Genomic DNA, 51,006 nt, shown 5'->3' with positions numbered 1-51,006 from the left:
ACCTCCCCCGCCGATTACGTCGACATCTGCCGGCGCCTGTCCGCAGACCCCGACGGCCTCGCCCGGATGCGCGACGGATTGCGCCACCGCGTCGCGGCGTCGCCCCTCTGCGACGCCAGGATCAAGGCCAGGCATCTCGAACGCGCCTGCCGCGCCCTCTGGAAAAGGTGGTGCCGCACCGCCCGGGCCGGGTGAGCCTTGCGGGCGGTTCCGCCCCGGCCTATAACCGAGACGGTTCACACCTCGCGGAGAGTACGATGATTCTCGTCACCGGCGGCGCCGGCTTCATCGGGTCCAACATCCTTGCCGCCCTGGAAGAGCGCGGCGCCGGCAAGCTGGTGGCCTGCGACCGTCTGCGTTCCAACGACAAGTGGCGTAACATCGCCAAGCGCGAACTGGCCGACATCGTCCATCCCGAGCAGTTGTTCGACTTCCTGGAGGCCAACCGCAAGCATATGGAGGTGGTGTTCCACATGGGCGCCATCTCGGCCACCACCGAGACCGACGCCGACAAGATCCTGGCCAACAACTTCTCGCTGTCGCTGGCGCTGTGGAAATGGTGCGCGCAGCACAACGTGCGCTTCATCTACGCTTCGTCGGCCGCCACCTACGGCGACGGCGCCCAGGGTTTCGACGACGACGGATCGATGGAACATCTGGCCAGGCTGCGCCCACTGAACGCCTATGGCTGGTCCAAGCACCTGTTCGACCGCCGGGTGGCGCGCAAGGTCTTCGCCGGCTCGCGCAAGCCGCCGCAATGGGCGGGGCTCAAATTCTTCAACGTCTACGGCCCCAACGAATACCACAAGGGCGGCCAGCAGAGCGTGGTGGCCCAGGTCTATCCCCACGCCGAGAAGAACGCCGCCTACCAGCTGTTCCGCTCGCACAACCCCAAGTACCCCGACGGCGGCCAGTTGCGCGACTTCATCTGGATCGGCGACGTGGTCGAGGTGATGATGTGGCTGCTGGAGCATCCCACCGTCAACGGCCTGTTCAATGTCGGCACCGGCAAGGCGCGGTCGTTCCTCGACCTCGCCAATTCGGTCTACCGGGCGGTGGGACGCGAGCCCCAGATCAAGTTCCGCGACACCCCCATCGAGATCAGGGACAAGTACCAGTACTTCACCCAGGCCAGCATGGAGCGCCTGCGTCAGGCGGGCTATTCCAAGCCCTTCACCACCCTGGAGGAAGGCGTCGAGACCTATGTGAAGCGCTTCCTCGCCTCTTCGGACCCTTACCGCTGATGACCCTGGCCCTGGCTTTTCCCAATATCGACCCCATCGCGCTGCAACTGGGGCCGTTCGCCATCCGCTGGTACGCCCTGGCCTACATCACCGGGCTGATGCTGGGCTGGCGGATCGTCAAATTCCTGGTGGCACGGCCGCCGCACGCCCTGTCCGAGGTCGAGGTCGACGACTTCCTGGTCTGGGCGACGCTGGGGGTGGTGCTGGGCGGCCGCCTGGGCTACATCCTGTTCTACAAGCCGCTGTACTACCTGTCCAACCCCCTGGAGATCCTCATGGTCTGGCAGGGCGGCATGTCGTTCCACGGCGGCGCGCTGGGCGTCATCGTCGCCATCATCGCCTTCTCGCGCCTGCGCGGCCGCGACCTGTTCCAGGTGGGCGACGTCATCTGCTGCGTCGTGCCGATCGGCCTGTTCTTCGGCCGCATCGCCAATTTCATCAACGGCGAGCTGTTCGGCCGCATCGCCCCCGACGCCGCCCTGGCCATGGTGTTTCCCCATGGCGGGCCGCTGCCGCGCCATCCCAGCCAGCTTTACGAGGCCGGGCTGGAAGGCGCGGTTCTGTTCGCGGTGATGATGCTGCTGTGGCGCTTCACCGACATCCGCAACCGCTTCGGCGCCCTGTCGGGAGTTTTCCTGGCCGGCTACGGCCTTGGCCGCATCGTCTGCGAGTTCTTCCGCCAGCCCGACGCCCATCTCGGCTTCCTGTGGGGCGGCGCCACCATGGGCCAGTTGCTGTCCATCCCGCAGGTGATCGTCGGACTCGCCCTGCTGGCCTGGGCGTGGCGGCGGCACGCGCCAAGGGACGTCTGATGGGGCTGGCGGCGCTGCTGGCCGATCGCATCCGGGCGTCCGGCCCGATCAGCGTCGCCGAGTACATGGCCCAGGCGCTGGGCCATCCCGAGCACGGCTATTACATGAGCCGCGAGCCGTTCGGCCTGGCCGGCGACTTCACCACCGCGCCCGAGATTTCCCAGGTGTTTGGCGAACTGGTCGGGCTGTGGTGCGCCGTCTCGTGGCAGCGGATGGGCGCCCCGTCCAAGGTGGTGCTGGCCGAGATGGGGCCGGGCCGGGGAACCCTGATGGCCGACCTGCTGCGGGCCGCCCGCACCCTGCCCTCCTTCGCCGCCGCGCTGGACATCCATCTGGTCGAGACCAGCCCCGCGCTTCGCAACCGTCAGGCCCAGACCCTGGCCGGCCAACCGGCGCGATGGGTCGAGCGCTTCGATCAACTGCCGGACGGGCCGCTGCTGCTGGTGGCCAACGAATTGTTCGACGCCCTGCCCATCCGCCAGATCCAGAAGCACGGCGAGAAATGGGTGGAACGGATGGTCGGGCTGGACGAGGCCGGCGCCCTCGCCTTCGTTCCCGGCCGGCGGGTCAGGCGCCCTCCCCTGGCGCCCGCCGTGCTGGCCGCTCCCGACGGCGCCATCGCGGAACTGTGCGAGTCCGGCCGCGACCTGGCCGCCGCCATCGGCCGGCGGCTGGCCGCCTCGCCCGGCGCCGCCCTGATCATCGATTACGGACCGCCGGAAAGCGGCGCCGGCGATTCGCTCCAGGCGATGCGGGCACATCGCTATCACCCGGTGCTGAGCGATCCCGGACTGGCCGACCTGACCGCCCATGTGGACTTCCAATCCCTGGCCGAGGCGGCGCGGCGGGCGGGAGCGGCGGCGCATGGCCCGGTGTCGCAGGGGCGTTGGCTGCTCGGCATGGGCATCGAGGAACGCACCGTCATGCTGATGAAGAACGCCTCGCCGCAACAGGCCGCCGACCTGGCCGGTCGCGCTCGGCGCTTGATCGATCCCGGCGAAATGGGCACCCTGTTCCAGGTTCTGGCCCTGACCAGCCCGTCACTGCCCGCTCCACCCGGCCTGGACCCATAGGAAACTCCGCATGATCAGCCTGTCCGCCCTGAATGATTTCACCCGTATCCGCCATGGGTTCTTCACCCGTGAAGGCGGGGTGTCGCAGGGCCTGTACGCCTCGCTCAATTGTGGCCCCGGCTCCAGCGACGGTTCCGAGGCGGTGCACGAGAACCGCCGCCGCGCCATGGCCCAGTTGGAGCTGCCGCCCGAGGCGCTGATGACCTTGTACCAGACCCATTCCACCGACGTGGTGGTGGTCACGGACCCCTGGGAGGTCGAGCAGCCGCCGACCGCCGACGCCATGGTCACCGACCGGCCCGGTCTGGCGCTGGGCATCCTGACCGCCGATTGCGCCCCGGTGCTGCTGGCCGACGGCAAAAAGGGCGTGGTCGCCGCCGCCCATGCCGGCTGGAAGGGCGCCCTGGCCGGCATCCTCGACAACACCATCGCAGCCATGGTCGATCTGGGGGCGCGCAAGACCGGCATCGTCGCCGCCGTCGGGCCGTGCATCGGCCACCGTTCCTACGAGGTCGGACCGGAATTCCCCGCCCCCTTCCTGGCCGAGGACGCCACCAACGCCGACTTTTTCGCCCCGGCCCGCCGGAACGGACACGCCCTGTTCGACTTGCCCGGCTACCTGTCGCGCAAGCTGGCGAAGCTGGGGGTGCACGAGGTCACCCGGGTTCCCGCCGACACCTGTCGCGACGAAGCCCGCTTCTTCAGCTACCGCCGCGCCACCTTGCGGGGGGAGGCCGATTACGGCCGCCAGCTCTCGGTGATCCTGCTGGACAAATGAAACGATTGATCGGAGCGCTGCTGCTGGCCCTGCTGGCCGCCTGCGGCGAGATTCCCCAGCCTTTCCGCCATGACGGCATCAATGCCGCCGTGATCCCGCGCGCCGCGCGCGGAGTGGTGGTGCGGCCGCTGGACGACGGCCCCCGCGCCGCCCGGCTGGCCGAGGCGTTGGCGAGCAAGCTGCGGGAGGACGGAATTCCCGCCGCGACCCGGGAAGTGGTTCCCGGCGCCCTTGTGATCCAGGGCGAGGTCGCGCCCACGCCGGCCGGCCAGGCCATCCGCTGGGTTCTGGCCCAGCCCGATGGCGGAATTCTGGGCGAAGCCACCCAGGTCGTCGCCGGTTCGGCCTGGAATGTTTCCTCCATGGCCGCCGAGGTGATGGACAAGCTGGGACCGCTGCTGCACGGCGAGATGCCCGACAACCTGTCGGCCGTCGCGATTCCCACCGTGCGGCTGGTGCCGCTGTCGGGACTGCCCGGCGACGGCGACACGGCGCTGACGGCGGCGATGCGGCGGCTGTTGCAGCGCAACGGCCTCAAGCCGGTGGACGGTGACGCCGATTTCACCCTACGGGCCCAGGCCGGCGTGACGCCCGGCAAGCCGGGCGAGGAGGTGCTGGCGCTGGCCTGGACCGTCGCCGACCGCAACGGTGATGACCTGGGCAGCGCCGCCCAGCAGGGGGCGGTTCCCAGGGGAATGCTGGCCGGCCCGTGGGGCAGCCTCGCCAACGATATCGCCGCCGGCGGCGTCGACGGCGTCGTCGAGATCGTGCGCGCCGCCCAAGGGAAGTGACGCGGGAGAAGTGAATTGGTTTACAGGGCGGATGCCGGCTGATATACGAAAGCCGATTTCCCGGGGTGCCTCGCCATGAAAATCCTTGCCTGCAACAGCAATCGCCCTCTTGCCGAAGCGATCGCCGAATATCTTGCCATGTCCATCACCAAGGCGGTGATCCGCCGGTTCTCGGACATGGAAGTATTCGTCGAAATTCACGAGAACGTGCGCGGCGAGGACGTGTTCGTCGTGCAAAGCACCTGCTACCCCGCCAACGACAATCTGATGGAACTGCTGGTGACGCTGGACGCGCTCCGGCGCGGATCGGCCCGGCGCATCACCGCCGTCATTCCCTATTTCGGCTATGCCCGCCAGGACCGCAAGTCCAGCCCGCGCTCGCCGATCTCGGCCAAGCTGGTGGCCAATCTGATCACCACCGCCGGCGCCGACCGGGTGGTGACGCTGGACCTGCATTCCGGCCAGATCCAGGGCTTCTTCGACATTCCCCTCGACAACCTCTACGCCGCCCCGGTGTTCACCAACGACATCCGCGCCCGCTATCAGGGCGACGACGTCATGGTGGTGTCGCCCGATGTCGGCGGCGTGGTGCGCGCCCGCGCCATCGCGCGGCGCATCGACGCCGATCTGGCCATCATCGACAAGCGGCGCGAGAAGGCCGGCGTCTCCGAGGTCATGAACATCATCGGCGACGTGCGCGGACGGCGCTGCATCATGGTGGACGACATCGTCGATTCCGCCGGCACCCTGTGCAACGCCGCCGAGGCCCTGATGAAGGCCGGCGCGGTTTCGGTCGCCGCCTTCGTCACCCACGGCGTGCTGTCGGGCGGCGCGGTGGCCCGCGTCACCGCTTCCCCGCTGGAGGAACTGGTGATCACCGATTCCATCCCCGCCACCGAGGCGGTCAAGCTGGCCCACAACATCCGCCAGGCCACCATCGCCCCCCTGATGGCCGAATCCATCCAGCGCATCAGCGAGGAACGCTCGGTCTCCAGTCTGTTCGACTGAGCCCCTCCCTCCCTACAGCACCGTCAGCATGCTCGCCACCAGCGGGTGGCGGACGATGTCGCGCTCGTCCAGGTCGATCACCGCCACGTCGGCCAGCACCCGCAGCCGGTCGGCGATGTCGGCCAGACCGGACAGGCCGGGCAGCAGGTCGCTCTGGTCGGGGTCGCCGGTCAGCACCATGGTGGAATGCCATCCCAGCCGGGTCAGCAGCATCTTGATCTGGCCGTAGGTGCAGTTCTGGGCCTCGTCGATGACGATGAAGGCGTTGTTGAGGGTGCGCCCGCGCATATAGGCGATGGGCGCGATCTCGATGGAGCCGTCGGCCAGCAGGGCGCGCAGGCGTTTCCCACCCAGGCGGTCCGACAGGGCGTCGTAGAGCGGCCGCAGATAGGGCGCCAGCTTGTCCTGCAAGTCGCCGGGGAGGAAGCCCAGGGATTCGCCGGCCTCCACCGCCGGGCGCGACAGCATGATGCGCGCCACGCGGCCTTCCTCGAACGCCTCCACCGCCGCCGAGATGGCCAGATAGGTCTTGCCGGTGCCGGCCGGTCCCAGCGCCAGGGTCAGGTTCCCCTCCTCGATGGCCTTCAGCAGCCGGCGCTGGTTGTCGCTTTGCGGCCTGACCTTGCGGACATAGCTCTGGTCGCGGTGGTCATCCTCGCCCAGGGGGCTCCACCCCTGATCGGGATAGAGGCTGACCACCGGTTCGATCTTGGACGCGGCGATTCGCGTTGCGCGCTTGGCCATCTAGGACTCCTTTGGTGTCGGATGGGAGACGGGCATGAAAAAAGGGCCCCTCGGAACGAGAGACCCTTCAATGCCGGGGAAAGCCGGAGCGCCGTCGCCGGACGGGGGATGTCCCCGTCCCGAAAGGCTGAGCAATGCCCGATCCTGGCGTCGTTGCACATGGCCCCCAATGTCCGCGTTTACGGCACGGGGAAATCCTAACCAAGCCGGACTCATCTTGTCGACAACAAATCCACATTGTCACTGTGGTGTCATACCAGATGTAGGGGACGCCCGGCGACTGAGCCCCCCTACGCCGCCTTGCCGCGGGCCTTCAGCAGTTCCAGGATTTCGGCCGCCGCCTTGGGAATGTTGGTGCCGGGACCATAGACCGCCGCCACCCCCGCCTTGGTCAGGAAGTCGTAATCCTGAGTCGGGATGACGCCCCCGGTCACCACCAGGATGTCGCCGGCGCCCTGGGCCTTCAACTCGGCGATCAGGGCGGGCACCAGGGTCTTGTGGCCGGCGGCCAGGGATGAGGCGGCGACGATGTGGACGTCGTTCTCCACCGCCTGGCGGGCGGCCTCCTCCGGGGTCTGGAACAGCGGCCCGATATCCACGTCAAAGCCGAGGTCGGCAAAGGCGGTGGCGATCACCTTGGCGCCGCGATCATGGCCGTCCTGGCCCATCTTGCACACCAGCATGCGGGGGCGGCGGCCTTCGGTCTTGGCGAAGGAATCGATGTCGGCCTTCAACTTGGCGAAGCCCTCGTCGCCCTGATAGACGCCGCCATAGACGCCCGAAATGGTGCGGTTGACGGCGCGATGACGGGTGAAGGAGGTTTCCAGGGCGTCCGAGATCTCGCCGACGGTGGCCCGCGCCCGGGTGGCGTCGACCGCCAGTTCCAGCAGGTTGCCGGTGCCCGAGGCGGCGGCCTCGGCCAGGGCGGCCAGGGCGGCCTCCACCTTGGCCTTGTCGCGGGTCGCCTTGATGTGGGTAAGGCGGTTGATCTGGGACTCGCGGACCTTGGCGTTGTCCACGTCGAGAATCTCGATGACGGTGTCTTCCTTGGGCTGGTACTTGTTGACGCCGACCACCACTTCCTCGCCGCGGTCGATGCGGGCCTGACGGCGGGCGGCGGCCTCCTCGATCTTCATCTTGGGCATGCCGGATTCCACCGCCTTGGTCATGCCGCCCAGTTCCTCGACCTCGCAGATCAGTTTCCAGGCCTCCTCGGCCAGCGAAGCGGTCAGGCTTTCCACGTAATACGAGCCGGCCAGCGGATCGACCACATGGGGGATGCCGGTCTCTTCCTGGATGATCAGCTGGGTGTTGCGGGCGATGCGGGCCGAGAACGGCGTCGGCAGGGCGATGGCCTCGTCCAGCGCGTTGGTGTGCAGGCTCTGGGTGCCGCCCAGCACCGCCGCCATGGCCTCGATGGTGGTGCGGATGACGTTGTTGTAGGCGTCCTTCTCGGTCAGGCTGACGCCCGAGGTCTGGCAATGGGTGCGCAGCGCCATCGAGCCCGGATTGGTCGGATTGAACTGCTTGATCATCCTGGCCCACAGCAGACGGCCGGCGCGCAGCTTGGCCACTTCCATGAAGAAGTTCATGCCGATGGCCCAGAAGAAGCTGAGGCGTCCGGCGAAGTCGTCGATCTTGAGGCCGCTGGCCAGCGCGGTGCGCACGTATTCCAGGCCGTCGGCCAGGGTGAAGGCCAGTTCCTGCACCGCCGTGGCCCCGGCTTCCTGCATGTGGTAGCCGGAAATCGAGATGGAGTTGAACTTCGGCATGTTCCGCGACGTGTAGGAGATGATGTCCGACACGATCCGCATGCTGGGGGCCGGCGGATAGATGTAGGTGTTGCGGACCATGAACTCCTTCAGGATGTCGTTCTGGATGGTGCCGGCCAGCTTGTCCTGGCTGACGCCCTGCTCTTCCGCCGCCACGATGTAGCCGGCCAGCACCGGCAGCACCGCGCCGTTCATGGTCATGGACACGCTCATCTTGTCCAGCGGAATGCCGTCGAACAGGATCTTCATGTCCTCGACCGAATCGATGGCGACGCCGGCCTTGCCGACATCGCCGACCACGCGGGGGTGATCGCTGTCATAGCCGCGATGGGTGGCCAGATCGAACGCCACCGACAGCCCCATCTGACCGGCGGCCAGATTGGCGCGGTAGAACTTGTTGGATTCCTCGGCGGTGGAGAAGCCGGCGTACTGGCGGATGGTCCATGGCCGGTGCGAATACATGGTGGCGCGGGGGCCGCGGGTGAACGGCGGGAAGCCGGGCAGCGAGCCCAGGTGCTCCAGCCCCTCCAGGTCGGCGGCGGTGTAGAGCGGCTTGACCTTGATGCCTTCCGGCGTTTCCCAGGCCAGCGTCTCCGGCGAAGCGCCCTTGAGGTCCTTGGAGGCCAGGGCATCCCAATCGGCCAGGGTCTTCTTGGGGAACTCGCTCATCAGTCTTCCCTTTTCTAAAAGGCGCCGCGCATCAGGTAGGACGCGCCCAGTTCATCCAACGACTTCAATCCGGCCACCACCGGTCCCAACGGACGGATCAATCCATCCTGGAGACCGTATATCCAGGAATGAACCGCCAGCTTCTGCCCCCGCCGCCAGGCGTCCTGGACGATGGGGGTGCGGCAAAGGTTGCGGACCTGCTGCATGACGTTCAGTTCGCACAGGCGATCGATGCGGCCCGCCTCGTCGGGGATGGCGTCCAGTTCGTGGCGATGGCACTCGCAGATGTCGCGCACCGGACGTATCCAGTGCTCGGTCACCCCCAGCCTGGTGTCGCGCAGGGCGGCCCGGACACCGCCGCAACCGTAATGGCCGCAGATGATGATGTGCTCGACGCCCAGCACGTCGACGGCGTATTGCAGGACCGACAGACAATTGATGTCGGCATGCTGCACCAGATTGGCGACGTTGCGGTGGACGAACACCTCGCCTGGCTCGACGCCGATGATCTGGTTGGCGGGAACACGGGAATCGGCGCAGCCGATCCACAGATAGGGAGGATTCTGCTGCTCCGCCAGATGGGCGAAGAATCCGGGCTTGGTCCGCTCGGTCTCCTCCGCCCAGGCCCGGTTGGCGGCCAGAAGCTGCTCGACTCCCGGAGCCCTGTTCATGACCCGAACTCGACGATCTTCTGATCGACGGCCAGGGAATCGCCGGCCTTGGCATGGCATTTGGCGATGGTGGAATCGCGTTCGGCCTTCAGGATGTTTTCCATCTTCATGGCCTCGATGACGGCGATGGGTTCGCCGGCCTTGACCTCCTGTCCGTCCTCGACCAGCAGCTTGACCAGCAGGCCGGGCATGGGCGACAGCAGGAACTTGCTCATGTCCGGCGGCGCCTTGTAGGGCATCAGCTTGTGCATCTCGGCGGTGCGCCGGGTCAGGACCCATACCTCGGCCTGCACGCCGGAATGCGACAGCCGGAACGACACGCCGGTACGATCCACCTGAACACAGACGGGACGGCCATCGACGGTGGCGCGGATCAGCGGCTGGCCGATCTGCCAGTCGGTCTTGACCTCGATGGCCTCGCCGCCCACCACCACCGCGTACCCCCCGGACGCCGGATGGATGTCGACGTCGTGATAGGTGCCGCCCAGCAGCACCGTCCACTGGTCGGGCGCCTTCATCTCGTGGCCGGGGAACTGGCCGGAAATCCGGATGTTGCGCTCGACGATGCGCCGCTTCATCGCGGCGGCCACCGCGATCAGGGTGGTGGGATCGTCGGCCGGCAGGTCGTCGGAGGTGAAGCCGTTGGGATATTCCTCGGCGATGAAGTTGGTGGTGAGGTTGCCCTTGACGAACCGCTCCTTCGAGAACAGCGACGCCAGGAACGGAATGTTGTGGGACAGGCCGCGGATGTAATACTCGTCCAGCGCCTGGCGCATGTGGGCGATGGCGGCGTCGCGGGTCGGGCCGTAGGTGATCAGCTTGGCGATCATGGGATCGTAGAACATGCTGATCTCGCCGCCCTCGTAGACGCCGGTGTCGACGCGGACCTGGGCGTTCTCGGCCGGGGGCTGGTAGCGGGTCAGCCGCCCGGTGGACGGCAGGAAGCCCCGGAACGGGTCCTCGGCATAGACGCGGGCCTCCATGGACCAGCCGGTCAGCTTGACGTCGTCCTGGGTGATGGACAGCTTCTCGCCCGCCGCCACCCGGATCATCTGCTCGACCAGATCGAGGCCGGTGATCATCTCGGTCACCGGATGCTCGACCTGAAGCCGGGTGTTCATCTCCAGGAAGTAGAATTCGCCGGTGGCGCCGCCGACGATGAATTCCACCGTGCCGGCCGACTTGTAGTTGACGATGCGGGCCAGGGCGCAGGCCTGCTCGCCCATGGCCTTGCGGGTCTCGGGGGTGAGGAACGGCGACGGCGCCTCCTCGATCACCTTCTGGTGGCGGCGCTGGATCGAGCATTCGCGCTCGCCCAGATACAAGGTGGTGCCCTGGCCGTCGGCCAGCACCTGAATCTCGATGTGACGGGGCTGCTCGATGAACTTCTCGACGAAGACCCGGTCGTCGCCGAAGCTGGTCCTGGCCTCGTTGGTGGCGCTGGTGAAGCCCTCGTGCGCCTCGGCGTCGTTCCAGGCCAGCCGCATGCCCTTGCCGCCACCGCCGGCACTGGCCTTCAGCATCACCGGGTAGCCGATCTCGCGGGCGATCTTGACCGCCTCGTCGGCGTCCTTGATGACGCCGAGAAAACCGGGAACCGTGTTGACGCCGGCTTCCCGCGCCAGCTTCTTGGATTCGATCTTGTCGCCCATGGCGAAGATGGCGTGGGCGTCAGGCCCGATGAAGGCGATGCCGGCCTTGGCCAGCGCCTCCTGGAACTCGCGCTTCTCCGACAGGAAGCCGTAGCCGGGATGCACCGCCTCGGCGCCGGTGGCCTTGCAGGCCGCGACGATCTTGTCCACCACCAGATAGGACTGGGCCGAGGCCGCCGGGCCGATTGCGACCGCCTCGTCGGCCATGGCGACGTGCAGCGCGTCCTTGTCGGCGTCGGAATACACCGCCACCGTCCTGATGCCCATCTTGCGCGCCGTCTTGATGACCCGGCAGGCGATCTCGCCACGGTTGGCGATCAGAATCTTCTTGAACATCTCTCAGCCCCCTTCAGACCTTTACAGGTGGCAAATTACGCCGTTCATTCCATCGGCCCTCATCCTGAGGAGCGTAGCGTCTCGAAGGACGAGGGCCGCCGCTACTTCCGTTCCGCCCTGGCCTGCCGCCGCGCCAATGCCGGCAAGGCATCGAACTCGCCGCGGATCAGCGCTTCCTTCTTGTCCCGCCGCCAGCCCTTGACCTGCCGCTCGGCGGCGATGGCATCGGCGATCCGGTCGAAATGCTGATGATAGACCAGCGTGACCGGCCGGCGGCGCTCCGTATAACCTCCAAATTGCCCGCTCTCATGCTCGGCAAGCCTGTTCTCCAAGGTCTCCCGCGTGGTGCCGACATAATATGAGCCATCGGCACAACGCAGGATATAGAGGCAAGCGGACACGATCGGGGCTCCATCCCGCCCTCGTCCTTCGAGACGGCCGCCTCCGGGCGGCCTCCTCAGGATGAGGGCTCCTGATTCATCTTCCCGTTTCCCTACAGCGGAATGTTGCCGTGCTTGCGCCATGGGTTCTTGACATCCTTGTCCTTCAGCATGGCCAGCGAGCGGCAGATGCGCTTTCTGGTGGTGCGCGGCATGATCACGTCGTCGATGAAGCCGCGATGCCCCGCGATGAACGGATTGGCGAATTTCTGGCGGTATTCCTCGGTGCGGGCCGCGATCTTGTCGGGATCGCCGATATCGCTCCGGAAGATGATCTCCACCGCGCCCTTGGGCCCCATCACCGCGATTTCCGCCGTCGGCCACGCGAAATTGACGTCGCCCCTGAGATGCTTCGAGCTCATCACGTCATAGGCGCCGCCATAGGCCTTGCGGGTGATGACGGTGATCTTGGGCACCGTGCACTCGGCATAGGCATAGAGCAGCTTGGCGCCGTGCTTGATGATGCCGCCGTATTCCTGCGAGGTGCCGGGCAGGAAGCCGGGCACGTCGACGAAGGTCAGGATCGGAATGTTGAACGAATCGCAGAAACGGACAAAGCGGGCCGCCTTGATCGAGGACGCGATGTCGAGACAGCCGGCCAGAACCATCGGCTGGTTGGCCACCACGCCGACGGTGCGCCCCTCCATGCGGGCGAAGCCGACGATGATGTTGCCGGCGTAATTGGGCTGAATCTCGAAGAAATCGCCCTCGTCGACGACCTTGGCGATCAGTTCCTTCATGTCGTAGGGCTTGTTGGGATTGTCCGGGATCAAGGTGTCGAGCGAACGCTCGATCCGCTCCGGGCTGTCGGCGCTGGGCCGCACCGGCGGCTTCTCGCGGTTGCTGGCCGGCAGGAAATCCATGAAGCGGCGCAATTGCAGCAGCGCCTCGACATCGTTCTCGAACGCCAGGTCGGATACGCCCGACTTGGTGGAATGGGTGATGGCGCCGCCCAGTTCCTCGGCGGTCACGGTTTCGTGGGTCACCGTCTTGACCACGTCCGGGCCGGTCACGAACATGTAGGACGAGTCCTTCACCATGAAGATGAAGTCGGTCATGGCCGGGGAGTACACCGCGCCGCCGGCGCACGGCCCCATGATCAGCGAAATCTGCGGCACCACGCCGGACGCCATCACGTTGCGCTGGAACACCTCGGCATAGCCGGCCAGCGAGGCGACGCCTTCCTGGATGCGGGCGCCGCCGGAATCATTCAGCCCGATCACCGGGGCGCCGACCTGCACCGCCTTGTCCATGACCTTGCAGATCTTCTCGGCATGGCTTTCCGACAGCGAACCGCCGAACACCGTGAAGTCCTGGCTGAACACGAACACCAGACGGCCGTTGATGGTGCCGTAGCCGGTGACGACGCCGTCCCCCGGAATGGTCTGTTCCTCCATCCCGAAATCGGTGCAGCGGTGCTCGACGAACATGTCCCATTCCTCGAACGAGTCCGGGTCCAGCAACAGTTCGATGCGCTCGCGCGCCGACAGCTTGCCCTTGGCATGCTGGCCCTTGATCCGCTTTTCCCCGCCCCCAAGCCGGGCGCGTTCCCGCTTTTCCTCAAGCTGGCGAATGATCTCCTGCATTTCTTAAACCCCTCCGGCGGGAAGTATGGCGGACAGCCTTTGTCATATTCGCAATCACCGCCCCCGCGCAACAACAAGCCCATGGAAAAGGGCGGTGATGCGAACGACTTCGCAACGTCGCAGTGTGAATTTGCGAATGTTGCGAACCGCCGGGGGGAATTGTATAAGGCCCCATGAGCAAGAAACTGTTCCTGGGATACAAGCTGCGGCGGCTGCGCGAGCAGAAGAAGCTCAGCCAGGCGGCGCTGGCGGTGCTGCTGGAGGTTTCGCCCAGCTACCTGAACCAGATCGAGAACAACCAGCGGCCGCTGACGGTGCCGGTGCTGCTGCGCATCGCCAAGGTGCTGGACGTCGACCTCGCCAATCTGGTGGAGGACGAGGAATCCAGGCTGGTCGCCGATTTGCGGGAAGCCATGAACGATCCGGTGTTCGGCAGCGGCAGCATCGGCCTGGCCGAGTTGCGCAACGCCGCCTCGGCCTCGCCCGAACTGGCGAAGCGGGTGCTGACGCTGTATCAGGCGTTCCGCCAGCTGGACGAGCGGATGCAGTCGCTGACCGACAACCTGTCCACCGCCACCGGCGAGGAACGGGCCGGACACGCTCATTTTCCCTACGAGGAGGTCCGCGACTTCTTCTACTACTGCAACAACTATTTCGGCAGCCTGGACGAGGCCGCCGAGGCGCTGGTGGAACGGCAGGGCTTCCGCCTCGGCCAGATGCACAACGATCTGGTCGGCTATCTGGAAGACCGCCACGGCGTTCGGGTCCGCATCAACGCCGACGACGATGCCGCCGGCATGCGCGCCTTCGATCCGGCCAGCGGTTCGCTGTCGCTGTCGGCGCTGCTGTCGGTACCGTCGCGCACCTTCCATCTGGCGCATCAGGTGGCGCTGCTGGCCTATCACGATCTGATCGACGAGGTGGTGGACGGCGCCAAGCTGTCGTCGGACGACGCCCGCTCCATCTGCCGGGTGGGGCTGGCCAATTACTTCGCCGGCGCCCTGGTGATGCCCTACATGGCCTTCGCCGGCCAGGCCAGGACGCTGCGCCACGACATCGAGCAACTGCAAAGCCGCTTCGGCGCCAGCTTCGAACAGATCTGCCACCGCCTGTCGACGCTTCAGCGCCCCGGTGCCAGAGGCGTTCCATTCTATTTCGTGCGGGTCGACATGGCCGGCAACATCACCAAGCGCCATTCCGCCACCCGGTTCCACTTCACCCGCTTCGGCGGCGCCTGCCCGCTGTGGAACGTGCACGAGGCCTTCGCCCAGCCCGGCAAGATCCTGGTGCAGTTGGCCCGCATGCCCGACGGCATCGCCTATATCTGCCTGGCGCGGACCGCGTCCAAGCGCGGCGGCTCGTATCTGCGTCCCGACCGGCAGTTCGCCGTCGGCCTGGGCTGCGAGGTCGCCTATGCCAACGAGGTGGTCTATTCCGCCGGCCTCGACCTCGCCCACGAACAGGCGGCGGTGCCCATCGGGGTCAATTGCCGCATCTGCGAGCGCGACACATGCCGCCAGCGCGCCTTCCCGCCCATCGGCAGCCATATCAGCGTCGACGAAAACAACCGCAGCTTCGTGCCCTATCTGTTTTCCTGACCCGGCGCCTGCGGGCGGCGTCAGCCTTCCTCGACCCGCACCAGTCCGGGATGGTCGGCGAAGTCCACCAGGATGCGGCGGACGCGGTCCTGCCACAATGCCCCGAAGGCCTCGCCGTCGCCGGGCTGTTCCATGCCCGACAGCAGGCGCTGAAGGCGGACCCGCATGTCCGGGTCGGCGGGCACCAGTTCCGGATGGTAATGAACGGTGACCGTCCGGCCGTTGTCCAGCCGGGTAAAACCCAGTTCGGCGCAGGTTCCCGCGTCGAAGGACAGCAGGTCGTTGCGGGCGAACCGCCCGGCCAGCCCCTTGAATCCGCCGGGTCCGGCGGCGCCGGTGACCAGTCCCGCCACCGCGGCGGCGACGCCGGTGACGCCCTCGTCCTGGGCGTCGTCCAGCAGCACCCGCGCCCCGCCGCGCAACGGCGTCGAATCGGGCCACAAGGCCTTCATGGCCCGGATGGTCATCAGCCACGCCCCGGCGACGGTGGGACAGGAATGGCCGGCCAGCCTCACCGCGTCCTCGTAGCGATATTCCATCAGGCCGTCGGCGGGAGCGCCGAGAAAGGCCGACAGCGGATCATGCATGACGATGGAGGGGGCGTCGGCGAAGAAAGCGGGAAAGGCCATCGGGATATCCTTGGGTCAAGGTGGCGGCCTGGAATAATGTGGCCGGCGGCCGGGGTTCTTCCTTGAGCATGGTCAGGCGTTGTGTAAGACATTTCACATTCATTTTTCTTCAGGGCTGGTATGGTGGGCCGGAGATTATCGGATGATCCCAATATGCGGTTGAGTGTGTGGATTTTGGCGGCGGCCTTCGCCGTCCTGGTCGTTCCCAGTGGTCGGGCCGAGGAAATCGGCAGCGTGTCGACCGTGTTCAAGATGCTGGGCGCCAACGACAAGATCGTGGTCGAGGCCTTCGACGACCCCAAGGTGGCCGGCGTCACCTGCTATCTGTCCCGGGCCAAGACCGGCGGCGTCAAGGGCAGCCTGGGGGTGGCCGAGGATACCGCCGACGCCGCCATCGCCTGCCGCCAGGTCGGGCCGATCACCATCTCGGCCCCCCTGAAGGACGGCGACACGGTCTTCAAGAAGGACACCTCATTGCTGTTCAAGACCCTGCAAGTGGTCCGGTTCCACGACCGCAAGCGCGACGTGCTGGTCTATCTGGTCTATAGCGACAGGATCGTCGAGGGATCGCCCAAGAACTCGGTGTCGGCCGTCGCCATCGAAAAGAACTGGATCAGGTGATGCACGAGACGATCCCCGCCGACCAACGCCTGCTGCTGGACGGCCTGCTCGCTAAGCTGGAGGGAATCGGCGACCAGCCGACCTTGCTGCCGTTCATGGCCGATGTCCTGCATGCCCTGCTGCGGCGCCGCGGCGACGCCGCCTTCCTGGACGCGATCCAGGACGCCTTCGCCGCCGGGCTGGTCGGACTCGATTTTCCCGATCAGAAGGCCCTGGCCGCCGAGGTCATCACCGTGGTGATCGAGAAGCGGCCCGAAATCGCCAAGGCATGGCACAAGGCCGAAACCGCCCGGCTGGCCGCCGAGGAGGCAGCGCGTCAGACCGCCGGCAACATGCCGCATCGGCGCGAGATCGACCAGCCGAGCCTGCCGTCCGTCGACATGTCCGGCGAGGCCTACGACTTCGCCCTGGCCGAGGATCTGATCGGCCGCCATCTGGGCGAACTGATCGACCGGCGGCTGTCGCTGATGCAGGTGCCGCCGCCGGAAATTCCGTCGGTGGCCTACTGCCATTCCCAGCCCTTCTTCCTGTTCTCGCCCCGCCTGCACGACATTCTGAAGGACTTCGTCGCCGGCCCGCTGCTGCGCCTGTGCCGGGTCGGCCTGGAACGCCGGGTCTATGTCAAGGTCGACCGGGCGGTGCTGGCCGAACCGGAAAAGGCCAAGGAATTCTGGGCCGAGATGCGGCCGGGCGTATGGAAGGTGCTGGACAGCCGCCTGGAGAAGCTGGGCATCCACCACAGGTCGGCCGAAGCCAAGCTGATCGCCCAGCAGAAGGGCGAGGGCCTCGCCCCCGACTACAAGGTGGTGGAAAAATCGGTGGTCAAGCCCAGGACCTACCACATCCTGGGCGTCGAGTTCGCCCTGGGGCAAGTGACCACCACCAAGAAGGTCAAGGTCAAGCTGCCGCCACCCAGCACCCTGGTCCCGGAGGAACTCGAAGCGCTGGCCATGATCGCCGATCTCCGCGATCGGGCGTCGCTGGCCGGAATCGAGTTGCCGCAGGCCGCCGATTTCCAGTTCCTGCGCACCTTGCTGGACTTCAACACCCGCCTGTTCACCCAAAGCCGCGACGAATTGCTGGGGCTGGCCGGACACCGGGAGACCAGCACCCGCTTCCTGCGCGAACGCTTGCGCGAGACCGAGAAGAACTTCAACACCTTGCTGGTGGACATCCTGGTGATGATGATGTTCACCCGTCACGGCGACAACCGCTTCGGCCTGGGTGAATTGCACGGCGTCTGCGTCGGCGCCGCCCGCGACCGTTCATCCATCGCCACCCGCCGCCCCTTCGTGCTGGGCGAGGTGGCGCGCCGCCCGGTCCAACTCGCCATCCAGATACGCGAGGCCCTGCGCCGGCGGCTGCACGTCGACGCCGTGCTGGCGGCGGTGGAGATGTATCTTGGCAGCCTCAAGATCATGGGACGGACGTTGTTCGGAGCCGAACTGACCGAGGCCCGCGCCCTGATCGAGGCCTTTCCCATGGCCTTCGCCGGCGATCCCGAGGCGGAAGCCTTCATCGCCATCGGCCGCGAGGTGCTGGCCATGCAGAACGGCGAGACGGCGGACATGTCCATCTGCCTGGTGCAGGTGGGACGGCTTTACGACCGGATCGGCCGCAAGGAACCCGCGACGGCGTGATGCCAAAGGCCGGAATGCCAGCCCCCGGCATAAGCTGGAGCAAGTTCAGGCCGTGGCGGCCAGCAGGGCGTCGTCCTGATCGGCGGCAGGGTCAAGGCCGCCGGCGACGATACGGAAAAGCGACGGGCAGGCCTCGGGCTCCGAATCGCCCTTGCGGCGAAGGCGGCGGATCATATCCAGCATCTTGCGCGCCATTTCCACGGTCTGATGCGAGTAGCGGTCGGCATGCTCGACGATGACCAGGGCCTCGCCCTCCATCTCGTCCAGCGTATCCTCGTCAAGCGGCACGCGGCCGGCATGGCCGTACAGGCGCCCAGGCATGGCATGACTCCTCTATTCCACAATGGGCGTATGGTTATCATACCATAGGATAGGAAATCTACTACTTTTGCGCCGATATCCCTCCTAACACCCCCAGGGTTGATTGGGGGTCGAGCCTGATATCCATCCAGGACATGCCCCAGTGCAGATGGGCGCCGGTGGCCAGGCCGGTCGCGCCGATGGCGCCGATGGGCTGGCCGGCGGCGACGCGGCTTCCCGCCGTCACGTCGATGCGCGACAGATGGGCGTAGCTGGACATCAGGCCAAGGCCGTGATCGATCATGACGGTACGCCCGGTAAGAAACAGGTCGGGCGCGGCCAGAACCACCACTCCATCGGCGGCGGCCCATACCGGGGCGCCGGTGGGCGCCGCGATGTCCAGGCCGGAATGGGGCGCGCCGGCCCGGCCATTATAGACCCGCTGGCTGCCGAACACGCCCGAGACGGTTCCGTCGGCGGGCCGGATCAGGCCGGACAGGAACAGCGGCACCGGCGAGGCCGAATTCCGCAGGGCGCGCAGACGGTCGCTTTCCTCCTTGATGCGGGCCACCGCCACCGGGTCGGGGTCGGCCTTGTCGCGCGGCAATCCCTCGATGCGCTGCACGGCCCAGTCGCGCCGGGCGATGACAAGGGGACGGCGCTGGACCGCCTGCCCCGGCTCCTGAACTTCCAGCATCGCCTCGGCTTCGGCGTCGCGGCCAAATCCCAGCAGAAAGCGGCCGTCGGCGCTGACTGGAACCGCGCGCCCGTCCAGGGTGACGCTCGCGCCCGGCCCGGTCCGTCCCTGAACCAGCCCCCCTTGCTCCAGCCGCCCGACCAGGGTGGTGTCGGCGCGGACCGGCGGCGAACCGAGCAGAACCAGCAGCAGCGGGACGATCAGGCTATTTCGGCGTCCACATGATGCTGGCATTGCCGGTCTCGCTGTTGCAAAGCTCGGTGATCTTTCCGGCCGAGATGCGGTTGGGAGTGATGCCGTTGATGGACAGGACGCCGGCCTTGACCAGGGCCCAGCCCGACGCGACGCAGACGCGGGGCGGCACCCCGTCAGCCACCACCACCGGACGCCCGCCCAGCGATATCATCTTGAGCGAGCCGCCGAAGGCATGGCTGGCGGGACCGCCGCCCTTGGCCGCCTCCATCACCTGGCGGGTGAATTCCGCGACCTCGACGGGTTCGTCGCCGGTCGACCGCGATCCGCTCCACCATGCGTAGCCGCCGAACACCAGCGCCGCCACGGCGATTCCGACGACCACCCTGGTCGTGCTCACCTTGATGCCGCCGGCCGGAGGCGGCGATGGAGGATGCGCCGGTCCGGCGGGGGCGCCGCCCTCGGCCTGCGCCCATTCCCGGCTTCCCGGCTGGAGATGGCGCGGCAGCCGCCGCTCCTTGGCGGCCTGGAGTACACGAATGCAGGCCCGCGCCGCCGAACGCATCTCGTTGCGCGTGATTTCGGGAGACTGGCCGGGCCTTACCGCATCGACGGCCTCGTTGACCTGACGGGTCAGTTCCTCCCTCAAGACAGCGTCGCCCGGCCGGCGCAGCATGAGGGCGACCGCCAGGGCGGCGACCTCCCGCAATTGCGCGGAATCGTCCAGCAACGGAAGCTTGCGGATGATCGACTGGAAAAGCGCTTCCTGCTCTTCGGCCGTTACTGGCTTGCCCACGGGTCCATCCGCTCCTGCGATGGTGGACGCCCATCCCCGGCCCACCATAGCGCCCCGCCGTTAACGAGGCATTACCCCGCCCTTATCCGGCGCAGGACGGCCTCAGCCCTCGGCATACCAGCGGACGAAGAAGGTGTCGTCGCCCTCGTGACGCAGGGCCATGGTCGGGGCGCCGTCGTCGTCGATCAGCTCCATCCGGCGCAGCCAGCGCACGATCTTGCGGAAATGGCCGATATTGTGAAGGCTGACGCCGCCCTCCAGCCAGTTCTGTTCCAGAAAGGCCAGCACCGCCGGCTGCCCCAGTTCGGCCTCCCACAAGATGCCCAGCAGCGAGCACAGCCCCTCCTCGACGTCGCGTTCGGGCAGGAACAGGGTCTGGACCGCGTCGCCCTCGGCCTTGCGTCCGGATTCCGGACCGGCGCCCAGGCCGAAATCGATGACGCCGCGCCGCTCGGGCGCGGCCAGCTGGTAATGGGCCACCTCGTGGATCAGCACGCTGGGCTCCATGCGGATGGCCACCGCCCGGCCGTCCCAGGTGAAATAATCGCGCGGGTCCATGTCCAGGATGCCGAACCCGAAGCGGCGACACAGCTCCACCGCCGCCCGGTGATGGTCGGGATCGGTCGACAGGGTCAGCAGGTCGCCGTCGGGCACCAGGGCGGTGACGCGGCGGAACACCTTTTGCGCCAAGCAATCCTCGACCAGGGCCCGGTCGAAGTCCTCGCGCAGCCGGGCGAGGTCGGAATGGTCGACGGGAGTGAGAATCATGGAGGGGAAATACCATCATCCGCCGCCCTTGACCAGGGGCGGCCGGCGGGCTAAAGGGGGCTTCCACATTTCAAGGACATCGGCATGGACAGGATCCGCATCGTCGGCGGCACGCCGCTCAGGGGCACCATCACCGTCGGCGGCGCCAAGAACGCCGCCCTGACGCTGATGCCCGCCTGCCTGCTGACCGACGAGACCCTGTCGCTCGCCAACCTGCCCCATCTGGTCGACATCACCACCATGGCCAACCTGCTGGCCCAGCACGGCGTCGGCATGATCCTCAACGGCGATTCCGCCAATGGCGGCCATACCGGCCGGGTACTGGAACTGACGGCGGCCGAGATCGTCAGCACCACCGCGCCCTATGATCTGGTCCGCAAGATGCGGGCGTCGGTGCTGGTGCTGGGGCCGCTGCTGGCCCGCTGCGGCGAGGCGCGGGTGTCGCTGCCCGGCGGCTGCGCCATCGGCACCCGGCCGGTGGACCTCCACCTCAAGGCGCTGGAACAGATGGGCGCCCAGATCGAGCTGGACGAGGGATATATCGTCGCCAGGGTGAACGGCCGCCTCAAGGGCGCCCACATCATCTTCCCGCAGGTCACCGTCGGCGGCACCGAGAACGTCCTGATGGCGGCCTGCCTCGCCGAGGGCGAGACGGTGATCGCCAACGCGGCGCGCGAGCCCGAGGTGGCCGACCTTGCCCATTGCCTGGTCGCCATGGGGGCGAAGATCGAGGGCATCGGCAGCGGCACCTTGCATGTCCAGGGTGTCGGCCGTTTGCACGGCGCCGAGTACTCGGTGGTCCCTGACCGCATCGAGACCGGTTCCTACGCCGTCGCCGCCGCCATCACCCGGGGCGACATCGAACTGGTGGGCGCCCGCTTCGACCTGATGGAATCGGTCAACACCGTGCTGGCCGAATGCGGCGTGCTGGTGGAGGAAACCCCGCGCGGCATGCGCATCTCGGCCGAGGGCCGCGAGATCAGGGGCGTCGACATCATGACCGAACCCTATCCCGGCTTTCCCACCGACATGCAGGCCCAGTTGATGGCACTGCTGTCGACCTCGTCGGGCGCGTCGATGATCACCGAGACCATTTTCGAGAACCGCTTCATGCATGTTCCCGAACTGACCCGCATGGGGGCGCGCATCAACGTCCACGGTGCTTCGGCCATCGTGCGCGGCCAGGCCCGGCTGTCGGGCGCCCAGGTGATGGCCACCGACCTGCGCGCCTCGGTGTCGCTGGTTCTGGCCGGTCTCGCCGCCGAGGGCGAGACCGTCATCAACCGGGTCTACCACCTGGACCGCGGCTACGAGCGGGTCGAGGAGAAGCTGGCCGCCTGCGGCGCCAACATCGAGCGTCTCAAGGGCAATCCGGCCGAGTAAGGCTGGCGTCCCCCCCTACCCCGCCACCGTCTCCCACAGCCGGGCCAGCACCCCGAACCGCCACAGCAACGCCACCGCTCCCGCCGCCATCCCCAGCGCGACATACAGCCGCCACGGCGGCTGCTTCTGGGCATAGGGGTCGGTCAGGGACCGCACCGCGCCGTCGGGCAGCTTCGCCAGATGGGTCAAGGCCGTTCCGAACGGAATATTGATGCGGGCATGGGTGTTCACCGCCCAGCCGTTGGCGTCGAGAATCGGCCCCAGATTGCGGCCGCGCAGCTTGAGCGAGGTGATCAGCATGCTCGGCCCCGACACCAGCAGCAGCACGCCCAGCAACGCCAGCGGAATCTGCCACCACGGCAAGGCCAGGAATCCGGTCACCACCGAGGCGATGGCGGTGCCGATGGCGCCGATGGCCAGTCCCAGGGCGGCGAAGATGCCGGCGAAACGCCCGGCATCGAATGGCTGCTGAGCCGCCGCCGGAGCGGCGGGAGCCGCCGCCGCCGGGGCCGGGGCGGAGGGGGCGGAGGCGGAAACCGGCGGCGGCATCGGCGGAAAGCGCGGCGCGGCGGCGCGGGCGGCGGCGACCTTTTCCAATTGCTGGCCGATCATCTTGCCCATTTTCTTGTAGGGCGCCCAGAACGACTGGCGGATGCTGATGGCGTGATCGACGATGCGGACCACGGTGGCGTCCCAGTCGCCGCCGTCGCGGTCGTAGAACACGCCGTTGCGCCCCACCATCAACTGGTCGGAATCGCCATTGGTGACGGCGGCGGCGATGAACATCCGCTCGTCGCCATCGCCGCCCCGGCGGACGCATTCGCAATAAACCAGATAGATGCGCGACAAGGTGGCGACGGGGGCGTGCTTGGCGGGGTCCTCGACCCGGACGCACAATTCGCAGGAGCGGCCATCCAGATAAAGGGTGCCGGCCTGGAACACCGCCTTGCGCTTGCGGGTGTAGAAGTCGCGGAAGGCGACGAAATTGTTGAGCAGAGTCACCAGATCGCGGCAGTAACGCAGCAGGCGGTCGACCGAGGCGATGGCCTTGGCCTCGGCCTCCAGCGCCATGTCCTGCTCGATCAGCGACAGAATCGCCGCCTTGGCGTCGGAGGCGACCATCTCGCGGATACGGGCGATGCCCAGGTCGCCCACCGGCCCGGCCGGACGCTCGGCCTGCCACGCCTCCCAGGCGGCGAAACGGTCCTTGATAGCGGCCCAGTCGGCGGCGGACAGGGAGTCGCGGTCACCCAGCAGGGGAACCACCACCTCGGCCTTCAGGCGGGCGACCGCCCCGGCCCAGGCGGGATTGACGCCGGGTCCCAACGGCAGCGAGGCCCCCGCCGCCACGGCGGCCAGGGGAAACGACGCCAGCCCCTCCTCGGCCGGCGACAGCATCCGCCCGGCCAGGGCGGCCCAATCCTCCTCGGACCGGTTCAGCGGCGCGGCGGCGCGGGGGTCGAAGGCCACCAGATCGCAGCGGGTGAACCAGTCGTCCAGCTTGGCGGCGATGGCGTGCAACGCCTCGGCGGCGGTGTCGGTGGCCTCGCCCAGCGGCCGCAATCCGGCCTCGTCGTCGGCGCGGGCGCCCCAGGCGGCGAAGGTGGCCGCCGTCTCGAAGAAGGCTTCCACCTTGTCCCTGGTGACGCCGGGCAGGCCGGAGCGGTCGGTCTCGCCGCCCAGGCAGGCGATGATATCCTCGACCATGGCCCGCAGGACGGCATCCTCGACGATGTCGGGCGGGACGATGCCATCGCCGTTGAAGTCGTTGGCGGCGAACACCTCCTCGACCCCGGAGACGTCGGCCAGGGTGATGGTCCCGGCATCGGCCTTGCCGCTCTTGGCAAGAATGCGCCGGGCCGCCGCCAGCACCGCCCGGCCGTCCTCCCTGGTTTCGTCGATGGCGTCAAGCGGCAGGGTATCCTCGCGCTTCAGCAGGATGTCGGGGTCCTTCAGCAATCCGCAGGCCCATTCGACCGCCGCGACGATCTCGCCGACGCGGATGCGGCCGTCCCGGTCCGAATCGATGCTGTCCAGGGTGCGGGTGTCAAGTTCGATCCCGCGGGTCGGGCAACTGAGCGCCGCCCACAGCTTCTGATCCAGTTCGCCCAGCGACGCCACCGCCCGACCGGTGTCCAGCCGCACCTGATCGAAGCCGCCGGCCCGGAAGAACTTCCAGTGGGTCCCGTGGTTGGCCTGCGTGGTCATGATCGCCCCCTGCTCTGCCGCTGATCTTCCGATCATGCCCGAAGCCGGAAAAGAGGCAAGGGGCGCCGAGCGTAGCCAGCGCTACGGTCAAGCCCGTTGCCGAAGGTAATGGGGCAAATCCGCCCGTCCCTTCGGGTTTCCATGGGGCGGGCATCCGCTACGTTCCGCTTCTTGCCCGATGCGCCGCATCGCGCCGCGAAGCGCGCCTCGCGGTCTGTCTCGCCCCATGAGAAACAGGGCCGTTTCAGATATGGGGCTCGACGCTCTAGAAGCGGTAACCCATTCCGGCCCCCAGCATGAAGCCGGAAGAGTTTCCCGAATCCAGCCACGCGGGACGGCTGGCCTCGGCGACGCCGCCCAGGCTGAAGGCCGGCGTCACCTGATGCATCAGGCTGAACGACAGGTTGAAGCCGCTGTCGCCCGGATAGGGATCGGCAAGGGCGGCCCCCGGCTGAAGCGGGTTGGGGCTGAACCCCTGGGTGCCGGTCCAGGCTGCCCCCAGCCTGAGGGCGGCGACGCCATCCACCCCCAGCAGGCTGCCGGCGTAGGCGGCGGAAATGTCGGCCCGGGAGGTGGAGCCCGACCGGCGGAACGACGAACTGAGGCTGGTCTCGGCGAACCCGTACGCGACGTAGCCGCCCACGGCCAGATTGCCGGTTCCCGACGAGAACGGCAGGGCGAGAGTGGTGGCGGTAGCCATCGGCGAGGCCACGGCGCCGACGCTGAAGCCGCCGCCGACCAGCAGCGGGCTGCGCGTCTCTCCGGCCAGGGCCGGCGACGGAGCCGCCGCGACGCCGGAGGAGGCTCCGCCGGCCACCAGCCGGCCGCCCATGTCGGCGGCCACGGCCGGAACCGCCGCCAGCAGCAGCAGCGGCAGCAGCAACACGTCCCGAATGCGGCACCGGAAAACCATGATGACCCGACCGAACCTCATATCCCTACCGGGGATATAAGGCGTCGGAGCGGCGGCGTGAAGGGGACTCGCCGGCCCGGCGACTCTTTCGAGTCACACTGTTGCAATATTGCATCGCAGCATGGGCACCCCCGTACCGGTCACATCAGTTCGGGACGGTCGCGGAACAGATCCAGCGCCTCCGGATTGGCCAACGCCTCGCGGTTCTTGACGGCGCGGCCGTGCACCACGTCGCGCACCGCCAGTTCGACGATCTTGCCCGACTTGGTGCGGGGAATGTCGTCCACCTGGACAATGCGGGCCGGAACATGGCGCGGCGTGGTGTTGTCCCTGATCCGCTTGCGGATGCGGGCTTCCAGGCCGGCATCCAGGACGATGCCGGGGCGCAGGCGCACGAACAGCACCACCCGGACATCCGATTCCCAGTCCTGGCCGATCACCAGGCTTTCCAGCACTTCGTCGATCTGCTCCACCTGGCGGTAGATCTCGGCGGTGCCGATGCGCACGCCGCCGGGATTGAGGGTGGCGTCCGAGCGGCCATAGACGACGATGCCGCCGGTGGCGGTCAACTCGACCCAGTCGCCATGGCACCACACGCCCGGATACTTCTCGAAATAGGCGGCGCGGTAGCGCGAGCCGTCGGAATCGTTCCAGAAGCCGACCGGCATGGACGGGAAGGCCTGGGTGCAGACCAGTTCGCCCTTGGCGCCTTCCACCGGATGGCCGGAATCGTCGTAGACCTCCACCTTCATGCCCAGGCCGCGCGCCTGGATCTCGCCGCGATGGACCGGCCCGATGGGATTGCCCAGCATGAAGCACGAGACAATGTCGGTGCCGCCCGAGATCGACGCCAGCTGGACGTCCCGCTTCACCTTGGAATAGACGTAGTCGAACCCCTCGGGCGCCAGAACGGAGCCGGTGGAGCAGATGGTGCGGATCGTGTCCAGCCCGTGGGTGGCCGCCGGTTCCAGTCCCATCTTGGCGATGGCGTCGATCCATTTGGCCGAGGTTCCGAACAGGGTCATCCTCTCGGAATCGGCAAGATCGAACAGGATGCGGCCGTCATTGGCGCTGGGATTGCCGTCGTACAGCAGCAAGGTGGCCTCGGCCGCCAGACCGGCCACCAGCCAGTTCCACATCATCCAGCCGCAGGTGGTGAAATAGAATATCCGGTCGTCGCGCCTGACGTCGCAGTGCAGCCGGTGCTCCTTCAGTTGCTGGATCAGGCATCCACCGGCGGAATGGACGATGCATTTGGGCGCGCCGGTGGTGCCCGACGAATACATGATGTAGAGCGGATGGGCGAAGGGCAGTCGGACGTAACGCATCTCGGCGGCGGCGAAGGGGGCGATGAAGTCGGCCAGATGCACCGCCTTGTCCACCATGGCGATGTCGGCGCGCTCGCGGGTGTAGGGCACCACCACCACCCGCTCCACCGAGGCGATTCCCGGCACGATCGCCGCCAGCTTTTCCAGCGAGTCATGGGCCTTGCCGGAATAGAAATAGCCGTCGGCCGACACCAGCACCTTCGGCGCGATCTGGCCGAAACGGTCCAGCACGCCCTGGACGCCGAAATCGGGCGAAGCTGACGACCAGATGGCGCCCAGCGACGCGGTCGCCAACATGAAGGCCACCGCCTCGGGCATGTTGGGCAGGTAGCCGGCGACCCGGTCGCCGACGGTGACGCCGGCCGCCGCCAGCGCCTGCTGAAGCCGCGAGACCTGGGCGTGCAGTTCGGCGAACGACAACCGCCGCCTGACCTTGTCCTCGCCCCAGAAGACGATGGCGTCGGCCTCGTCCCGGCGCCGCAGCAGATTCTCGGCGAAGTTCAGTCGCGCCTCGGGAAACCACGCGGCCCCCGGCATCCGGCGGATGTCGTCCACCACCCGGTCCCCCGGCCCGTCGCCGACGATGCCGCAATAATCCCACACCAGCCGCCAGAACGAATCCGGCGACGCCACCGACCACCGCCACAGCGACGGATAATCGTCGGCGGCGGCCCCGAAACGCCGGTTGGCCTCGTGGATGAAGGCGGTCAGATTCGCCGCCCGGACGCGCTGTTCCGAAGGCTGCCACAGCAGAACGGACATATCTCCTCCCTAATTTTTCAACAGGCCAGAATCTTCAAATGGCCTGAACCTTACAAAGGACGGCGGCCGGCTTTCCGTGCCATCGCGCGGGCAATCCGCACCCGGCATCCGCCGCGCCGATTATCCATCGTCGGACTGGAGTACGGCGCGGAGTCGCGGCATACTCCCGCCGAGAGAAAAACGAGAGGCCAGGATGAACATCGCCATCAAGCACAGCAACAATATCCTGACCGTGACGCTTGAGGGAACGCTCGACTATACCGCCAGCGCCCAGATGGAGAACCTGATTTCCGATCTGAAGGCGATTCGGACCGACCGGGTGGTATTCGACCTGGCCAAGGTTCCCCGCGTCGATTCGGTCGGCCTGGGCATGCTGCATCTCGCCAAGGACGTCGTCTTCGAAGCCGGGTCCAAGCTGGCGCTGCGCGGCGCCGCCGGCAGCGTCCAGCGCCTGTTCGAACTGACCGACAGCGCCAGCACCTTCGACATCGAGTGAGCATCCCGCCCCGGCCGGCGAGGAGAACATGGGTCTGAGCCTTATCCTCATCGTCACCGTCCTGGCCGTCTTGTGGCTGGGCTCGCGATGGCTCCGGCACGCATCTCCCGCCAGAATCCGCAAGATCGTGATCGGCGCCGGGCTGGCGCTGCTGGTGGCGGTCGGCGTGGCGCTGGTGGCGACCGGCAAGCTGGCCGGACTGTTCGCCGTGGCCGCCGGCCTTGCCCCCTGGATCGGCCGCGCCATGCGGCTGCACGGCTGGTGGACCGCCTTTCGCCGCATGACCGGACAGACCGGACAGCCCCGGACCGGCGAGACGGGGGAATCGCGCCCGGCCGCCCCCGATGCCGTCATGACCCGCGATCAGGCCTATGAAATCCTGGGACTGGCCAAGGGGGCCTCGCCCGATGAGATCCGGGAAGCCCACCGCCGCCTGATGCGGGCCAATCACCCCGATTCCGGCGGTTCCACCTGGATCGCCGCCCGCCTGAACCAGGCCCGCGACGTGCTGCTGGGATAAGGCGCTCAGACCTTGCGCAGGAGGTTGACCCGCATGGGCTGCTCGAACAGGAAGCCGCCATCGGGATTGGGGCTGGCCAGCCGGGCGAAACGCTCGCGCATCTCGCCATCCAGTTCGGCGAATCGGGTCTCGCGCTCGGCATTGGCCGACACGATGCGATCGCGGAAGGTCTCGTAATCGCGCAGGACCAGCGGGTGGATGTAGCTGAACTCGGTCTCCTCCTCCAGCCCGTGGACCCAGGCGCCCTTGACGGCGGCCAAGGCGGCGCCGCGCACCCAGGTTTCGTCGTCGATGGGGCGCACGGCGTCGAAGAAGGCGCCGTGGGGCAGCGGTTCCGAGACGTAGACCTCGCCGCCGGACCTCAGCACCCGGGCGGCCTCGGCCATGGCCTTGGCCTGATGCTCGATGGGAATGTGGTGCAGGCTGTTGAAGAAGACCACGATGTCAGCCGACTCGTCGTCGACCGGCAGGTTCTGGCCGACGCCCTCGACGATGGCCTCGTCCCCCACCTTGTCGGCGGCGCGGGCCTTGGCCAACTGGCGCGGGCTGCATTCCACCCCCAGCACATGGGCGCCGAACCGGGTCATCACCCTGACCAGAGCCCCATCGCCGCAGCCCACGTCGATCACCCGCTTGCCTTCCAGCTTCAGGGTCTCCACGATGACGTCGGTGTTACGGCGCTTGTCCATGTCGTTCTCCCTTTGCGTCCTCCCTAAGTAAGTAAGTGATGATTCCCCCTTCTGTCGACCCCTTCGACGCCGCCATCGTGCTGGGCGCCATGGTGGCCCCCGACGGCGGCCCCAGCCCGGCCATGCTCCGGCGGGTAGCGCACGCGGCCGACCTGGCCCGGCGGGGAGTGGTCGGGCATCTGCTGATGAGCGGCGGGGCGGTGCGCCATCCAATCCCTGAGGCCCGCGTCATGCGCGACCTCGCCCTGGCCGCCGGAATCGCCCCCGAACGGGTGCTGATGGAGGAGAATTCGCGCAACACCATCGGCAACGCCCGGCTGTCGCGGCCCATCGTCGAGGCGATGGGGTGGAGCCGCCTGCTGCTGGTGACCGACGCCTGCCATATTCCGCGCTCCCTCTATGTCTTCCGCCGCCTCGGATTGCGGGTCACGCCGGCGCCGGCCATGCCCCGCCAGGAACGGCCGGGCCTGGAATGGTGGCTGGCGTGGCTGCGCGAGGCGGCGGCGCTGCCCTGGACGGTGATCCGGGTCGAACGTTCCAGCCTGTTCCGTCTTCCGGAATGAATGCGCGACGGCGCCGCGCTCAATGACTCTTTTTAGATGTTATTTTCAAGCTTATGAAATACCATCGCGATCTTGCCGCATCGACATAATTGACCGAAGGTCACGGTTGATTCGCGACCACGCCCCCGATTGATCGCGACCAGCCCGCCCCGACGACGGGGAGGGGCTGCCCGAGGCGTCGCAAGCCAAGCAGATGAACGTAAAGTCAGAGGGGAGGACACGTCATGAGAATCATTCATATGACCGACCTTCACATCGGGGTCGATCGTTGCACCCAGATCATCAAGAACATGGTTTCGCGCATTCGGAACGACTTCAATCCCGACACCGACGTGGTGGTGATCTCCGGCGATATCGCCGACACCGCCGAATCGAGGACGCTCGCCCTGGCCACCCTGGCGCCGTTGACGCCGTTCCGCATCCTGATGGTTCCGGGAAACCACGATTACGGACATTCCGGCCTGGGGATGGCCTGGGAATGCGTGCAGGATTTCGATCAGGACGTCTATGGCGGGAATGGCCACTTTCCCAAGGTCGATACCATCGGCGACATCACCTTCATCGGGCTGGATTCCATGCGCGAGAAGTTCTTCTGGGACGATCCCCCCGACCCGTACGAGGACACCAACCGCAGGACCAAGCCCAAGCCCACGGCCGAGGGACTTCAGGGATGCCTGGGCAATTCCCAGCGAAACGCGCTGAAAGCCATCCTGCAAGGCCTTCCATCCGGACAGAAGGCGGTGCTGTACATGCATCATGATCCGGTGAAGGGGCAGATCGCCATGGAATTGCTGGACCGGGTCCAGTTGAAGACAATCGTCGGCGACCATAAGTCCAAAATCGCCGCCCTGCTGTGCGGTCACACCCACAAGTTCCGGGTTCACGATTCCTGGCCGATCGAGAGCTATAACGGCGGCACGTCCGGAGCCCGGGACGGAGGCGAACCGAACCTTCGCCTGATCGACCTCGCCAATGCGAGCGTGACGGAACAGTTCGATTAGGCGCGCGGGATCGATGGAGACGGGACGCGGCGGGCGTGCTATCAAGGCTGCCCGTCGCCATCCCGTTCCGGCACCATGACCGATACCCCCCTGCCGCTGGCCGGCATCCGCGTCCTCGACATCGCCACCTTTATCGCCGCCCCCTACGCGGCGGCGATCCTGGGCGAGTTCGGCGCCGAGGTGATCAAGGTCGAACAGCCCCAGGACGGCGACACCTTCCGCCATTTCGGCAGCATCACCGGGCGCGACGGCGATTCGCTGATGTGGCTGTCCGAGGCCCGCAACAAGACCTCGGTGACGCTGGATCTGCGCAAGCCCGAGGGCAAGGCGCTGTTCCTACGGCTGGCGGCCAAGGCCGACGTGGTGGCCGAGAACTTCCGCCCCGGCACCCTGGAAAAATGGGGACTAGGCTGGGAGGAGCTTTCCCGGATCAATCCCGGCCTGATCCTGCTGCGCATTTCCGGCTACGGCCAGACCGGCCCCTATCGGGACCGCCCCGGCTTCGCCCGCATCGCCCATGCCTTCGGCGGCCTGTCCCATCTGGCCGGATTGCCGGGCGGAGTGCCGGTGACGCCGGGGTCGACCTCGCTGGCCGATTACATGAGCGGGCTTTACGGCGCCATCGGCGTGCTGGTCGCGTTGCGCCACCGCGACGCCACCGGCCGGGGACAGGTGATAGACCTGGCCCTCTACGAATCGGTGTTCCGCGCCCTGGACGAAATCGCGCCGGCCTTCGCCATGTTCGGCAAACTGCGCCAGCGGGAAGGCGCCGGCACCGTCAATGCCTGTCCCCACGGTCATTTCCGCTGCGGCGACGGCGCCTGGATCGCCATCGCCTGCACCACCGACCGCATGTTCGCCCGGTTATGCGACGCCATGGGACGGCCGGAACTGGCGGGAGACGGGCATTGGGGGCTGCTGCGCGACCGCCTCGCCGCCCGTGATGGCGTCGACGCCCTGGTCACCGCCTGGACCGAGTCGCGCACCCGCGACGAGGTCATGCGGCTGTGCCTGGAATTCGAGGTTCCGGCGGCGCCGCTGAACAGTATCGCCGACATCTTCGCCGACCCGCAGTTCCAGGCCCGCGACAACCTGCTGAAGGTCCTGGACCCCACCCTGGGCGAGGTGGTGGTGCCGGGCGTGGTCCCCAAGCTGTCGGCGACGCCGGGACGGGTGGATCATCTCGGCCCTCGCCTGGGCGACGGTAACGCCCGCGTCTACGGCGAATTGCTGGGACTGACCCCGGAGGAACTGGCCGGCCTGAAGGCCAGGAACGTGATCTGATCCCTATTCCACCATGCCGATCACCTGAATCCGGACCTCGGCGGTGCCGAGATAGCTCATGTGCAGCCGCCGCGCCGCCGCCCGCGACAGATCGATGGCGCGACCGGCGACGAAGGGACCACGGTCGGTGATCACCACCACCACCGATTTCTTGCGGTTGACCCGCGACACCTCCACCAGGGTTCCGAACGGCAGGGTCGGATGCGCCGCCGTCAAGGCCTTGGGGTTGAAGGTCTCGCCGCTGGCGGTGGGCTTGCCGCGAAGGCCGGGACCGTACCACGAGGCCAGTCCGGTGAACTCCTGCCCGTGAAGCGGCGTGACGCCGGCCGACGCCGCCGCCGGAACCGCCCCCGCGACCAATGCAAGGATCGCCGCCAAGATCATCCTCATGTCATCGCTCCCAGCCCGATAGCGTCGCGGCCGACCCTGCGCCGGAAATCCCTAATTCTCCGTCAATGCAGTCACGAATCGGAATATATGCGAACGGACCATGAATGGTCAGTCCGCCCTGCCGATGACGGTCACGGTGACCGGGGCGATTCCCTCGGCGATCATTCCCAACCGCCGCGCCGCCGCCTCGGAAAGGTCGATAACCCGCCCTCCCGCCGGGCCGCGATCATTGATCCGCACCACCACCGCCCGCCCCCGTTCGGGTCGCGACACCTCGACCACGGTTCCCATGGGAAGGCTGGGATGGGCGGCGGTCAGGTCGGCCGGGTCGAACCGCTCGCCGCTGGCGGTCGGACGGCCGCGATAGGCCGCCCCGTACCAGGACGCCAGGCCGGAGATGGTCGCCGGACCGGAAAGCGCGGCAAGCTCGCCCGCCGCCCCACCCGGCACGCCGAACACCAATCCGGCGAGAAATAGAGTAGAGATACGTAAAATTTTATACTTTTTGAGTTTCATCACTGATACAACCATGAAGCAACCGATTTCAAACTGATATCAAATCTGGCGTTACTTCACAGTGACATTGACCACACAAGATTATGCCGATGCATATTCATGTGTGGCAAATCAATGCTTATCGTCGGACCGTCCCCGCATCCTGGCCGAACATGACCTTTCTGGCGTCCTCGGTCATCACCGGCTGCGGGTTGATCGCGTGGGCCAGTTCGTAGGCCCGCCGCATCGCCGGCCGGCCGGCGACGGCCTCGAACCAGCGCTTCAGATTCGGGAAGTCCTCCAGCCTTTGCCCCTGGCGTTCCCATGGCACCACCCAGGGATAGGCGGCCATGTCGGCGATGGAATAGGATCCGGCGATGAATTCCCGCCCGGACAGCCGCCGGTCCAGCACCGCGTAAAGCCGCCCGGTCTCCTTGACATAGCGGTCCATGGCATAGGGTATACGCTCGGGCGCGTACTGGACGAAATGGTGATTCTGTCCCGCCATGGGTCCCAGCCCGCCGACCTGCCAGAACAGCCATTCCAGCGTCTCGATCCGCCCGCGCAGGTCGGGGGCGATGAAACGCCCGGTCTTCTCGGCCAGATACAGCAAGATGGCGCCTGATTCGAACACGCTCACCGGCGCTCCCGGCTCGGCCGGAGCGTGATCGACGATGGCGGGAATGCGGTTGTTGGGCGATATCTTCAGAAAATCGGGTTGGAATTGCTCGCCCTTGCCGATATCCACCGGCCTGACCCGGTAGTCGAGACCTGCCTCTTCCAGGAAGATGGCGATCTTGTGGCCGTTGGGGGTGGTCCAGTAGTAAAGGTCGATCATGGAGGCTCTCCCGTTGGCGAAGGAACAAGCGATGTCGGTTACAGAGTGGTGGCGTCCCGAGGCTTTCGCCAGCAGGAAATCCAATCTGGCCATCCGCTCGCGAGCCGTCGCCGCCATCCGCGCCTTCTTCGCCGCCCGCGATTTCGCCGAGGTCGAAACCCCCTGCCTCCAGGTGTCGCCGGGCATGGAACCGCATATCAAGGCCTTCACCACCGCCTTGGCCGACCCCTATGGTGGGCCGGACCGGCCGCTGGCCCTGCACACCAGTCCCGAATTCGCCATGAAGAAGCTGCTGGTGGCCGGGGTGCCGCGCCTCTATCAGCTGGCCCGCGTGTTCCGCAATGCCGAGCGTTCGCCCACCCACCATCCCGAATTCACCATGCTGGAATGGTATCGGGCCGGCGCCTCGCTGGACGACCTGATGGCCGACACCGAGACGCTGGTGCAAGAGACGGCAATGGCGGCCGGGGTGGTCCGGCTGCGGCGCGGCGACGCCACCTTGGACCCGCTTGGTCCCTGGCGGCGGCTGTCGGTGGCCGAAGCGTTCCTGGAATACGCCGGCATCGATATCCTGGACACCGCCCCCGACCCCGAACGCCCCGACCGCGACCGGCTGGCGGCGGAGGCCCGGCGGATCGGCATCTCGGTCAGCGGCGGCGACCGCTGGGACGACATTTTCTTCAAGATCATGCTGGACCGCATCGAACCGCATCTGGGCTGGGACCGGCCGGTGTTCCTGCATTCCTATCCGCTGTCCATGGCGGCGCTCGCCCGGCGCTCGCCTGCCGACCCAAGGGTGGCCGAACGCTTCGAGGCCTATGTATTGGGCCTCGAACTGGCGAACGCCTTCGGCGAGCTGACCGACGCCGCCGAGCAGCGCCGCCGCTTCGCCGCCGACATGGCGCTGAAGCGGGAGCTTTACGGCGAGACCCACGCGATGGACGAGGATTTCCTGGCGGCGCTCGAATTCGGCATGCCCGACAGCGCCGGCATCGCGCTGGGGTTCGACCGGCTGGCGATGCTGCTGAGCGGAGCCGGAGACATCGAGGAGGTGCTGTGGGCGCCGGTCAGCCCTGCGCCTTCTTGTGGCGGTAGGTGACCAGTTCGTGGACGATGCCGTGCAGCGTCTGGATTTCCTGGCCGGTCAGGTGGGCGCGCTGGAACATATTGCGGATGTTCCGGACCATCACCGGCCGCTTGTCGGGAATGCGCAAAAAGCCGCATTCATCCAGTTCGCGTTCCAGATGGACGAAGAAGTTGAGCAGCTTCTCCTTGGACGCCGGGCCTTCGGCCCCCTTGGTCATGGCCGGCAAGGTGGTGGCCGCGTCGGCCTGGAACCACTCGTAGGCCACCAGCAGCACCGCCTGGGCCAGGTTCAGCGAGCAGTAATCCGGGTTGAGCGGCACCGTCAGCACCGTGTCGGCCACGGCGACGTCGTCGTTTTCCAATCCGGTGCGTTCGGGGCCGAACAGAACGCCGCAACGCCGGCCTTCGGCGACCACGGCGCGCATGGCGGCGGCGGCCTGGCGCGGCGTGTCCACCGGCTTGACCATGTAGCGGTCGCGCCCGGTGGTGCACCACACCCGGTTCAGATCCGCCACCGCCTCGGCGGTGGTCTCCACCACCTTGGCGGCCAGCAGCAGGCGGTCGGCGCCCGAGGCGGCGGCGATGGCGCGTTCGTCCAGCGGATTGGCCCGGGGCGCCACGATGCGCAGATCGGTCAGGCCGCAATTGAGCATGGCACGGGCGGCAGTGCCCATGTTTTCCGCCAGTTGCGGCCGCACCAGGATGATGGCGGGACCGGCGCTTCCGTCGGACATCACGCGGCCCGGAAGCGGAACAGCATGAAGGTGATGCTGTCCTGAAGCGCCTCCAGCGAGGCTTCCAGCACGTTGGTGTGGACGCCCACCGTGGTCCAGCGGTTGCCTCGTCCATCCTCGCTTTCGATGGTGACGCGGGTCTTGGCGGCGGTGCCCACCGTGGATTCGGTGATGCGCACCCGGTAATCCTTCAGTTCCAGCGCCGTCAGCTCGGGATAGACGGTGGTCAGCACCTTGCGCAACGCCACGTCGAAGGCGTGGACCGGACCGGTGCCCTCGCCCACTTCCATGTATTCCGCGCCGTCGACCTCGACCTTGACGGTGGCTTCCGACAGGGTGATCCACTCGCCGACGGCGTTGCGGCGGCGTTCGTCGATGACACGGTAGCGTTCCAGGCGGAAATAATCGGGCACCTCGCCAAGGGCGCGGCGCACCAGCAATTCGAAGCTGGCGGCGGCCTGATCATAGGCATAACCCTCGTGCTCCAGCCGCTTGACCAGATCGACCAGATCCTTCACTTCCTGGGGATCGAAGCCGACCTGCATCTGCTCGACCACGTCGACCAGGGCATCGCGCCTCACCGTATCCAGGTCGACGCCGATCTCGGCCATGCGCGCCACCAGATTGGAACGGCCGGCCTGATCGGACATGACGATATGGCGCATGTTGCCGACCGCCGCCGGGTCGACGTGCTCATAGCACTTGGGGTCCTTGGCCACGGCGGAGACGTGCAGTCCCCCCTTGTGGGCGAAGGCCGAGGCGCCGACATAGGGCTGGCCGCGGCTGGGATGACGGTCCAGCACCTCGTCCAGGGCGCGCGACACCGAGACGAGGTTCCTGAGATCGTCGAAAGCGATGCCGGTCTCGAAGCCCATCTTCAGCATCAGCGCCGGAATGATCGACACCAGATTGGCGTTGCCGCAGCGCTCGCCCAGGCCGTTCAGGGTGCCTTGAACCTGGCGCACGCCGGCGGTGACGGCGGCCAGCGAATTGGCCACCGCCGTGTCGGAATCGTTGTGGCAGTGGACGCCGAGATGGCTGCCGGGAATGCCGCCGCCGATCACCTCGCCGACGATGCGCGCCATCTCGTGCGGCAGGGTGCCGCCGTTGGTGTCGCACAGCACCACCCAGCGGGCGCCGGCATCATAGGCGGCCTTGGCGGCGGCCAGGGCATAGGCGGGATTGGCCTTGTAGCCGTCGAAGAAGTGTTCGGCGTCGAACATCACCTCTTCCATGCGGGTCCGGGCGTGGGCGACCGAATCCGAGACCATGCGCAGGTTCTCGTCCAGTTCGATGCCGAGCGCCACCGTGACCTGGAAGTCCCAGCTCTTGCCGACCATGGTGACGATGCGGGCCGGCGTGGTCAGCAGGGCGTTGAAACCGGGATCGTTGTCGGCCGAACGGCCCGACCGCCGGGTCATGCCGAAGGCGGTCAGGCGCGACCGGCGGAAGGCGGGGGGCGCCGCGAAAAAGGCGTCGTCGGTGGGATTGGCGCCGGGCCAGCCGCCCTCGACGTAATCGATCCCCAGCCGGTCGAGTTCACGCGCGATTCGCACCTTGTCGGCTGCGGAAAAGTCCACGCCCTGGGTCTGGGCGCCATCGCGCAGGGTGGTGTCGTACAGATAGACGCGGTTGCTGGTATCCATGGGTCTTCAGTCGTGGTGGTGGCGGACGCTGCCGAGGGAGAGGCAGCATATAGAATGGTCGCGCGCGCGCCAACCGAAACACTTTGCCGTCGCCCCGCTCGACGGCGGGACCCTGGACGAATTCGCAGGCCGCGTCGGCATCGGCCCACCTACGGCCAAGACGCGGGTTCAGGCCGGTCTTCGCCAGAACCGCACCGAAACGCGCCTATCCCTTGGCGCCGCAATAGCGCGCCACCTCGTCCAGCAGCTTGCGGATGGAGATGGGCTTGGTGATCACCTGCTCAAATCCAGCTTCCAGAAATCCCGCCACGGAATCGGGATCGGCGAAGGCGGTCACCGCCACCACCGGCACCGCCCTGGTGCGGTCGTCTGCCTTCAGCAGCTTCAGCAGGTCGACGCCGGAATACTTCGGCAGCTGGATGTCCATCAGGATGACGGCCGCGCCGCTGGAGGCGGTGATGTCCACCAGCCCCTCGCCATCGGACGACTTCACGGTCTGATAGCCGGCGATGCTGAGCGCCTGCTCCAGGAGCTTCATGTTCATCGCGTTGTCCTCGACGATGACGACGGTTCCGGTCATGACCCGTATTCCTCAGTGTTATCCCGCCGGCGGACTGGAAGCGAGAGTCCGGACGCGAGAATCATAATTGGCGGCGAAAGCGGTGAAGTCCGCCACAGGCAGCGGACGCCCGATCAGATAGCCCTGGATCTCGTCGCAGCCGTGCCGAGCCAGCAAGGCGGCCTGGGCCTCGGTCTCGACACCCTCGGCGATGGTCTTCAGCGACAGCGAATGGGCCAGCGAGATGATGGCGTTGGCGATGACGCGGCCATCCTCGTCCTGGTCGATATCCTTGACGAAGGCGCGGTCGATCTTGACGGTGTTGATGGGAAAGCGCTTGAGATAGGCCAGCGACGAATAGCCGGTGCCGAAATCGTCGATGGACAGCGACACCCCCAGCCGGGCCAGGGCGCGCAGCATCTTCAGCGTCCCCTCGCCGTCGACCATCAGCATGCTCTCGGTCAGTTCCAGATCGAGATGCATCGGATTGATCCCGGACTCGGCGATGGCCTCGGCGACGATGGCCGGCAGGTCCTGCTCGCGGAACTGGCGCCCCGACACGTTGACGCCGATGCGGATATCGCCCAGCCCGGCGTCGTTCCAGCGCCGCAATTCGCGGCAGGCGGTCTCCAGCACCCAGGTCCCCATGGGAACGATCAGGCCGGTTTCCTCGGCCACCGGAATGAACTTGTCCGGCGTGATGATGCCCAGTTCGGGATGGCGCCAGCGGATCAGCGCCTCGGCCCCCATCAGCTTGTGGGTCCTGAGATCGATCTGCGGCTGGTAGAACAACTCGAACTGTTCCGCCCTGAGGGCGTCCTTGATCGAACGTTCCAGGGTCATACGCTCGGACACCGCATAGGACATGGCGGCGTCGAAGAAGCCCAGACGTTCGTCGGCGTGACGCTTGATGGCGTGCAACGCCATCTCGGCGTTGCGCAGCAGGTCCAGGGCGTCGTCGCCGTCGCGGGGATAGACCGAGACCCCCATGTCCACCGGAATCACCAGTTCCGAGCCATGGATCATGTGCGGCCGCAACAGGGCCTGGCGAATCTGCTCCACCGCCTCGGTGACGTCGGGCAGGTCCTTCAGCTGCGGCAGCACCACGGCGAACTCGTCGCCGGCCAGCCGGGCGGCGGTGCCGCCGGTGCCGACCGCCTGGGCCAGCCGGCGGGCGGTCTCGCGCAGCAGGCCGTTGCCGACCTCGTGCCCCAGGGAATCGTTGATGGTGGTAAAGCCGTCCAGGTCGACGGTCAGCACCGCCACATGCACGCCGGCGGCCCGCGCCATCGCCACCGCCTGCCCCAGGCGGTCCATCAGCAGCGAACGGTTGGGCAGATCGGTCAACGGATCGTGATTGGCCAGATAGGCGACGCGCTGCGCCAGCTGCTTGTTCTCGGTCAGGTCGCGGATGGTGCCGGTGAACAGGCGGCGCTTGTCCACGCGCAGTTCCGAGACCGACAGGTGGACGGGAAACACCACCCCGTCCTTGCGCTTGCCCATCACCTCGCGGCCGATGCCGATGATGGCGCCGATTCCGGTCTCCAGATAGGTCTTGATGTACTGGTCGTGATGGCCGGCATCGGGCTCCGGCATCAGGACCGAGACGTTGGCCCCCACCAGTTCCGACAGCGAATAGCCGAAGATGCGCTCCACCGACAGGTTGGCGTTCAGGATGGTGCCGTCCTCGTCGATGGTGACGATGCCGTCCAGCACCGTATCCATGATGGCGCGGATGCGGTGTTCGCGCGCCGCCACCGCCCGCATGGCGGCGGTCACCTCGGTGGTGTCGCGCCCGACCAGCAGGGTGGCGTTCTGGTTCTCGCGGTGCAGCGGCACCGCCGACAGCTCGACGTCGCGGATGCGGCCGGCGAAGGTCACCACCTTGATCGGCAGCGGATGACCTTCCTCGTACAGCGCCTCCAGGCCGCCATCGAAGATGGTCCGATAGTCGGAATGGATGAATTCGGCGATGTTCTTGCCTTCGCAGGCCGCCGCCGACGGCGCCCGCAGCATGCCGAGCCCGGCGGCGTTGATGCGTTCGATGATGCCGTCGACGCAAACGCAGATCAGGTCGGGCGACAGCTCCACCAGATCGCGATACGACACCTCGTCCTTCAGCAGGGCGGATTCCAGCATGGAGACATCGGTGATGCGGTCGATCAGCTTGAGAATCTGGGTGCCGGAATTGAGGATGGAATCGGCGTAGTCGCGATAGCCGGCCGGAATCAGCGGCCCCAGCATCTCGCTGGCGATCAGTTCGGAAAAGCCGATGACGTCGTTGAGAGGGGTGCGGATATCCCTGCTCATCCGGCCCATGAACTCGGTCTTGGCGCGATTGGCGAAATCGGCCTCCTCCTTGGCTTCGGCCAGCTTGGCGGCCGCGGCCCGTTCCGAGGAGACATCGCGCGAGAACATGGCGAGACGATGCTCGCCCGGCGTCACCCCCGCCACCGCCAGCATGCGGTTGGCGAACCAGTGCAGCCCGTCGGTGTCCTCGAACTCGACCGTCCGGCCGGTCTCCAGCGCCTGGGCCAGATAGGACCGGCGGTGAGAGGCCAGGGACTGGGGCATCACCTCGAACAATGATCGCCCGATCAGCTGCTCGGCCGGCAATCCCAGATATTGCTCGGCCTCGGCGTTCAAGGTGAGGATGGCGCCCTCGGCGTCCAGCAGCAGGGCGACGTCGTGGCTGGCGTCCAGCAGCGCCTGATTGGTGCGGCGCGAGGCTTCCAGCGCGCACTTGCCGTGCTGACGCTCCATGGCGTGACGGATGACCCTGGGCAGCATGGTCAGGCCGGCCTCGGACTTCACCACGTAATCCTGGGCGCCGGCCCGGATGGCTTCCTGCGCCACCCGTTCGTCGTCGAGGCAGGTCAGCACCACCAGGGTCTTGTCGGGCGCCCACGACCGCAGCGACCGCACCGACTGGATGCCCGAGGCGTCGGGCAGGCCAAGATCGGACAAGATGCAGTCGAAATCGTCGAACGGCGCCAGGGCCTCGGCCTCGGCCAGGGTCGAGCAGCACCGCGTCGTCCAGCCGAGCATGGCGTCGGCAAGCTCTATCTCGATCAACCGCTGGTCGCCAGGGTTGTCTTCAATAATCAGCAGGCGGATCGTGTCGGCGACTAAGGTCATTGCCGGATGACCATGCAACATATCGGCATCGTTGTAAACGGCATCAGGGTTGCTGGAAGCCATCCCAACCGATCGGGATATTTTTTCCTTCTCACGCTCATCGGCCGGCATCAATTCTGCATATGAGTTCCATCTTCACCTCCTCGACCCGCCCGGTCTCGACTTGTCGGGTTCCGGCCACCTCGCGGCGGCCGCCGGACAACGGACAAGCGGCCTTACTTGCGCGGCATCCGCCGGCCCAGCACATCCATCATTCCGCTGGGCAGGCAGCCGGCCAGCCGGGCCAGAAGATGCATGGGCCAGGGAAAGGCGATGCGGCCCCGGCCGTGCTCCAGCCCCCGGACGATCAGGGCGGCGGCGCGGTCGGCATCCATCAGCAGCGGCATGCGAAAGGGGTTCACCGCCGTCATGGGGGTATCGACGAAGCCGGGGCAGACGACCGATACGGCGATGCCGTCGGCGGCCAGTTGGCCCCGCAGCCCTTCCCCCCACACCCTTGCCAGGGCCTTGGAGGCGCAATAGGCCGGCGCGCCGGGAAAACCGCGAAAACCGGCCAGGGAACTCATGATGGCGATGCGGCCCCGCCGCCGAGACCGCATGGGGGCGATGGCCGGCATGACGGTGTTGACCACGCCATCGACGTTGACGGCGAAAATGGCGCGGACCTGACCGGCGCCCTCGTCACCGCCATGGGTGCCGGCCGAGATGCCCGCATTGGCGATGACCGTGTCCAGCGCCCGCCTTCGTTCGGAGCGTTCCACCCAGGCCGCCATGGCGTCGCGGTCGACGACATCGACGGTCTCGGCGAATGCTTCGCCTCCCCGGACGCGGCAGGATTCGGCCACCGCCTCCAGCCGGGCGGCGTCGCGGCCGCCCAGGTGCAGGACGGCGCCCGGCCGGGCGTGGGCGCGGGCCAGGGCGGCCCCCAGGCCGGACGAGGCGCCGGTGATCAGGATGGAAACCACCTTCCCCTCCATCAGTCGCCGTTCAGCACCGACCGCAGCGGCCCCACCAGCGGCGGCAAGTCGTGGCGGATGGTGTCGAATACGATGGCCGGGTCGATCGAATGGTATTCGTGAACCAGGATGTTGCGCATCTCGGTCATGCGGCTCCAGGGAATTTCGGGATGACGGTCGCAGATGGGGGCGGGAACCCGTTTCGCCGCCTCGCCGACGATTTCCAGATTGCGGATCACCGCGTCCACCGTGCGGCCATCGGCGATGAAGGCCTCCTCGGTCATGCCGGCGGTATAGCGCCGGATGCGCTCGACGGCTTCCAGGATATCCTCGATGCGCACGCGCCAGTCCTTGAAGGTCAAGTCGGGCAGGCCTCCTCGCCATAGATGGGAAAACACTCGGCCAGGATGCGCTTCTTCAGGCGCGGCTTGATGTTGCCCGAGGTGATCAGGTCGACCGGACGGCCCAGCAGCCCCTCCAGGGCGTGCTTCAGCTCGACGAAGCGGAACAGGCCGCCGGGCTGGCCGGGGTGGAAGTCGACCATCAGGTCGATGTCGCTGGTGGGCTTGGCCTCGTCGCGCACCACCGAGCCGAACAGGGCCAGCGAGCGGACGCCGAAGCGTTCGAGGATATCGGCATGCCGGCGCAACCGCTCCACCACCTCGTCGCGGGAAATGGGCTGGCGCCGCTTCGCCACCCGGCCGGCATAGGCGCGGACCGCGTCGGCCCTGTCGGCGGGGACGCGGACGACGATTTCCACGACGTTCGGGCGGTCGCGCTGCGGCCGGCGGCGTTCGGTCATGACGACAAGATAGCCGTGCCGGCCGGGGCTGGGAAGATGCTTTGCGCCCCCCCCCTACCCCACCTTGGGAACCTGCTCCAGCAGCTTGGCGTAGTCGTTGCGGCGGTAACCATCGATCACCTCGCGGATTTCATCCGGCGGAGCCCCCAGCAGCCGCAGCAGGGCGCCGGCCAGTTGCAGGCTGCCCTCCACCGCCTCGGGCACCACCACGTCGGCGCCCATGGCCTCCAGGTTCTTCTGCTGGCGGCGGTCGCGGGCGCGGGCCAGAAGATGGATGGAGGGAAACTCCTTGCGCAGGCGGGTGACGATACGTTCCCTCGTCGAGCCGGAATCGATGGTCAGGATGATGGCCCGCGCCCTGGCCGCCCCCAGCGAGCGGAACAGGTCGAGCTTGCGGGCGTCGCCGTAATAGATCATGTCGCCCCGCTCGCGGAACTGCTCCACCGTCTGGGGCACCCGGTCGATGGCGACGAAGGGTATCTCCATCTGGCGCAGCACCGACGCCACCGTCTGCCCGACCCGGCCAAAGCCGCACAAGATGACGTGATCGGTCAGGTCCTTGACCTGGGAATCGGGGGCGTTGCGCTCGCCGTCGGCCTGTTGGCGACGGCGCAGCGCCGCGTCGCCCAGCGCCGCCAGCGCCGGAGTCAGGGCCATGCTGAGGGCGACCACCGTCATCAGCAGGCCGGCGGTCTGGGGGCTCAGCAGCCGGGCGCCCTCGGCGCGGCCCAGCACCACGAAGGCGAATTCGCCGCCCTGGGCCAGCAACAGCCCGATATTCAGCGCCACCGCTGCGGGAAAGCGGAACAGCAGGCCCAGCCCGGCGATCACCAACGCCTTGACCACCACCAGCGCCGCCAGGATCGCCAGCAGCGGCGCCCACTGGACCAGAACGTCGCCGGGGTCGATCACCATGCCGACGGTCAGGAAGAACAGCCCCAGCAACAGGCCGCGAATCGGTTGCAGATCGGCCTCGACCTGATGGCGGTATTCGGTGCTGGCCAGCATCACCCCGGCCAGGAAGGCGCCCAGCGACAGCGACAATCCGGCATGCTCGGTGGCGAAACTGGTGCCGATCACCACCAGCAGCGCGGCGGCGACGAAGACCTCGGGCGACTTGGCGTCGGCCACCACCTTGAACAGCGGGCGGATGGCGATGCGGGCCACCACGACGATGACGAGCATGGCGGCGATGGCCTTGGCCGAGGCGATGCCCACCGCCGACAAGATGGTGGACTCGCTGGCGCCCAGCATCGGCACCAGCACCAGCAGCGGCACCACCGCCAGATCCTGGAGGATCAGGACGGCGATGGCGACGCGACCGCTCTGGCTGGTCAGCTCGCCGCGCTCGTTCAGCACTTGCAGCACGAAGGCGGTGGACGAGAACGCCAGCGCCATTCCCACCACGATGGCGGCGCGGGGCTCCATCCCCATCAGGACGGCGCCGCCGCCGATCAGCCCGGCGGTCACCGCCACCTGGGCGCTGCCCAGTCCGAAGATGTAGTGGCGGATGACGCGCAGGCGCTCCGGCGACAGTTCCAGCCCGATCATGAACAGCAGGAAGACGATGCCCAGTTCCGCCAGCAGCCGGGTGCTGTCGGTCTCGGCGATCACATGCAGGCCGTGGGGACCGATCAGGGTGCCGGCCAGCAGATAGCCGAGGATGGGGCTGACGCCAACCCGCCGGCACAGCGGCGTCACCACCACCGCCACCACCAGGAAGATCAGGGAATCGATGATGGGGGAATGGGGCATGATGCCGTGCGGCGGTCCTCTGATCCTGGCGTGGGGATCAGCCGGTCTCTTCCGGCTGTCGCCCGATCATTACCTTGTCGATGCGGCGGCCGTCCATGTCAACCACCTCGAATCGCCAGCCGCCCCAGACGAAGCTGTCGCCGGTGGCGGGAATGGTGCGCGACTTGGCCAGGATGAAGCCGGCGACGGTGGCGTAATCGGCGTCGTCCTCGTCCATGATGCGGCAGCCGATGCGCTCGGCCACCAGATCGGCGGCCATGTCGCCGTCCACCAGGAACGAACCGTCGTCGCGCCGCACCAGCGATTCGCCCTCGTCGCCATCGCCGTCCTCCAGCCGCCCGGCGATGGCCCCCAAGATGTCCGAGGGGGTGACGACGCCCTGGACGCTGCCGTATTCGTCGACCACCAGCGCCATGTGGATGGCGGAACCGCGCAGGGTGTCGAGAACCCGAAGCGCCGGCCCGTTGTCGTGAACCACCTCCAGCGGTTCGACCAGCCCGGCCACGTCCAGCGCCCCACCGTCCAGCAGGGCGTGCAGCACGGTCTTGGCCTGGACCAGCCCGATGACGTCGTCGGAATCGCCGCGAAAGACCGGAAAGCGCGAATGCCGGCTTTGGCGTAGCGTCGCGCGGATGCGTTCGAAATCCCAGTCGAGGCCGATCATCTCGACCTCGCTGCGCGGCGTCATGATCGCCCGGACCTTGCGGTCGCCGAACCGCATGACGCCGGCCAGAAGTTCCTGTTCCCTGGGGTTGAACACGCCGGTCTCGGTGCCTTCGGCGATCATGGCCCGGACCTCTTCCTCGGTCACCGCCGAATCATCGGACTTGCGTATCCGCAAGATGGCGAGAATCGCCTGGCTGGAATGTTCCAGCAGCCAGACGGCGGGCGCCGCCAGACGGGCCACCCTGGTCATGGGCCGCGCGATCAGCGCGGCGATGCCCTCGGGATTGGCCAGGGCGATGTGCTTGGGCACCAGCTCGCCGAAGATCAGCGAGGCGTAGGTGATGGCCCCCACCACCACGGCCATGGAGAGAATGTCGGCCGCCGGCGCCAGGGCCGGCCACTGGGCGATCCAGGCGGCCAGTTGGCTGGTCAGGGTGGCGCCGGAATAGGCGCCGGCCAGGATGCCGATCAGGGTGATGCCGATCTGGACCGAGGACAGGAACCGCCCCGGATTGTCGGCCAGGGCCAGCGCCGCCTCCGCTCCCCGGCTGCCGTCGGCGGCCCGCGCCGCCAGCCGGGCGCGCCGTGCCGACACCACCGCCATCTCCGACATGGCGAACCAGCCGTTCAAGATGACCAGGAAGCCGATGACCGCCAGTTCGAGGGCAAGGGTCATCCGTTCAGCCCCACGGCCCGCGACGGCGGCCGAAACCGCGCGGCGGCATCGGCGGCGGGGCGGCGGCCGTCATCCGGCGCAGCGCGTCGATGCGGTTCGCCATGCTGGGATGGGTCGAGAACAGGCTGTCGACGGCGCCGCCGGCCAGCGGGTTGACGATGAACAGATGGGCGGTGGCCGGATTGGCCTCGGCCCGGTGATTGGGAATGGCGTGGACGCCGGCGTCGAGCCGCGCCAGCGCCGAGGCCAGCCACAGCGGATTGCCGCAGATGGCGGCGCCCTCGGCGTCGGCGGCGTATTCCCGCCCGCGCGAAATCGCCATCTGCACCAGCATCGCCGCCATGGGGGCTATGATGGCCACCAGGAGCATGCCGACCGCGCCCAGCGGCGAGCCGCCGTTTTCGTCATTGCGGTGCGAGCCGCCAAAGAACATGCCGAACTGGGCGATCATGCCGATGGCGCCGGCGATGGTGGCGGTGATGGTCATGATCAGGGTATCGCGGTTCTTCACATGGGCCAGTTCATGGGCCATGACGCCCTCGACCTCCTCCGGCGACAGCAGGTTCAAAAGCCCGGTGGTGGCCGCCACCGAGGCGTGCTCGGGGTCGCGGCCGGTGGCGAAGGCGTTGGGCTGCGGCGAATCGATGATGAAGACCTTGGGCATGGGCAGGCCGGCGCGCCCGGCCAGGCGCGCCACCATGGCGTGAAGGCCGGGGGCGGAATTGGAATCCACCTGGCGGGCGCCGTACATGGACAGCACCATGCGGTCCGAATTCCAGTAGGCGAAGGCGTTCATGGCCAGGGCCAGCAGGAACGAGACCACCATGCCGCTCTGTCCGCCGACCATCCAGCCGATCGCGACGAACAGGCCCGTCATGGCGGCGAGAAGAAGAGCCGTGCGAGCGTAGTTCATTGGTGTTCTCCGACAGGGACGCTGCCAAACCGTTGATCCCGTATAAAACTTGAGGTGGATCGCAGGTGGGGTCAAGTCGGGGGAAATTGTTACCCTGATAGGCCTTTCCTATCACCGGCGGCTGACGCCGCCCCGGGGCCGGGTGCCGGAAATCAGGCGTTGCCGGCGGCGGCGTCCTGTTGCAGGTCGGGGGCCTTGGGCGGCGCGATCTGGGCCGGCTCGGCGCTGCCGTTGCCCTTGCCGGCGGCGGCCTGCTGTTCCAGCGCCTTGACGCTGCCACGCCGGATCAGGCGGCCTTCCATGGAAGCGCCGGCCTCGATCTCCAGGCTGTCCTGGGTGACATCGCCGGTGACCCGGCCCGACTTGGTGATCAGCACGGTGGAGGCGTTGATCTTGCCGTTGAGCTCGCCATGGACCTGCACGGTCTCGGCGGAGACCTCGCCGGTGATCCGCCCCCCCTCGCCCACCAGCAGGCGATGGCAGGAGATGTCGCCCTCGACCTGCCCATCGATCTGCATCTCGCCCTGGGTGATGATGTTGCCGACGATCCGGACGTCGGGGCCGATCACCGACAACGGCAGCCCCTGGGAGGAGCGGGAGACGGAATGGGCGGCGGAGGACACCGCGCCGAAGGCCTTGCCGAGCTTAGGGAGCATTTCTACCTGCCTCGATGAACTTGAGGGGATTCTTGGGGCTGTCCGACAGGCGGACCTCGTAATGAAGGTGAGGACCGGTGGAACGTCCGGTATTGCCCAGCAGGCCGATCACCGTGGAACGCGACACCTTCTGGCCTTCCTTGACCTTGATGCGCGACAGGTGGGCATAACGGGTGGCGATGCCGTTGCCGTGATTGATCTCGATGGCCAGGCCATAACGGTCCCAGGGGCCGGCGAATTCCACCACGCCCTCGCCGGTGGCGTAGATCGGGCTGCCGTGCGGCGCCACCAGGTCGATGCCTTCGTGAATGCCGGTGCGGCGGTTGAGGGGGTCGGCGCGATTGCCGAAATTGGACGAGACGTAGTGGTCCGAGGGCAACGGGTCGCCCAGCGGCACCGAGCGCAACGCCGCCTTGACGCCGCTGAGGCGGTCGAGACGGTCCAGCAGGCCGTTCAGGCCGGAATCGGTCGCCGTCACCGGCAGCGGAATGAAGGGGCCGCCACGACCGCCTTCCCGCTGGGGACGGTCGAACAACTGGCGGGTATCGATGCCCAGACGGGTCAGCAGCCGCTCGGCGTCGAAAATCCGCGACGACGCCGCGGCATTGGTGTTGTGCAGCGCCTGGGCGTAGGCCTGGCGCAGCCGTTCCAGCGACCCTTCCAGCCGGCGCACCTGATCGCGCACGGCGCGAGCCTCGTCGCTGGCCGGCAGGCCGTCCTCGTTCCAGCCCACCTCCACCCCGGCGCGGGAGCGGACCGGAGCCGCCGCCACCTTGCCGACCGGATGGTCCTTGGCCAGGGCGGCGTTGGATTCGGCCAGGACCAGGATGTTGGAATGGACCTGATCAACCTCGCGGGCGATGTCCGCCACCAGCTTCTGCGACGAGACCAGCCGATGCTGGGCGGCGCGGGTGGCGGCCATCATTTCTTCGAGATGGCGTTCCTTGACGGCGATTTCGTCGGGCTGGCGGGTCAGCAGGGTCGAGACCGTGCCGGCCCAGATGGCGATGACGCACATGCCGCCGATGATGGCCAGTTGGCGCTTGCGGGTGAAGGTGAACTGCTCCGCCGTGCCGTCGGGGTGGCGGATGAAGACCTGCCATTCGGGAATGACCCATGAAATGGCGCGGCGAAGAGCCTTGATGCGCTTGCCTGGCTTTGGGATCGATCGCTCGTCCGCCACTGCCCTTGGTCCCCCCGACCTGTTGACATCCCCTAGACGCGGCCAGTGTATCCAGACGGCCGGTCTTAACCTATAGGTAAGAACTCCTTACATCAGCAAATCCGATATTCCAAATCGAATCGTCCAATGACGAGGAAAAATCATTCCCGGCCCTCGCGACGCCATGCCGCCAGCAGGCCGCCCAGTCCCAGCAGCAGCAGGGCCCAGGCCGGCAGCAGCGGAATGTCGCGCACGCCGTCGACCTGGTAATCGCCCTTGTCCACCAGCCCCATCCAGCCGCGTCCGGCGGCCGCGCCCCCGGCGGAGATCCGGCGGAACCCGGGCACCCCGCCTTGCGACAGCCAGGCCAGGCCGCCCCGGCTGGCCTCGGCCACCGGAGCCAGTGCCCCGGAATCGGCGGTCAGCTCCGCCATTTCGACCGGAGAGGCCGGACCGGCGGCGGCGATGGCGGCAAGGCCGCCGTCGTCCTCCACCCGCCACAATCCGGATCGCGAAACCGGCATGGCGCCGGCGGCGCTGCCGTCGCCGCGGTCGTGCAGGGTCAGGGGCCGGCCAACGCCATCGGGTCCGGTGACGGTCACCTCGGCGTCGCCGGAATCGAGCGAGCGGCGGATGACGCTCAGCGAGCCGGCGGCGACCTCGGCCCGCAGCGAACGTTCCTCCAGGTCCGGTTCCTTCATCAGCCAGTGGGCGAGACGCCTCAGCAGTTCGTCATGGGGACCGCCGCCGTCCCACCCCTTGGCCCACAGCCAGATGCTGTCGGACAGCACCATGGCGACACGGCCGTCGCCGACCCGGTCCAGCACCACCAGCGGCCGGTCGCCGGCGCCGGTCATGACGGACAGGCCGCGGGGCGGCGCGGTGTCGACCTGACGCATCCAGCGCCCCCAGGGAGCGTCGCCCGGGCGCGATCCGGCCAGGCCCGAGGTGACGGGGTGTCGCCGCCCGGCCTCGGTCAGGCGCGGCGGGAACGGGTGCTCGGTCAAGGTGCCGGCGGGCCGTGCCGGCAGCACCTCGGTCAGGGCGGACTCGCCCATGCCGCCGGCCTCGGCGAATTCCGGCCCCACCGCCGCCAGCAAGGCTCCGCCCCGGCGGACATATTCGGCCAGATTCCGGTAATAGCCGGCCGACAGCACGCCCCGGCGGCGGTAGCGGTCGAAGATCACCAGATCGAAGTCGTACAACTTCTCCTCGAACAGCTCCCGAACCGGAAAGGCGATCAGCGACAATTCGTGGATGGGGGTGCGGTCGTCCTTTTCCGGCGGACGCAAAATGGTGAAATGAACCAGATCGACCGCCGGATCGGCCTTCAGCAGATTGCGCCAGGCGCGCCCGCCGGCATGGGGCTCGCCCGAGACCAGCAGCACCTTCAGGCGGTCGCGCACTCCCGACAGTACCAGGGCGGCGGCGTTGTTGGCCGGCGACATCTCGCCGGGGCCGGGCTCAACCTCCAGTTCCACCACGTTCTGGCCGGCGTGGCGGATGGGAATCTCGATGGTGGCGTCGCGGTTGAGCGGCACGCTGATGGTGGCGTGCGGCTGGCCGTCCAGCCGCACCGTCACGGTGGCGTCGCCCTCTCCTCCCTGATCCTCCACCCGGAACGACAAGGCGGCGTCGCGCCCCACCAGTCCGAAACCGGGACTCTTGCCGGGCACCAGCCGCCGGTCGCGCTCGCCGGGGCGTCCGGTGAGCAGCACATGCACCGGAGCGTCGAGCGAGCGGCCCCGGTCGGCGGGGACGTCGTGAACGCGGCCGTCGGTGATCATCACCACTCCGGCCAGCCGGCGGCGCGGCACCTCCGCCAGGGCCCGGTCGACGGCGGCGAACAGTCGGGTTCCCTCGTCCTGCCCCGGCGTGCCGGAGACCCTCTCCACCCGCACGTCCAGGCCGGCCAGCCGGCCCAGGCGTTCCTGAACCTCCGCCAGGGCGGTCTCGGCCTGTCCGGCGCGCCCGTCGACCTCCTGCGACAGGGTCTGGTCCACCACCACCAGGGCGGTGTCGGGCAACGGGGTCCGCCGCTCGCTCACCAGCCGGGGATTGGCCAACGCCAGCACCAAAACCCCCAGCACCAGCGCCCGCCAGCCGCCGCCCCGCGCGCCGAGGGCGAGCCCCAGGCCGGCCACCAGCGTCGCGGCGACGGCCAGGGCCGCCAGCCATGGCCAGGAAACCAGCGGCGCCAAACTGATCGTCTGGTTCATGGATCGCTCGTCATCGGCCCACCCGTTCCAGGATGGCGGGAAGGTGGACCTGATCGGCCTTGTAATTGCCGGTCAGGGCGTACATCACCAGATTGACGCCGAAACGCAGGCTGATCTCGCGCTGGCGCTCGCCGCCCGGCACCACCGCGTGAAGCGGCCGGCCATACTCGTCCACCGCCCAGGCCCCCACCCAGTCGGCGTTGCCGACGACGACCGGCGAGACGTCGTCGTTGCCGCCGCCGCCGTTGGGACGTTCGACCCACGGCGGCGGCGCGTCCCAGCGGCCGGGACTTTCCTTCAGCAGATAGAACGAGCGGTTCAGCACATGATCGGCGGCCAGCGGCTCCAGCG

Annotated in this window: 48 protein-coding genes and 1 pseudogene (1 of these 49 running past the window's edge); 17 read left to right on the top strand and 32 right to left on the bottom strand. The window is 67.4% G+C overall.

What is annotated here, in order from left to right; genetic code table 11:
• The 7 genes and pseudogenes from MTBSS4_RS05705 to MTBSS4_RS05675 form a co-directional block, all read left to right on the top strand.
• Positions 1-195, top strand: a pseudogene (locus MTBSS4_RS05705) (glycosyltransferase); the annotation flags it as partial.
• A gap of 62 nt (positions 196-257) precedes the next feature.
• Positions 258-1,244, top strand: coding sequence for an ADP-glyceromanno-heptose 6-epimerase (rfaD, locus tag MTBSS4_RS05700; protein WP_173982431.1), 987 nt, complete (start codon positions 258-260; stop codon positions 1,242-1,244).
• A complete protein-coding gene (lgt, locus tag MTBSS4_RS05695) occupies positions 1,244-2,056 on the top strand; it encodes a prolipoprotein diacylglyceryl transferase (protein ID WP_173982430.1) in 813 nt (270 codons plus the stop codon). The genes rfaD and lgt overlap by 1 nt, the downstream gene beginning before the upstream one ends.
• Complete coding sequence (locus MTBSS4_RS05690; protein ID WP_173982438.1) at positions 2,056-3,129, top strand: class I SAM-dependent methyltransferase; 1,074 nt, start codon at positions 2,056-2,058, stop codon at positions 3,127-3,129. Before lgt ends, MTBSS4_RS05690 begins: the two co-directional genes overlap by 1 nt.
• Before the next feature lie 10 nt (positions 3,130-3,139).
• Complete coding sequence (pgeF, locus tag MTBSS4_RS05685) at positions 3,140-3,907, top strand: peptidoglycan editing factor PgeF (protein ID WP_173982429.1); 768 nt, start codon at positions 3,140-3,142, stop codon at positions 3,905-3,907.
• Positions 3,904-4,698, top strand: a complete 795-nt coding sequence (locus tag MTBSS4_RS05680; RefSeq protein ID WP_173982428.1) for a hypothetical protein — start codon at positions 3,904-3,906, stop codon at positions 4,696-4,698. The genes pgeF and MTBSS4_RS05680 overlap by 4 nt, the downstream gene beginning before the upstream one ends.
• A gap of 75 nt (positions 4,699-4,773) precedes the next feature.
• Positions 4,774-5,706 carry a ribose-phosphate pyrophosphokinase gene (locus MTBSS4_RS05675; protein ID WP_173982427.1) on the top strand — a complete coding sequence of 311 codons (933 nt, stop codon included), beginning with the start codon at positions 4,774-4,776 and terminating at the stop codon, positions 5,704-5,706.
• A 12-nt stretch (positions 5,707-5,718) separates the two neighbouring features.
• Here the strand turns inward: MTBSS4_RS05675 and MTBSS4_RS05670 are convergent, their stop codons facing one another.
• The 6 genes from MTBSS4_RS05670 to MTBSS4_RS05645 form a co-directional block, all read right to left on the bottom strand.
• On the bottom strand, positions 5,719-6,450 hold the full coding sequence (locus tag MTBSS4_RS05670) for a PhoH family protein (RefSeq protein ID WP_173982426.1): 732 nt from the start codon (positions 6,448-6,450) through the stop codon (positions 5,719-5,721).
• A 290-nt stretch (positions 6,451-6,740) separates the two neighbouring features.
• Positions 6,741-8,891 carry a methylmalonyl-CoA mutase gene (gene scpA, locus MTBSS4_RS05665; RefSeq protein ID WP_173982425.1) on the bottom strand — a complete coding sequence of 717 codons (2,151 nt, stop codon included), beginning with the start codon at positions 8,889-8,891 and terminating at the stop codon, positions 6,741-6,743.
• Positions 8,892-8,905: 14 nt separating this feature from the next.
• On the bottom strand, positions 8,906-9,562 hold the full coding sequence (gene can / locus MTBSS4_RS05660; protein ID WP_173982424.1) for a carbonate dehydratase: 657 nt from the start codon (positions 9,560-9,562) through the stop codon (positions 8,906-8,908).
• Entirely contained in the window at positions 9,559-11,550 is a 1,992-nt protein-coding gene (gene accC, locus MTBSS4_RS05655) for an acetyl-CoA carboxylase biotin carboxylase subunit (RefSeq protein WP_173982423.1), read from the bottom strand. The genes can and accC overlap by 4 nt, the downstream gene beginning before the upstream one ends.
• Before the next feature lie 101 nt (positions 11,551-11,651).
• On the bottom strand, positions 11,652-11,951 hold the full coding sequence (locus MTBSS4_RS05650) for a GIY-YIG nuclease family protein (RefSeq protein ID WP_173982422.1): 300 nt from the start codon (positions 11,949-11,951) through the stop codon (positions 11,652-11,654).
• Between the two features lie 92 nt (positions 11,952-12,043).
• Positions 12,044-13,576: an acyl-CoA carboxylase subunit beta gene (locus MTBSS4_RS05645; protein WP_173982421.1), complete on the bottom strand. Its 1,533-nt coding sequence runs from the start codon at positions 13,574-13,576 to the stop codon at positions 12,044-12,046.
• A gap of 173 nt (positions 13,577-13,749) precedes the next feature.
• On the opposite strand from MTBSS4_RS05645, the gene MTBSS4_RS05640 reads away from it, so the two are divergent.
• Positions 13,750-15,174 carry a short-chain fatty acyl-CoA regulator family protein gene (locus MTBSS4_RS05640; protein ID WP_173982420.1) on the top strand — a complete coding sequence of 475 codons (1,425 nt, stop codon included), beginning with the start codon at positions 13,750-13,752 and terminating at the stop codon, positions 15,172-15,174.
• A gap of 20 nt (positions 15,175-15,194) precedes the next feature.
• Here the strand turns inward: MTBSS4_RS05640 and MTBSS4_RS05635 are convergent, their stop codons facing one another.
• Positions 15,195-15,803, bottom strand: coding sequence for a hypothetical protein (locus tag MTBSS4_RS05635; RefSeq protein ID WP_173982419.1), 609 nt, complete (start codon positions 15,801-15,803; stop codon positions 15,195-15,197).
• A 153-nt stretch (positions 15,804-15,956) separates the two neighbouring features.
• Here MTBSS4_RS05635 and MTBSS4_RS05630 point away from each other — a divergent pair, with 153 nt between their 5' ends.
• Together MTBSS4_RS05630 and MTBSS4_RS05625 are read left to right on the top strand one after the other, a co-directional pair.
• Positions 15,957-16,424 carry a CreA family protein gene (locus MTBSS4_RS05630; protein WP_173982418.1) on the top strand — a complete coding sequence of 156 codons (468 nt, stop codon included), beginning with the start codon at positions 15,957-15,959 and terminating at the stop codon, positions 16,422-16,424.
• Positions 16,424-18,064 (top strand): hypothetical protein, encoded by a 1,641-nt coding sequence (locus MTBSS4_RS05625; protein WP_173982417.1) that lies wholly within the window; start codon positions 16,424-16,426, stop codon positions 18,062-18,064. Before MTBSS4_RS05630 ends, MTBSS4_RS05625 begins: the two co-directional genes overlap by 1 nt.
• Before the next feature lie 45 nt (positions 18,065-18,109).
• Here the strand turns inward: MTBSS4_RS05625 and MTBSS4_RS05620 are convergent, their stop codons facing one another.
• The 4 genes from MTBSS4_RS05620 to MTBSS4_RS05605 all read right to left on the bottom strand — a co-directional run bounded on the left by MTBSS4_RS05620 (position 18,110) and on the right by MTBSS4_RS05605 (position 20,817).
• Positions 18,110-18,385, bottom strand: coding sequence for a hypothetical protein (locus tag MTBSS4_RS05620; protein ID WP_173982416.1), 276 nt, complete (start codon positions 18,383-18,385; stop codon positions 18,110-18,112).
• Between the two features lie 61 nt (positions 18,386-18,446).
• Complete coding sequence (locus tag MTBSS4_RS05615) at positions 18,447-19,295, bottom strand: M23 family metallopeptidase (RefSeq protein ID WP_173982415.1); 849 nt, start codon at positions 19,293-19,295, stop codon at positions 18,447-18,449.
• Complete coding sequence (locus tag MTBSS4_RS05610; protein ID WP_254432397.1) at positions 19,267-20,049, bottom strand: hypothetical protein; 783 nt, start codon at positions 20,047-20,049, stop codon at positions 19,267-19,269. Before MTBSS4_RS05610 ends, MTBSS4_RS05615 begins: the two co-directional genes overlap by 29 nt.
• Positions 20,050-20,151: 102 nt before the next feature.
• Positions 20,152-20,817, bottom strand: coding sequence for a hypothetical protein (locus tag MTBSS4_RS05605; RefSeq protein WP_173982413.1), 666 nt, complete (start codon positions 20,815-20,817; stop codon positions 20,152-20,154).
• 84 nt (positions 20,818-20,901) lie between these two features.
• Here MTBSS4_RS05605 and murA point away from each other — a divergent pair, with 84 nt between their 5' ends.
• On the top strand, positions 20,902-22,200 hold the full coding sequence (murA, locus tag MTBSS4_RS05600; RefSeq protein WP_173982412.1) for a UDP-N-acetylglucosamine 1-carboxyvinyltransferase: 1,299 nt from the start codon (positions 20,902-20,904) through the stop codon (positions 22,198-22,200).
• Between the two features lie 15 nt (positions 22,201-22,215).
• On the opposite strand, the gene MTBSS4_RS05595 is transcribed toward murA, so the two are convergent.
• The 3 genes from MTBSS4_RS05595 to MTBSS4_RS05585 form a co-directional block, all read right to left on the bottom strand.
• Complete coding sequence (locus MTBSS4_RS05595; RefSeq protein WP_173982411.1) at positions 22,216-24,408, bottom strand: hypothetical protein; 2,193 nt, start codon at positions 24,406-24,408, stop codon at positions 22,216-22,218.
• A gap of 265 nt (positions 24,409-24,673) precedes the next feature.
• Positions 24,674-25,321, bottom strand: coding sequence for a hypothetical protein (locus MTBSS4_RS05590; RefSeq protein WP_173982410.1), 648 nt, complete (start codon positions 25,319-25,321; stop codon positions 24,674-24,676).
• Between the two features lie 140 nt (positions 25,322-25,461).
• Complete coding sequence (locus MTBSS4_RS05585; RefSeq protein ID WP_173982409.1) at positions 25,462-27,411, bottom strand: acetoacetate--CoA ligase; 1,950 nt, start codon at positions 27,409-27,411, stop codon at positions 25,462-25,464.
• A gap of 193 nt (positions 27,412-27,604) precedes the next feature.
• On the opposite strand from MTBSS4_RS05585, the gene MTBSS4_RS05580 reads away from it, so the two are divergent.
• A complete protein-coding gene (locus MTBSS4_RS05580) occupies positions 27,605-27,907 on the top strand; it encodes an STAS domain-containing protein (protein ID WP_173982408.1) in 303 nt (100 codons plus the stop codon).
• A gap of 28 nt (positions 27,908-27,935) precedes the next feature.
• On the top strand, positions 27,936-28,427 hold the full coding sequence (locus MTBSS4_RS05575; RefSeq protein WP_173982407.1) for a DnaJ domain-containing protein: 492 nt from the start codon (positions 27,936-27,938) through the stop codon (positions 28,425-28,427).
• A gap of 5 nt (positions 28,428-28,432) precedes the next feature.
• Here the strand turns inward: MTBSS4_RS05575 and MTBSS4_RS05570 are convergent, their stop codons facing one another.
• Positions 28,433-29,116, bottom strand: coding sequence for a bifunctional 2-polyprenyl-6-hydroxyphenol methylase/3-demethylubiquinol 3-O-methyltransferase UbiG (locus MTBSS4_RS05570; protein WP_173982406.1), 684 nt, complete (start codon positions 29,114-29,116; stop codon positions 28,433-28,435).
• A 38-nt stretch (positions 29,117-29,154) separates the two neighbouring features.
• On the opposite strand from MTBSS4_RS05570, the gene MTBSS4_RS05565 reads away from it, so the two are divergent.
• The 3 genes from MTBSS4_RS05565 to MTBSS4_RS05555 all read left to right on the top strand — a co-directional run bounded on the left by MTBSS4_RS05565 (position 29,155) and on the right by MTBSS4_RS05555 (position 31,964).
• Positions 29,155-29,679 carry a YdcF family protein gene (locus MTBSS4_RS05565; RefSeq protein WP_173982405.1) on the top strand — a complete coding sequence of 175 codons (525 nt, stop codon included), beginning with the start codon at positions 29,155-29,157 and terminating at the stop codon, positions 29,677-29,679.
• 224 nt (positions 29,680-29,903) lie between these two features.
• The gene (locus tag MTBSS4_RS05560; protein WP_173982404.1) at positions 29,904-30,680 is read left to right on the top strand and encodes a metallophosphoesterase; all 777 of its coding nucleotides are present in this window, start codon (positions 29,904-29,906) and stop codon (positions 30,678-30,680) included.
• 75 nt (positions 30,681-30,755) lie between these two features.
• Positions 30,756-31,964, top strand: a complete 1,209-nt coding sequence (locus MTBSS4_RS05555; RefSeq protein ID WP_173982403.1) for a CaiB/BaiF CoA-transferase family protein — start codon at positions 30,756-30,758, stop codon at positions 31,962-31,964.
• Positions 31,965-31,967: 3 nt separating this feature from the next.
• Here MTBSS4_RS05555 and MTBSS4_RS05550 read toward each other — a convergent pair whose 3' ends face one another.
• The 3 genes from MTBSS4_RS05550 to MTBSS4_RS05540 all read right to left on the bottom strand — a co-directional run bounded on the left by MTBSS4_RS05550 (position 31,968) and on the right by MTBSS4_RS05540 (position 33,687).
• The gene (locus tag MTBSS4_RS05550) at positions 31,968-32,354 is read right to left on the bottom strand and encodes a septal ring lytic transglycosylase RlpA family protein (protein WP_173982402.1); all 387 of its coding nucleotides are present in this window, start codon (positions 32,352-32,354) and stop codon (positions 31,968-31,970) included.
• Between the two features lie 108 nt (positions 32,355-32,462).
• Positions 32,463-32,870 carry a septal ring lytic transglycosylase RlpA family protein gene (locus MTBSS4_RS05545; RefSeq protein ID WP_254432396.1) on the bottom strand — a complete coding sequence of 136 codons (408 nt, stop codon included), beginning with the start codon at positions 32,868-32,870 and terminating at the stop codon, positions 32,463-32,465.
• 118 nt (positions 32,871-32,988) lie between these two features.
• Positions 32,989-33,687 carry a glutathione S-transferase N-terminal domain-containing protein gene (locus MTBSS4_RS05540; protein WP_173982400.1) on the bottom strand — a complete coding sequence of 233 codons (699 nt, stop codon included), beginning with the start codon at positions 33,685-33,687 and terminating at the stop codon, positions 32,989-32,991.
• A 31-nt stretch (positions 33,688-33,718) separates the two neighbouring features.
• Here MTBSS4_RS05540 and epmA point away from each other — a divergent pair, with 31 nt between their 5' ends.
• Positions 33,719-34,786 carry an EF-P lysine aminoacylase EpmA gene (gene epmA, locus MTBSS4_RS05535; RefSeq protein WP_173982399.1) on the top strand — a complete coding sequence of 356 codons (1,068 nt, stop codon included), beginning with the start codon at positions 33,719-33,721 and terminating at the stop codon, positions 34,784-34,786.
• Here the strand turns inward: epmA and MTBSS4_RS05530 are convergent.
• From MTBSS4_RS05530 to MTBSS4_RS05465, 14 genes are all read right to left on the bottom strand, one after another.
• The gene (locus MTBSS4_RS05530; protein WP_173982398.1) at positions 34,755-35,507 is read right to left on the bottom strand and encodes an RNA methyltransferase; all 753 of its coding nucleotides are present in this window, start codon (positions 35,505-35,507) and stop codon (positions 34,755-34,757) included. The genes epmA and MTBSS4_RS05530 overlap by 32 nt on opposite strands.
• On the bottom strand, positions 35,507-37,153 hold the full coding sequence (cimA, locus tag MTBSS4_RS05525; RefSeq protein WP_173982397.1) for a citramalate synthase: 1,647 nt from the start codon (positions 37,151-37,153) through the stop codon (positions 35,507-35,509). The genes MTBSS4_RS05530 and cimA overlap by 1 nt, the downstream gene beginning before the upstream one ends.
• A gap of 205 nt (positions 37,154-37,358) precedes the next feature.
• Entirely contained in the window at positions 37,359-37,733 is a 375-nt protein-coding gene (locus MTBSS4_RS05520; RefSeq protein WP_173982396.1) for a response regulator, read from the bottom strand.
• A gap of 18 nt (positions 37,734-37,751) precedes the next feature.
• Positions 37,752-40,850: an EAL domain-containing protein gene (locus tag MTBSS4_RS05515; RefSeq protein ID WP_254432395.1), complete on the bottom strand. Its 3,099-nt coding sequence runs from the start codon at positions 40,848-40,850 to the stop codon at positions 37,752-37,754.
• A 215-nt stretch (positions 40,851-41,065) separates the two neighbouring features.
• The gene (locus tag MTBSS4_RS05510) at positions 41,066-41,815 is read right to left on the bottom strand and encodes an SDR family oxidoreductase (protein WP_254432394.1); all 750 of its coding nucleotides are present in this window, start codon (positions 41,813-41,815) and stop codon (positions 41,066-41,068) included.
• An 11-nt stretch (positions 41,816-41,826) separates the two neighbouring features.
• Entirely contained in the window at positions 41,827-42,168 is a 342-nt protein-coding gene (locus tag MTBSS4_RS05505; RefSeq protein ID WP_173982394.1) for a DUF86 domain-containing protein, read from the bottom strand.
• On the bottom strand, positions 42,165-42,608 hold the full coding sequence (locus MTBSS4_RS05500; protein ID WP_173982393.1) for a nucleotidyltransferase family protein: 444 nt from the start codon (positions 42,606-42,608) through the stop codon (positions 42,165-42,167). Before MTBSS4_RS05500 ends, MTBSS4_RS05505 begins: the two co-directional genes overlap by 4 nt.
• Before the next feature lie 54 nt (positions 42,609-42,662).
• Positions 42,663-44,363: a monovalent cation:proton antiporter-2 (CPA2) family protein gene (locus tag MTBSS4_RS05495; protein WP_173982392.1), complete on the bottom strand. Its 1,701-nt coding sequence runs from the start codon at positions 44,361-44,363 to the stop codon at positions 42,663-42,665.
• A gap of 37 nt (positions 44,364-44,400) precedes the next feature.
• Positions 44,401-45,705: a hemolysin family protein gene (locus tag MTBSS4_RS05490; RefSeq protein ID WP_173982391.1), complete on the bottom strand. Its 1,305-nt coding sequence runs from the start codon at positions 45,703-45,705 to the stop codon at positions 44,401-44,403.
• A 4-nt stretch (positions 45,706-45,709) separates the two neighbouring features.
• Positions 45,710-46,618, bottom strand: a complete 909-nt coding sequence (gene htpX, locus MTBSS4_RS05485) for a zinc metalloprotease HtpX (RefSeq protein WP_173982390.1) — start codon at positions 46,616-46,618, stop codon at positions 45,710-45,712.
• A 152-nt stretch (positions 46,619-46,770) separates the two neighbouring features.
• Positions 46,771-47,274 (bottom strand): polymer-forming cytoskeletal protein, encoded by a 504-nt coding sequence (locus tag MTBSS4_RS05480; protein WP_254432393.1) that lies wholly within the window; start codon positions 47,272-47,274, stop codon positions 46,771-46,773.
• On the bottom strand, positions 47,264-48,457 hold the full coding sequence (locus MTBSS4_RS05475; protein WP_173982389.1) for a M23 family metallopeptidase: 1,194 nt from the start codon (positions 48,455-48,457) through the stop codon (positions 47,264-47,266). The genes MTBSS4_RS05480 and MTBSS4_RS05475 overlap by 11 nt, the downstream gene beginning before the upstream one ends.
• A gap of 140 nt (positions 48,458-48,597) precedes the next feature.
• Positions 48,598-50,655, bottom strand: a complete 2,058-nt coding sequence (locus tag MTBSS4_RS05470) for a hypothetical protein (protein WP_173982388.1) — start codon at positions 50,653-50,655, stop codon at positions 48,598-48,600.
• A gap of 10 nt (positions 50,656-50,665) precedes the next feature.
• Positions 50,666-51,006 carry the end of a DUF4159 domain-containing protein gene (locus MTBSS4_RS05465; RefSeq protein WP_173982387.1) on the bottom strand. Its footprint extends 2,371 nt past the window's final position, so 341 of the gene's 2,712 nt are visible here — the last part of the coding sequence; its start codon lies off the right edge, out of view; it ends in the stop codon at positions 50,666-50,668.

The organism is Magnetospirillum sp. SS-4 (assembly GCF_902729425.1).
Classification (GTDB): domain Bacteria; phylum Pseudomonadota; class Alphaproteobacteria; order Rhodospirillales; family Magnetospirillaceae; genus Phaeospirillum.
The sequence above is the reverse complement of the archived record's forward strand: the minus strand, read 5'-3'. Positions and strand labels throughout refer to the sequence as shown.

What these genes read in the sequence shown, in the direction of transcription:
- rfaD (WP_173982431.1), top strand. Translation starts at nt 258, where the DNA reads ATGATTCTCGTCACCGGCGGCGCCGGCTTCATCGGGTCCAACATCCTT.
- lgt (WP_173982430.1), top strand. Translation starts at nt 1,244, where the DNA reads ATGACCCTGGCCCTGGCTTTTCCCAATATCGACCCCATCGCGCTGCAA.
- MTBSS4_RS05690 (WP_173982438.1), top strand. Translation starts at nt 2,056, where the DNA reads ATGGGGCTGGCGGCGCTGCTGGCCGATCGCATCCGGGCGTCCGGCCCG.
- pgeF (WP_173982429.1), top strand. Translation starts at nt 3,140, where the DNA reads ATGATCAGCCTGTCCGCCCTGAATGATTTCACCCGTATCCGCCATGGG.
- MTBSS4_RS05680 (WP_173982428.1), top strand. Translation starts at nt 3,904, where the DNA reads ATGAAACGATTGATCGGAGCGCTGCTGCTGGCCCTGCTGGCCGCCTGC.
- MTBSS4_RS05675 (WP_173982427.1), top strand. Translation starts at nt 4,774, where the DNA reads ATGAAAATCCTTGCCTGCAACAGCAATCGCCCTCTTGCCGAAGCGATC.
- MTBSS4_RS05670 (WP_173982426.1), bottom strand. Translation starts at nt 6,450, where the DNA reads ATGGCCAAGCGCGCAACGCGAATCGCCGCGTCCAAGATCGAACCGGTG.
- scpA (WP_173982425.1), bottom strand. Translation starts at nt 8,891, where the DNA reads ATGAGCGAGTTCCCCAAGAAGACCCTGGCCGATTGGGATGCCCTGGCC.
- can (WP_173982424.1), bottom strand. Translation starts at nt 9,562, where the DNA reads ATGAACAGGGCTCCGGGAGTCGAGCAGCTTCTGGCCGCCAACCGGGCC.
- accC (WP_173982423.1), bottom strand. Translation starts at nt 11,550, where the DNA reads ATGTTCAAGAAGATTCTGATCGCCAACCGTGGCGAGATCGCCTGCCGG.
- MTBSS4_RS05645 (WP_173982421.1), bottom strand. Translation starts at nt 13,576, where the DNA reads ATGCAGGAGATCATTCGCCAGCTTGAGGAAAAGCGGGAACGCGCCCGG.
- MTBSS4_RS05640 (WP_173982420.1), top strand. Translation starts at nt 13,750, where the DNA reads ATGAGCAAGAAACTGTTCCTGGGATACAAGCTGCGGCGGCTGCGCGAG.
- MTBSS4_RS05635 (WP_173982419.1), bottom strand. Translation starts at nt 15,803, where the DNA reads ATGGCCTTTCCCGCTTTCTTCGCCGACGCCCCCTCCATCGTCATGCAT.
- MTBSS4_RS05630 (WP_173982418.1), top strand. Translation starts at nt 15,957, where the DNA reads ATGCGGTTGAGTGTGTGGATTTTGGCGGCGGCCTTCGCCGTCCTGGTC.
- MTBSS4_RS05625 (WP_173982417.1), top strand. Translation starts at nt 16,424, where the DNA reads ATGCACGAGACGATCCCCGCCGACCAACGCCTGCTGCTGGACGGCCTG.
- MTBSS4_RS05620 (WP_173982416.1), bottom strand. Translation starts at nt 18,385, where the DNA reads ATGCCTGGGCGCCTGTACGGCCATGCCGGCCGCGTGCCGCTTGACGAG.
- MTBSS4_RS05615 (WP_173982415.1), bottom strand. Translation starts at nt 19,295, where the DNA reads ATGCCAGCATCATGTGGACGCCGAAATAGCCTGATCGTCCCGCTGCTG.
- MTBSS4_RS05605 (WP_173982413.1), bottom strand. Translation starts at nt 20,817, where the DNA reads ATGATTCTCACTCCCGTCGACCATTCCGACCTCGCCCGGCTGCGCGAG.
- murA (WP_173982412.1), top strand. Translation starts at nt 20,902, where the DNA reads ATGGACAGGATCCGCATCGTCGGCGGCACGCCGCTCAGGGGCACCATC.
- MTBSS4_RS05595 (WP_173982411.1), bottom strand. Translation starts at nt 24,408, where the DNA reads ATGACCACGCAGGCCAACCACGGGACCCACTGGAAGTTCTTCCGGGCC.
- MTBSS4_RS05590 (WP_173982410.1), bottom strand. Translation starts at nt 25,321, where the DNA reads ATGGTTTTCCGGTGCCGCATTCGGGACGTGTTGCTGCTGCCGCTGCTG.
- MTBSS4_RS05585 (WP_173982409.1), bottom strand. Translation starts at nt 27,411, where the DNA reads ATGTCCGTTCTGCTGTGGCAGCCTTCGGAACAGCGCGTCCGGGCGGCG.
- MTBSS4_RS05580 (WP_173982408.1), top strand. Translation starts at nt 27,605, where the DNA reads ATGAACATCGCCATCAAGCACAGCAACAATATCCTGACCGTGACGCTT.
- MTBSS4_RS05575 (WP_173982407.1), top strand. Translation starts at nt 27,936, where the DNA reads ATGGGTCTGAGCCTTATCCTCATCGTCACCGTCCTGGCCGTCTTGTGG.
- MTBSS4_RS05570 (WP_173982406.1), bottom strand. Translation starts at nt 29,116, where the DNA reads ATGGACAAGCGCCGTAACACCGACGTCATCGTGGAGACCCTGAAGCTG.
- MTBSS4_RS05565 (WP_173982405.1), top strand. Translation starts at nt 29,155, where the DNA reads ATGATTCCCCCTTCTGTCGACCCCTTCGACGCCGCCATCGTGCTGGGC.
- MTBSS4_RS05560 (WP_173982404.1), top strand. Translation starts at nt 29,904, where the DNA reads ATGAGAATCATTCATATGACCGACCTTCACATCGGGGTCGATCGTTGC.
- MTBSS4_RS05555 (WP_173982403.1), top strand. Translation starts at nt 30,756, where the DNA reads ATGACCGATACCCCCCTGCCGCTGGCCGGCATCCGCGTCCTCGACATC.
- MTBSS4_RS05550 (WP_173982402.1), bottom strand. Translation starts at nt 32,354, where the DNA reads ATGAGGATGATCTTGGCGGCGATCCTTGCATTGGTCGCGGGGGCGGTT.
- MTBSS4_RS05545 (WP_254432396.1), bottom strand. Translation starts at nt 32,870, where the DNA reads ATGAAACTCAAAAAGTATAAAATTTTACGTATCTCTACTCTATTTCTC.
- MTBSS4_RS05540 (WP_173982400.1), bottom strand. Translation starts at nt 33,687, where the DNA reads ATGATCGACCTTTACTACTGGACCACCCCCAACGGCCACAAGATCGCC.
- epmA (WP_173982399.1), top strand. Translation starts at nt 33,719, where the DNA reads ATGTCGGTTACAGAGTGGTGGCGTCCCGAGGCTTTCGCCAGCAGGAAA.
- MTBSS4_RS05530 (WP_173982398.1), bottom strand. Translation starts at nt 35,507, where the DNA reads ATGTCCGACGGAAGCGCCGGTCCCGCCATCATCCTGGTGCGGCCGCAA.
- cimA (WP_173982397.1), bottom strand. Translation starts at nt 37,153, where the DNA reads ATGGATACCAGCAACCGCGTCTATCTGTACGACACCACCCTGCGCGAT.
- MTBSS4_RS05520 (WP_173982396.1), bottom strand. Translation starts at nt 37,733, where the DNA reads ATGACCGGAACCGTCGTCATCGTCGAGGACAACGCGATGAACATGAAG.
- MTBSS4_RS05515 (WP_254432395.1), bottom strand. Translation starts at nt 40,850, where the DNA reads ATGACCTTAGTCGCCGACACGATCCGCCTGCTGATTATTGAAGACAAC.
- MTBSS4_RS05500 (WP_173982393.1), bottom strand. Translation starts at nt 42,608, where the DNA reads ATGACCGAACGCCGCCGGCCGCAGCGCGACCGCCCGAACGTCGTGGAA.
- MTBSS4_RS05495 (WP_173982392.1), bottom strand. Translation starts at nt 44,363, where the DNA reads ATGCCCCATTCCCCCATCATCGATTCCCTGATCTTCCTGGTGGTGGCG.
- MTBSS4_RS05490 (WP_173982391.1), bottom strand. Translation starts at nt 45,705, where the DNA reads ATGACCCTTGCCCTCGAACTGGCGGTCATCGGCTTCCTGGTCATCTTG.
- htpX (WP_173982390.1), bottom strand. Translation starts at nt 46,618, where the DNA reads ATGAACTACGCTCGCACGGCTCTTCTTCTCGCCGCCATGACGGGCCTG.
- MTBSS4_RS05480 (WP_254432393.1), bottom strand. Translation starts at nt 47,274, where the DNA reads ATGCTCCCTAAGCTCGGCAAGGCCTTCGGCGCGGTGTCCTCCGCCGCC.
- MTBSS4_RS05470 (WP_173982388.1), bottom strand. Translation starts at nt 50,655, where the DNA reads ATGAACCAGACGATCAGTTTGGCGCCGCTGGTTTCCTGGCCATGGCTG.